41 protein-coding genes and 3 pseudogenes (2 of these 44 cut by a window edge) are annotated in these 57,671 nt (G+C 68.7%); 32 read left to right on the top strand and 12 right to left on the bottom strand.

The genetic code is table 11. The features are described 5' to 3' along the window. Positions 1-291: the 5' end (the start) of a potassium channel family protein gene (locus tag OO54_RS18180; protein ID WP_017237685.1), read on the bottom strand. 378 nt of this gene lie to the left of the window's left edge; 291 of the gene's 669 nt are visible here — the first part of the coding sequence; it begins with the start codon at positions 289-291; its stop codon lies beyond the left edge, outside the window. A gap of 234 nt (positions 292-525) precedes the next feature. Here OO54_RS18180 and OO54_RS18175 point away from each other — a divergent pair, with 234 nt between their 5' ends. Both OO54_RS18175 and OO54_RS18170 read left to right on the top strand, forming a co-directional pair. Continuing rightward, positions 526-2,577 carry an APC family permease gene (locus OO54_RS18175; RefSeq protein ID WP_033204350.1) on the top strand — a complete coding sequence of 684 codons (2,052 nt, stop codon included), beginning with the start codon at positions 526-528 and terminating at the stop codon, positions 2,575-2,577. Positions 2,578-2,637: 60 nt separating this feature from the next. Next, entirely contained in the window at positions 2,638-3,966 is a 1,329-nt protein-coding gene (locus OO54_RS18170; protein ID WP_033204349.1) for a class I SAM-dependent RNA methyltransferase, read from the top strand. 470 nt (positions 3,967-4,436) lie between these two features. On the opposite strand, the gene OO54_RS18165 is transcribed toward OO54_RS18170, so the two are convergent. Together OO54_RS18165 and OO54_RS18160 are read right to left on the bottom strand one after the other, a co-directional pair. Next, entirely contained in the window at positions 4,437-4,952 is a 516-nt protein-coding gene (locus OO54_RS18165) for a nuclear transport factor 2 family protein (protein ID WP_063738298.1), read from the bottom strand. A 50-nt stretch (positions 4,953-5,002) separates the two neighbouring features. Beyond that, positions 5,003-5,887 carry an SDR family NAD(P)-dependent oxidoreductase gene (locus OO54_RS18160; protein ID WP_033204347.1) on the bottom strand — a complete coding sequence of 295 codons (885 nt, stop codon included), beginning with the start codon at positions 5,885-5,887 and terminating at the stop codon, positions 5,003-5,005. A 531-nt stretch (positions 5,888-6,418) separates the two neighbouring features. Between OO54_RS18160 and OO54_RS18155 the strand changes: the two genes are divergently transcribed. The 8 genes and pseudogenes from OO54_RS18155 to OO54_RS41600 form a co-directional block, all read left to right on the top strand. Then, on the top strand, positions 6,419-6,970 hold the full coding sequence (locus tag OO54_RS18155) for an EF-hand domain-containing protein (protein ID WP_234439288.1): 552 nt from the start codon (positions 6,419-6,421) through the stop codon (positions 6,968-6,970). 414 nt (positions 6,971-7,384) lie between these two features. Continuing rightward, positions 7,385-8,215: a 1-cyclohexenylcarbonyl-CoA reductase gene (chcA, locus tag OO54_RS18150; protein ID WP_033204345.1), complete on the top strand. Its 831-nt coding sequence runs from the start codon at positions 7,385-7,387 to the stop codon at positions 8,213-8,215. A 260-nt stretch (positions 8,216-8,475) separates the two neighbouring features. Next, entirely contained in the window at positions 8,476-15,672 is a 7,197-nt protein-coding gene (locus OO54_RS18145) for an amino acid adenylation domain-containing protein (protein WP_033204416.1), read from the top strand. Between the two features lie 4 nt (positions 15,673-15,676). After that, positions 15,677-18,220 (top strand): FAD-dependent monooxygenase, encoded by a 2,544-nt coding sequence (locus OO54_RS18140; protein ID WP_033204343.1) that lies wholly within the window; start codon positions 15,677-15,679, stop codon positions 18,218-18,220. Between the two features lie 115 nt (positions 18,221-18,335). Further along, complete coding sequence (locus tag OO54_RS18135; RefSeq protein WP_051787023.1) at positions 18,336-19,169, top strand: methyltransferase; 834 nt, start codon at positions 18,336-18,338, stop codon at positions 19,167-19,169. A 137-nt stretch (positions 19,170-19,306) separates the two neighbouring features. Continuing rightward, positions 19,307-20,413 (top strand): 3-oxoacyl-ACP synthase III family protein, encoded by a 1,107-nt coding sequence (locus OO54_RS18130; RefSeq protein ID WP_078905245.1) that lies wholly within the window; start codon positions 19,307-19,309, stop codon positions 20,411-20,413. Positions 20,414-20,633: 220 nt separating this feature from the next. Continuing rightward, positions 20,634-20,944, top strand: a pseudogene (locus OO54_RS18125) (helix-turn-helix domain-containing protein); the annotation flags it as partial. Positions 20,945-20,958: 14 nt separating this feature from the next. Beyond that, a pseudogene (locus tag OO54_RS41600) lies at positions 20,959-21,460 on the top strand (transposase); the annotation flags it as partial. Positions 21,461-21,488: 28 nt separating this feature from the next. Here the strand turns inward: OO54_RS41600 and OO54_RS48795 are convergent. Together OO54_RS48795 and OO54_RS18115 are read right to left on the bottom strand one after the other, a co-directional pair. Next, positions 21,489-21,560 (bottom strand): annotated as a pseudogene (locus OO54_RS48795) (transposase); the annotation flags it as partial. A gap of 45 nt (positions 21,561-21,605) precedes the next feature. Next, positions 21,606-22,406, bottom strand: a complete 801-nt coding sequence (locus OO54_RS18115) for an SDR family oxidoreductase (RefSeq protein WP_033204338.1) — start codon at positions 22,404-22,406, stop codon at positions 21,606-21,608. Positions 22,407-23,829: 1,423 nt separating this feature from the next. Between OO54_RS18115 and OO54_RS18110 the strand changes: the two genes are divergently transcribed. Then, positions 23,830-25,515, top strand: a complete 1,686-nt coding sequence (locus tag OO54_RS18110) for a hypothetical protein (RefSeq protein WP_053194423.1) — start codon at positions 23,830-23,832, stop codon at positions 25,513-25,515. 50 nt (positions 25,516-25,565) lie between these two features. On the opposite strand, the gene OO54_RS18105 is transcribed toward OO54_RS18110, so the two are convergent. After that, entirely contained in the window at positions 25,566-26,390 is an 825-nt protein-coding gene (locus tag OO54_RS18105) for a hypothetical protein (protein ID WP_234439286.1), read from the bottom strand. Between the two features lie 771 nt (positions 26,391-27,161). On the opposite strand from OO54_RS18105, the gene OO54_RS18100 reads away from it, so the two are divergent. From OO54_RS18100 to OO54_RS18090, 3 genes are read left to right on the top strand one after another with little or no spacing between them, the layout of a single operon-like run. Further along, complete coding sequence (locus OO54_RS18100; protein WP_033204332.1) at positions 27,162-28,040, top strand: carbon-nitrogen hydrolase family protein; 879 nt, start codon at positions 27,162-27,164, stop codon at positions 28,038-28,040. Next, complete coding sequence (locus tag OO54_RS18095; RefSeq protein WP_033204330.1) at positions 28,037-29,407, top strand: APC family permease; 1,371 nt, start codon at positions 28,037-28,039, stop codon at positions 29,405-29,407. Before OO54_RS18100 ends, OO54_RS18095 begins: the two co-directional genes overlap by 4 nt. Positions 29,408-29,435: 28 nt before the next feature. Continuing rightward, positions 29,436-29,894, top strand: a complete 459-nt coding sequence (locus tag OO54_RS18090) for an ATP-binding protein (RefSeq protein WP_051787019.1) — start codon at positions 29,436-29,438, stop codon at positions 29,892-29,894. Positions 29,895-31,064: 1,170 nt separating this feature from the next. Here the strand turns inward: OO54_RS18090 and OO54_RS18080 are convergent. Both OO54_RS18080 and OO54_RS18075 read right to left on the bottom strand, forming a co-directional pair. After that, positions 31,065-32,891, bottom strand: coding sequence for a serine hydrolase domain-containing protein (locus tag OO54_RS18080; protein WP_051787018.1), 1,827 nt, complete (start codon positions 32,889-32,891; stop codon positions 31,065-31,067). Between the two features lie 487 nt (positions 32,892-33,378). Beyond that, positions 33,379-34,272, bottom strand: a complete 894-nt coding sequence (locus OO54_RS18075; RefSeq protein WP_033204326.1) for a LysR family transcriptional regulator — start codon at positions 34,270-34,272, stop codon at positions 33,379-33,381. A gap of 133 nt (positions 34,273-34,405) precedes the next feature. Between OO54_RS18075 and OO54_RS18070 the strand changes: the two genes are divergently transcribed. The 6 genes from OO54_RS18070 (at position 34,406) to OO54_RS18045 (ending at position 42,302) form a co-directional block, all read left to right on the top strand. Beyond that, entirely contained in the window at positions 34,406-35,989 is a 1,584-nt protein-coding gene (locus OO54_RS18070) for an ABC transporter substrate-binding protein (RefSeq protein WP_033204324.1), read from the top strand. After that, positions 35,989-37,005, top strand: coding sequence for an ABC transporter permease (locus OO54_RS18065; protein ID WP_033204322.1), 1,017 nt, complete (start codon positions 35,989-35,991; stop codon positions 37,003-37,005). The genes OO54_RS18070 and OO54_RS18065 overlap by 1 nt, the downstream gene beginning before the upstream one ends. After that, positions 37,002-38,978, top strand: a complete 1,977-nt coding sequence (locus tag OO54_RS18060; RefSeq protein ID WP_033204320.1) for a dipeptide/oligopeptide/nickel ABC transporter permease/ATP-binding protein — start codon at positions 37,002-37,004, stop codon at positions 38,976-38,978. The genes OO54_RS18065 and OO54_RS18060 overlap by 4 nt, the downstream gene beginning before the upstream one ends. After that, positions 38,975-39,769, top strand: a complete 795-nt coding sequence (locus OO54_RS18055) for an ABC transporter ATP-binding protein (RefSeq protein ID WP_234439285.1) — start codon at positions 38,975-38,977, stop codon at positions 39,767-39,769. The genes OO54_RS18060 and OO54_RS18055 overlap by 4 nt, the downstream gene beginning before the upstream one ends. After that, positions 39,766-40,671, top strand: coding sequence for a carbon-nitrogen hydrolase family protein (locus tag OO54_RS18050; RefSeq protein WP_051787017.1), 906 nt, complete (start codon positions 39,766-39,768; stop codon positions 40,669-40,671). Before OO54_RS18055 ends, OO54_RS18050 begins: the two co-directional genes overlap by 4 nt. Positions 40,672-40,904: 233 nt before the next feature. Further along, positions 40,905-42,302 carry an aspartate aminotransferase family protein gene (locus OO54_RS18045; RefSeq protein WP_033204318.1) on the top strand — a complete coding sequence of 466 codons (1,398 nt, stop codon included), beginning with the start codon at positions 40,905-40,907 and terminating at the stop codon, positions 42,300-42,302. A gap of 845 nt (positions 42,303-43,147) precedes the next feature. Here OO54_RS18045 and OO54_RS18040 read toward each other — a convergent pair. The 4 genes from OO54_RS18040 to OO54_RS18025 all read right to left on the bottom strand — a co-directional run bounded on the left by OO54_RS18040 (position 43,148) and on the right by OO54_RS18025 (position 47,790). After that, the gene (locus tag OO54_RS18040; protein ID WP_267888947.1) at positions 43,148-43,648 is read right to left on the bottom strand and encodes a very short patch repair endonuclease; all 501 of its coding nucleotides are present in this window, start codon (positions 43,646-43,648) and stop codon (positions 43,148-43,150) included. A 169-nt stretch (positions 43,649-43,817) separates the two neighbouring features. After that, entirely contained in the window at positions 43,818-44,213 is a 396-nt protein-coding gene (locus OO54_RS18035; RefSeq protein WP_033204316.1) for a hypothetical protein, read from the bottom strand. Positions 44,214-44,236: 23 nt separating this feature from the next. Continuing rightward, positions 44,237-45,886, bottom strand: a complete 1,650-nt coding sequence (locus OO54_RS18030; protein WP_245236729.1) for a hypothetical protein — start codon at positions 45,884-45,886, stop codon at positions 44,237-44,239. Positions 45,887-46,416: 530 nt separating this feature from the next. Next, positions 46,417-47,790 (bottom strand): hypothetical protein, encoded by a 1,374-nt coding sequence (locus tag OO54_RS18025; RefSeq protein ID WP_033204314.1) that lies wholly within the window; start codon positions 47,788-47,790, stop codon positions 46,417-46,419. Between the two features lie 467 nt (positions 47,791-48,257). Here OO54_RS18025 and OO54_RS18020 point away from each other — a divergent pair, with 467 nt between their 5' ends. From OO54_RS18020 to OO54_RS17960, 12 genes are all read left to right on the top strand, one after another. Then, complete coding sequence (locus OO54_RS18020) at positions 48,258-49,256, top strand: hypothetical protein (RefSeq protein WP_245236728.1); 999 nt, start codon at positions 48,258-48,260, stop codon at positions 49,254-49,256. Between the two features lie 80 nt (positions 49,257-49,336). Further along, a complete protein-coding gene (locus tag OO54_RS18015) occupies positions 49,337-50,245 on the top strand; it encodes a hypothetical protein (protein ID WP_234439282.1) in 909 nt (302 codons plus the stop codon). Between the two features lie 20 nt (positions 50,246-50,265). Continuing rightward, complete coding sequence (locus OO54_RS18010) at positions 50,266-51,291, top strand: ImmA/IrrE family metallo-endopeptidase (protein WP_033204309.1); 1,026 nt, start codon at positions 50,266-50,268, stop codon at positions 51,289-51,291. A gap of 155 nt (positions 51,292-51,446) precedes the next feature. Beyond that, the gene (locus tag OO54_RS18005; RefSeq protein WP_033204307.1) at positions 51,447-51,731 is read left to right on the top strand and encodes a DUF3892 domain-containing protein; all 285 of its coding nucleotides are present in this window, start codon (positions 51,447-51,449) and stop codon (positions 51,729-51,731) included. 109 nt (positions 51,732-51,840) lie between these two features. Then, a complete protein-coding gene (locus OO54_RS18000; protein ID WP_033204305.1) occupies positions 51,841-52,101 on the top strand; it encodes a multiubiquitin domain-containing protein in 261 nt (86 codons plus the stop codon). Beyond that, the gene (locus OO54_RS17995; protein WP_033204303.1) at positions 52,076-53,245 is read left to right on the top strand and encodes a ThiF family adenylyltransferase; all 1,170 of its coding nucleotides are present in this window, start codon (positions 52,076-52,078) and stop codon (positions 53,243-53,245) included. Before OO54_RS18000 ends, OO54_RS17995 begins: the two co-directional genes overlap by 26 nt. Further along, entirely contained in the window at positions 53,242-53,646 is a 405-nt protein-coding gene (locus OO54_RS48790) for a ubiquitination-like system serine protease family protein (protein WP_051787015.1), read from the top strand. Before OO54_RS17995 ends, OO54_RS48790 begins: the two co-directional genes overlap by 4 nt. Positions 53,647-53,858: 212 nt before the next feature. After that, the gene (locus OO54_RS17985) at positions 53,859-54,518 is read left to right on the top strand and encodes an HAD-IA family hydrolase (protein ID WP_033204301.1); all 660 of its coding nucleotides are present in this window, start codon (positions 53,859-53,861) and stop codon (positions 54,516-54,518) included. A gap of 90 nt (positions 54,519-54,608) precedes the next feature. Then, on the top strand, positions 54,609-55,811 hold the full coding sequence (locus OO54_RS17980) for a helix-turn-helix domain-containing protein (RefSeq protein ID WP_033204299.1): 1,203 nt from the start codon (positions 54,609-54,611) through the stop codon (positions 55,809-55,811). Positions 55,812-56,004: 193 nt separating this feature from the next. Further along, positions 56,005-56,451, top strand: a complete 447-nt coding sequence (locus OO54_RS17975; RefSeq protein WP_033204297.1) for a hypothetical protein — start codon at positions 56,005-56,007, stop codon at positions 56,449-56,451. Positions 56,452-56,707: 256 nt separating this feature from the next. Further along, the gene (locus OO54_RS17965) at positions 56,708-57,595 is read left to right on the top strand and encodes a glycosyltransferase family 8 protein (protein WP_033204293.1); all 888 of its coding nucleotides are present in this window, start codon (positions 56,708-56,710) and stop codon (positions 57,593-57,595) included. Next, a protein-coding gene (locus OO54_RS17960) for an aminoglycoside phosphotransferase family protein (RefSeq protein ID WP_033204397.1) crosses the window boundary here: on the top strand, positions 57,592-57,671 show its 5' portion. It continues 805 nt past the right edge of the window; the window shows 80 of its 885 coding nt (coding positions 1-80); its start codon is at positions 57,592-57,594; the stop codon falls past the right edge of the window. Before OO54_RS17965 ends, OO54_RS17960 begins: the two co-directional genes overlap by 4 nt.

Raw genomic sequence — 57,671 nt, 5'->3', positions numbered from 1 at the left:
CGCCGCCACGTTCTCGATGCCGAACATCTCGCGGGCGACCCGCGCGGCGATGATGTTCGAGTTGTCGCCGCTGCTCACCGCGGCGAAGGCACCGGCCTCCTCGATGCCGGCCTCACGCAGCGTGTCCTGGTCGAACCCCACGCCCGTGACGCGCCGACCGCCGAAACCCGACCCCAGACGACGGAAAGCCGTCGGGTCCTGGTCCACGACCGCGACGGTGTGCCCCTGCTGTTCGAGGGTCTGCGCGAGAGCGGCTCCCACTCGCCCGCAGCCCATGATGACGATGTGCACGTCCCCTTACCCCGCACTCCTGATCGCCTTGCTGACCTGCGAAAACACCCTGTTCACAACTTTCCTCGCCCGACACGCCCGGGCCGCGGCGGGCAACGCCCTGCCGGGTTGCCCGGTCCGAGCTTATGCGGCAACGCTGGCCGGAGCCGCATTCGAGGTGGTACTCAGGGAGATTCGGTGCCGATCGGGGGTGCCGGTGAGCGTGGCTCTTTTCGAACGCTTACGATCCTCTCCGTGTCCAAACTGACCGACGTGCCCAAACGGATCCTGATCGGGCGGGCCCTGCGCAGCGACAAGCTCGGAGAGACCCTTCTCTCCAAGCGCATCGCCCTCCCCGTCTTCGCCTCCGACCCGCTGTCCTCGGTGGCGTACGCACCCGGCGAGGTGCTGCTCGTCCTCTCCGTCGCCGGCCTGTCGGCCTACCACTTCAGCCCGTGGATCGCGCTCGCGGTCGTCGTCCTGATGTTCACGGTCGTCGCGTCCTACCGGCAGAACGTGCACGCGTACCCCAGCGGCGGCGGCGACTACGAGGTCGCGAACACCAACCTCGGGCCGAAGGCCGGACTCACCGTCGCGAGCGCCCTGCTCGTCGACTACGTCCTCACCGTCGCGGTGTCGATCTCCTCGGGCATCGAGAACCTCGGCTCGGCGATCCCCTTCGTCGTCGAGCACAAGGTGGCCTGCGCGGTCGGCGTGATCGTGCTGCTCACCGTGATGAACCTGCGCGGCGTGAAGGAGTCGGGCTCCCTCTTCGCGATCCCGACGTACGTCTTCGTCGCCGGCGTCTTCATCATGATCGCCTGGGGCGCGTACAAGGGCATCGTCCTCGACGAGACCATGAAGGCCCCCACCGCCGACTTCGAGATCAAGCCCGAGCACCAGGGCCTCGCCGGCTTCGCGCTCGTCTTCCTTCTGCTGCGCGCGTTCTCCTCCGGCTGTGCCGCGCTCACCGGTGTCGAGGCCATCTCCAACGGTGTCCCCGCCTTCCGCAAGCCGAAGTCGAAGAACGCCGCCACCACGCTCGCCCTGATGGGCGGCCTGGCCGTCACCATGTTCTGCGGCATCATCTTCCTCGCCATGGCCACCGACGTCCGGATGGCCGAGAAGCCCGCCGAGGACCTCCTCGTCAACGGCGTGCCGGTCGGCGAGGGCTACGTCCAGGACCCGGTGATCTCGCAGGTCGCGGCCGCCGTCTTCGGCGACGGAACGTTCTTCTTCGTCCTCCTCGCCGCGGCCACCGCGCTCGTCCTCTTCCTCGCCGCCAACACCGCGTACAACGGCTTCCCGCTCCTCGGCTCGATCCTCGCCCAGGACCGGTACCTGCCCCGCCAGCTCCACACCCGCGGCGACCGCCTCACCTTCTCCAACGGCATCGTGCTCCTGGCCGGCGCCGCCGCCCTCCTCGTCTGGGTCTACGGAGCCGACTCGACCCGGCTGATCCAGCTGTACATCGTCGGCGTCTTCGTCTCCTTCACCCTCAGCCAGATCGGCATGGTCCGGCACTGGAACCGGCACCTGAAGACCGAGCGGGACCCGGCCAAGCGCCGCCACATGATCCGCTCCCGCGCGATCAACGCCTTCGGCGCCTTCTTCACCGGCCTCGTCCTCGTCGTCGTCCTCGCCACCAAGTTCACCCACGGCGCCTGGGTCGCCCTGCTCGGCATGGTGATCTTCTACGGGACGATGACCGCGATCCGACGGCACTACGACTCCGTCGCCGCCGAGATCGCCGCCGCCGAGGAACGCCCTGACGAGTACGTGCGCCCCTCCCGGGTCCGCTCCATCGTCCTCGTCTCCAAGCTCCACAAGCCGACCCTGCGCGCCCTGGCCTATGCCAAGCTCATGCACGCCCACGAGCTGGAGGCGCTGACCGTCAACGTCGACCCGGTCGAGACGAAGGCGCTCAGAGAGGAGTGGGAGCGGCGCGGCATCAACGTCCCGCTCAAGATCCTCGACTCCCCGTACCGCGAGATCACCCGCCCGGTCATCGAGTACGTGAAGAACATCCGCCGCGAGAGCCCGCGCGACGCCGTCTCCGTCTACATCCCCGAGTACGTCGTCGGCCACTGGTACGAGCACCTGCTGCACAACCAGAGCGCCCTGCGGCTCAAGGGCCGACTGCTCTTCACCCCCGGCGTCATGGTGACCTCCGTCCCCTACCAGCTCCAGTCCTCCGAGGCCGCCAGGAAGCGGGCCCGGAAGCGCCAGGAGTGGAACGCGCCCGGCTCGGTCCGCCGCGGCCCCGTCGAGAAGCGGCAGAAGGAACCAGCCGCGAAGAACAACTAGACTGGTGGGCTGCCGTTGCACACGGCAGCCCACTCTCTTCTTCCTCTGGAGTCCCCGGTCATGCAGAACACCCCTGTTACGTCGCTGGTCGGGGCGGAGTACGAGGTAGAGGTCGGCCCGGTCGCCCACGGCGGCCACTGCATCGCCCGCACGGACGCAGGCCGCGTCCTGTTCGTCCGCCACGCGCTGCCCGGCGAGCGGGTCGTCGCCCGCGTCACCGAGGGCGAGGAGACCTCCCGCTTCCTGCGCGCCGACGCCGTCACCATCCTCGAAGCCTCCAAGGACCGCGTCGAGGCCCCCTGCCCCTTCGCCGGCCCCGGCAAGTGCGGCGGCTGCGACTGGCAGCACGCCAAGCCCGGAGCCCAGCGCCGCCTCAAGGGCGAGGTCATCGCCGAGCAGCTCCTCCGCCTCGCCGGGCTCACCCCCGAGGAGGCCGGCTGGGACGGCACCGTCATGCCGGCCGAGGGCGACAAGCTCCCCGCCGGCCAGGTCCCGCAGTGGCGCACCCGCGTCCAGTACGCCGTCGACACCGAGGGCCACGCGGGCCTGCGCAAGCACCGCTCCCACGAGGTCGAGATCATCGACCACTGCATGATCGCCGCCGAGGGCGTCTCGGAGCTCGGCATCGAGAAGCGCACCTGGGAGGGCATGGCCTCCGTCGAGGCCATCGCGGCCTCGGGCTCGAACGACCGCCAGGTCATCCTCACCCCCCGCCCGGGCGCCCGCCTCCCGCTGGTCGAGCTGGACAAGCCCGTCTCGGTCATGCGCGTCGACGAGAAGGACGGCGGCGTCCACCGCGTCCACGGCCGCGCCTTCGTCCGCGAGCGCGCCGACGAGCGCACCCACCGCGTCGGCAGCGGCGGCTTCTGGCAGGTCCACCCCAAGGCCGCCGACACGCTCATGAAGGCCGTCATGCAGGGCCTCCTCCCGCGCAAGGGCGACACCGCCCTCGACCTCTACTGCGGCGTCGGCCTCTTCGCGGGCGCCCTCGCCGACCGCGTCGGCGACCAGGGCGCCGTCCTCGGCATCGAGTCCGGCAAGCGCGCCGTCGAGGACGCCCGCCACAACCTCGCCGGCTTCCCCCGCGTCCGCATCGAACAGGGCAAGGTCGAATCCGTCCTCCCCCGCACCGGCATCACCGAGGTCGACCTCATCGTCCTCGACCCCCCGCGCGCCGGCGCCGGCAAGCAGACCGTCCACCACCTCGCCTCCCTCGGCGCCCGCCGCATCGCCTACGTCGCCTGCGACCCCGCCGCCCTCGCCCGCGACATCTCCTACTTCGCAGACCGCGGCTACCGCGTCCGCACCCTGCGCGCCTTCGACCTGTTCCCGATGACCCACCACGTAGAGTGCGTCGCGATTCTGGAGCCCGCTGAAAAGGGCCGCTGAACTGCGGCTTTGTCGAGTGGGCATGATGTGCGTTACGTGCGTTACGGGCGATATCTTGACGCATATTCGACGCACGTGACGCACGTTTGACGCACGTCCGGCTCATGAGCTGACGCGCCGTCAGCATCGGAAAGCCCCCTTCCAACCCGTACGACATCCGGGCCGGAAGGGCGGCTTTCTGCTGTGCGCGTACCCGTCGTGCATCGTCTTTCGCTGCACCCGCGTCCAACGGTCATAGGACACGCTCTGTAATTGCAGCCCGGCGAGGAAACATGCCTGCTGTGCTGAGTGTCGGGGGTGTCCACGGACAGAGGAGGTGTCGGAGCCGCGGTTGCTTCCAGACGGCGCACGGGGAACACGCGCGAGCTCGCGCCCTGGCTTGCCGAGGCAGACCTAGCAGAACGTTGCGGCAGCGGCTCACCGCATGGTCTCGATCCGTCGCTCCCGGGCATGAGCGAGGGGCGGAGCCCTCAACGCGTGGCTCGTCGATGGGAGGTGCGCGTGTCCTGGGGTGTCCGCGAAGCCTGCTTCCCGGCAGTCGGTTTCGAGGCCAGCGTAGGCAAGATCTGCTTCCAGGCAAGCTCTCCGCCTGCGGCCTGCATGAGCAACCATGGGTCCCAGAAATCACGGTAGAGCGCAATGCGATTTTGCTCGAAGCGCACCACCGACAGGTAGGTCTGGCAGTACTGGCCTCCAGTGGCAAGCAGAGTGCACTCGCCGGTGTAGGCCGCGATTACCAGATCGTCCTCGTTGACGGTGGAGAACTCAGGCTCGGAGAACACAACCTTCAGCTGGTCGCGAAACATCGTCATTTGGGCGAGCAGAGCCTCCCGGCCCTGCATCCGCGAAGGGACGCCCCAGGCCGGGTAAGGAAATTCAAGGATGCCATCTTCGGTGAAGCCATCGATCCACTCCTCGATTCTCCCTTCCGACAGCAGGTCCAAACCGTGCTTGAACACTTCCTTAAGGTCTTGTGGCGTGGTCATTCGCTACTCCTCTTCCTATGGTGGTGTGGTGTTGGCCGCGCGGCTGGCGGTCAACGGGCGGGCGTGACAATGCCGGCGAGGATTCGGTCGATCGCCCGGTCGGACAGCAGCCTGGCAAGCACGCGGCTGCCGGTCGCCTCCCGGCCAACCCCGTAGCGGGGCCTGGGTCGCTCAGTCACCAACGCTCGGAAGACCACCTCGGCAACGTCGTCGGGGGTCGTGCGGCTGGCCCGCGCCGAGTTCTCGTTGGTTTCCATGAACCGTGGGAACGTGCCACGGTAGAGCTTCTGGACCGACTCCGGGGCGCTCTCCAGCGCCCACTTTCCCGCGTCGGACATCTTGCCCCAGAGCGGAGTCAGAACGGCGCCCGGCTGGACCACCGTCACTGGGATCCGTTGCGGGGCGAGCTCACGGCGCAACGCGTCGCTGAGCGCCTCCTTGGCGAACTGGGCGGCGGCATAAGCGCCGAGGTAGGGAAGTGCGATGTTCCCGAGGCCCGACGTCACGTTGATGATCCGTCCAGCACCGACTCGCAGCAGCGGCAGGAAACCCTGAATCACCAGCAGTTGGCCCGTCACATTGATGTCCAGCTGTCGGCGCATGAGCTCGCTGGGCACGCACTCCAACGGAGCCGTGACGGCGATGCCCGCGTTATTGACCAGCCCCCACAGCCCGGCGTCCCCGACTACCTCCGTGATATCACGCACGGCGGCCTCGACCGACTTCTCGCTTGTCACGTCGATGACCACCGGGGTCAGCCGTGCGGTGGCGGCCGCACGCAGTCGCTCCCCGTCCTCGGAACGGCGGATGCCGGCAAAGACGTGGAAGCCCACCCGCGACAGGTGGAGCGCACACGCCTCCCCTAGACCCGAGGAGGCTCCGGTGATGACCACGGCCCGGCCTGCGGATGACGCCAATCCCGACGATTTCGACACGTGCTTCCTCAGTTCAAGAATTGGAGACGGGCGGGACTACGTGCAGCGCCCCGCTGTAACCCCCTCAGGGTGACCGCCCTCTCACCGTAAGTGAAGACCCGTGATCATCCGTTCATGGGTGGCGCTGACCGCCGTGATGGAAGACGTTGAGGGACACCCCCATGACTAAGGCTCGTGGGGCTTCGGCCGGCGCCTGTTGTGCCGAAAGGTTTGCACCGAAAGGCTGCGCTCATCGCAGATGGAGAGACCTCCTGCTCCAAGAACTCCAAGAGCCGGGCCGCTCCTGAGCAGGTTCCGGGACGACCAGTGTCGCCGCCATGATGGCGGCCACTGCCCAGTTCGCCGGGCTGTCGCTGCGCAAAGACGCAGTGCTTCGCTTCACCCAGATTGGTCACGCCATACCCGATAGTTACGCCAATCGGGTATGGCGATCCCTCGAAGAGGTGAAGGCGCGGGTGCCCTGGTGCGTTCCTCTGATGCTTCCCGATCATGATTGCTGACGACCTGCCCCCTTCTGCGAAGGAACGCAACGTGGCTACAGAGGCACCTGACGTCATCAGGACCAAGAACGAGAGCGCGTTCGACACCATGGACGCCAACAACGACGGCTATGTGGACTGGTCGGACTACCAGCAGCTCGGAAACCGCTACATCCAGGCATACAAGCTCTCGAAGGACGACCGCCGCGCCAGGGCGCTCCAGGCTTTCTGCCAGATGTACTGGCTGGAGCTGCTGCGCCACGCAGGCGTGCAGGGAGACCGACTCACGAAGGACCAGTTCGTCACCGCCAGCCGCCTCGCGAGCATCGACACCAGCCGGCTCAACGTGGCTGAGGGCACTGGTGACGTGATCTTCGACGTCATCGACAGCGACGGCGACAACCAGATCACCAAGGAGGAGTTCTCCCGCTTCCTGAAGGATGTGTGGAGGGTCGAGGCGCCCGACGCGATGGACATGTTCACCAAGCTGGACACCGATGGGGATGGCGCGATCTCCCGCCACGAGCTCATTCGTGCGCTGCGTGAGTACTTCCTCTCCAACGACGCTGACGCCCCGGGCAGCCTGTTCTTCGGGCACATCTGAGTGATCCCGTGAGGGTTCGCAGCCGCCCTTCGTGCCCGTTTGTCTTCGGCACGGAGGGCGGCTGCCGCCCTTTGATTCGGCCGGGCAGGTGAGGCAGGGCACTCGAAGAGGTGAATTCGCCGCCCATCCGGCCTATCCGGACGGTCCTGTTCGCGGCCTTGGATATGTTTGCTGCGCCCTGCCGCGGTCGCCGAAAAGCGCGGGGCACCAGGCACATCGCAAGTAGCTCAACGAGCAGTGAAGAGGCACCTCGATGCTCACGCAGCACCCTCACACATCCGGCGCAGCGGGGTCCCTCCGTGCGTTCCAAGCGGATCTGTCCGCGCGTGCACTCAGTGGCGGTCCCCAACCCGCCGCGCACATCGCGACATATCGCGCCGCGCAGATCACCGGCGTCGGGGTCAGCAAGCAGCGATGACCTGTGGCGGACAGTTCCAGAACAAGGTGGCACTGATCACCGGTGCCTCTCGTGGCATCGGCTGCGCGCTCGCCCACACCCTTGGGCGTGGCGGAGCGACCGTGGTGGTGAACTACAAGAAGAACGCGGATCTGGCGGAGAAGGTCGTGGCCGGCCTCGAAGAGGCGGGCGGACGTGGTCTCGCGGTACAGGCGGACGTGGAGACGGTTGAAGGGGTGCGGCACCTCTTCGCCACGGTCAAGGACGAGTTCGGCAGGCTGGACCACTTCGTCTCCAACGCCGCAGCCGGTGCTTTCAAGAACATTCTCGACCTGAAACCCCATCACCTGGACCGCTCGTACGCCATGAACCTGCGGCCGTTCGTACTCGGCGCCCAGCAGGCGGTGCCGCTGATGGACGCAGGGGGGCGGATCGTGGCCCTGTCGAGTTACGGCAGTACCCGGGCATTCCCCACCTACGCGGCTCTCGGTCCCATGAAGGCCGCGATCGAGTCCTGGGTGCGCTACATGGCACTGGAGTTCGCGCCGTACTCCATCAACGTGAACGGGGTCAGCGGCGGTCTGATCGACTCCGATTCGTTGGACTACTTCTACGGTGTGCCGGGGATGGCGGACAGGAACTCGGTGTTCGACCGCATCCCCAAGCAGCGTCCCGGCACCGCACAGGAGGTGGCCGACGCGATCGCCTTCCTGCTCTCTCCCGGCGCCGAGTACATCACCGGTCAGACGGTGGTGGTGGACGGCGGCCTGAGCGTGGTCGCCCCTCCCTTCTTCGCCGACACCTCGGCACCCCTCAGCCTGCCCGAGCGGCCGACTGGAGAGACGTAGACAGAGGGGCGTTCGTCCGCCACAGGCCCGCTCGGCGGACCACCCCTCAGTCGAATTGAATCGTCACCTCCGGCCGAAGCCCCATCGAGTGGAACTGAACGGCCGTACGCAGGTCGCGGAGCGCGCGGACTCTGTCGGCGAGGCACGGCGGCGCCGGCGGACTCCTAGATCGTCCAGAAGGCCATGCCGCGCTGCCCCCGCCGGCTTTACACAGGTACCGGGTGATCCCGCCAGGTTCGAAGGGAACCTCGACTATGGGCATGAACGATCAAACAGCACACCAACTGACGTCATACCAGCGGGACTTGTGGGCCGTCGCCTCCCGTGCTCCGGAATCACCCCAGTTCAACGCCGTTCTCCACGAGCGTCTACGAGGCGCCGTAGACCGCGACAGGCTCGTGGCCTGCGCCGAGCGAGTGCTGCATCGTCATGAGACCTTCCGGCTGCGCTTCGACGAGAGCGCCGGGACTCCGTTCCAGTGGGTGACCCAGGACCGTGTCCCGGTCACCGTGGTCGATCTCTCGCGAACCGACGAACCGGCGGCGGCCTGCACGGAGTGGAGGCGCAGTTCGATGGCGAGCGCCCTGCCGCTAGCGCGCGGTCCCCTGGTGGAGGCCACCCTCCTTGTGGAGAGTGCGGACGTCACGCATCTGTACATCAAGGCGCACCACATCATCGCCGACGGCTGGACCCTCGACCGACTGAGCTACGAGATCGTCGAGGAGTATGCCCGAGCGCCGTACGGCGGTTCGCACGAGGGGTCTGGCGGATCCTCCTCCTACCTGGCATACGTCGAGGAGGATGCCGCTTACCGCGTCGGCGCGGACTGTGACCGTGACCGGGACTTCCACAGGGAGTACCTCCTCGACGCGGTCCCCGCGCTGTTCACCCGTACGACGAGCAGCGGAGGGCACGACCGCGGCCTCCACTCCTTCGTGATCGACAGCGCTCTCGTGGGCCGGATCAGAGCCGCCGGCTTCTCGCCGTTCACCTACCTCGCCGCCATGCTCGGGACGTACCTGACACGCCTGCACCGTACTGAGGAGGTGCTGCTCGGAGTCCCGTTCCTCAACCGGACCACCGAGCGCCACAAGGCCACCCTCGGCGAGTTCGCCAACATCCTGCCGCTGCGCGTCGCGGCATCCGGCGCACAGTCTCTGCGGGAACTGCTCGCCCGGATCCGGGAGGACACCCGGTCCCTCAGGCGGCATGAGCGGCTCTCGCTGGGCGACATCCTGCCCGCACTGCCCGCGTCGGCCCGAAGCTCGCGGCTGCTCTTCGACGTGACGCTCTCCTACATGCACTGGCCGCCGCCGGAGCGGGTCCCGGGGGTGGAACGGCAGAGGTCCCTGATGGCCCTCTCGCACGACCAAGACGCACTGAACGTCCTGGTGTCCGCCTTCGACGACACGGCAGACATCCACGTCGACCTCAACTACGCCTACGACGTCTTCGACGAAGACCTCCCCATCACATCGGTGGCCGGCCACCTCACGACCCTGCTGGAGCACGGCCTGGACATGGTAGACCGCCCTGTGCCCGAGATCCCGATGCTGACGTCGGCCGAGTACGAGGACCTGACCGTCGGCCGCGCGGCCGGCCCGCGCGTGCCCTACGCGGACCAGGCCACCCTGCACCAGCTGTTCGAGGCCCAGGCCGCTCGCCTCCCGGACCGGACAGCCGTCGTCGCGGCCTCGGGGGAGACGCTGACCTACGCCGAACTCGACGAACGGGCCAACCGCGTCGCTCGCGCTCTGCGCGCGGAGGGCGTCGGCCCGGACGACCGGGTGGCGGTGATGATGGAACCGGGGCCGCAGCTGCTGGTCGCGTTGCTCGGCACCCTGAAGTCCGGCGGTGCCTACGTACCGGTGGACCCTGGCCACCCGGCCGAGCGGGTTCGCTTCCTGTTGCGTGACAGCCACGCCAAGGTGGTGGTCGTCGATGACGATGCGCCCACCGACATCCCGGGGGACGTGCCCATGCGGCGCATGGGCTCTTTGCTGACCGGCAGCGGAGCTCCGGTCGAACCGCTCGCCACCGCCAGTGATCTGGCCTACGTCATCTACACCTCTGGTTCGACCGGGCAGCCCAAGGGCGTGATGGTCGAGCACCGCAGCGTGGTGAACCGCCTTGCATGGATGCAGCGCCGCTACCCCCTCGGAGGACAGGACGTACTTCTGCAGAAGACGCCCGTCTCCTTCGACGTCTCGGTGTGGGAACTGTTCTGGTGGGCTGTCGAGGGTGCCGCCGTGGCCCTCCTGCCGCCGGGCGGCCAGCGGGACCCGCGCGAGGTCCTGCGGGCGATCCGCGAACACGGTGTGACCGCTGTGCACTTCGTCCCCTCGATGCTCGGCCCGTTCCTCGACCTTCTGGAGGAGTCGGCGGGGGCGCAGGAGGCCGTCAAGACCCTCCGGTACGTCTTCTGCAGCGGCGAGGTGCTGCCCGCCGCCCTGGTGGAGCGGTTCAATCGCTGGGCCGGGCAGGGGCTCGGCAAGGGCGGCGCCGAGGACACCGTACGGTTGGTGAACCTGTACGGGCCGACTGAGGCGACCGTCGACGTCTCGTTCTACGACTGCCCCCGCGACCACGGCCAGGGCATCGCGCGGGTGCCGATCGGCCGACCGATCGACAACACCAGGCTTTACGTGCTGGGAGCCGACGATCTTCCGCAACCTGTCGGCGTTGCCGGAGAGTTGTGCATCGGTGGGGTCGGTGTCGCACGAGGGTACGCGGATCGCCCGGAACTGACGGCCGAGAGGTTCGGCGACGACCCGTTTGTGCCGGGCGGCCGCCTCTACCGCAGCGGGGACCTGGCCCGGTGGCTCGCCGACGGCACCCTGGAGTACCTCGGACGCATCGACGACCAGGTCAAGATCCGGGGCAACCGCGTCGAGCCCGACGAGGTGGCCACCGCCCTGCGCGCCGTAGCCGGGGTACGGGACGCCCTCGTGGTGGGCCGTACCACCTCCGACCGCGGAACCGTCCTGGACGGCTACTACGTCGCCGACGCCCCGATCGACACCACGCTGCTGCGCGAGCGGCTCGGGCGGACGCTGCCGGCGTTCATGGTCCCGGCGTCCTTCACCCGGATCGACGGCATTCCGCTGTCCCCCAACGGCAAGGCCGACCGCCGCGCCCTTCCCTCACCGGACGATACCCCGGGGGCCGCTGGGAGCGGGCAGCCGCGCAACCGCACCGAGGCGGTCCTTGCCGAGGTCTGGGCCCACGTCCTGGGCCATGACGCCGTGGGCGTGCACGACGACTACTTCAACCTCGGCGGCGACTCGATCACCATGCTCAGGGTGCGCGCCGAGGCGGAGGCGCGGGGCCTGCGCTTCTCGCTCACCGACATCCTGCGGAACCCGACAGTGGCCGGTCTCGCCACGCGGGCCGAGGACGCCAGCACACGAGAACCCGAGGCTGTCCCGGCCCCGTTCGCTCTGGTGGCCGACGTCGACCGGGCCCGCCTGCAGGACGCCGAGGACGCCTACCCGCTGACCCGGCTCCAACTCGGCCTGCTCTACCACAGCCGCCGGCACGAGGACTCGGCCAGGTACCGGGACGTCTTCCGATACACCCTCGAAATGCCCTGGCAGGAGGAGGAGTTCCGTCGTTCCTTCAACCGGCTGACCACACGGCATCCCGCCCTGCGCTCGGCATTCGACCTGACCGGTGCCGAACCGCTCCAGGTCGTCCGCCCCCGGAGGTACGGCGGGCTGGAGATCGCCGATCTGCGTCCACTGGACGATGCGGCGGCCGAAGCCGAGGTCCGGACACACATCGAGGAACGCCGCCACCACCCTTACGAATTCGGCCTGGCGCCGCTCTATCTCTTCCGCGCACATGTGCGGCCTACTACCGTCGAGCTGGTCCTCAGCTTCCACCACGCACTCCTCGACGGCGGCAGCGTCGCCACCCTGATCCAGGAGTTGCTTCAGGACTACGCCAACGCCCTCGGCCTGGAGGCGAGCCCCGTCGACGGCACGGTGCCTCCCTCACCGGCGGCCCACGTACGGCTGGAACAGGCAGCCCTGCGCTCCAAGGAGTCCCAGCGCTACTGGCGGAAGAAGCTGGCCGGCTGCGAGCCACTGCCGATCGAGGCGTTCGCACCCCACCTGCCTGGTACCGGCCGGCAGCCGGTCTCGCGCCGGGTCGACCTGCCCGGCGCCCTCGTCGAGCAGATGCGGCGCTTCGCGGCCGAGCACTCCCTGCCCGTGAAGTCCGTGCTCTTCGCGGCCCACAGCCTGACGCTGGCCATGCTCGCAGGCACCCGCGACGTGACGACCGGCCTGATCACCCACGGCCGGCCGGAGCTGGCCGGGGCGGAACGCATCGCCGGGCTCTTCCTGAACACCGTCCCTGTCCGCCTGGACACCGCACGCGACAGCTGGCTGGACGTGGCGCGAGAGTGCTTCCGCCAGGAACAGGAGGGACACCCGCACCGCCGCTACCCGCTGAGCGCCATCCAGGAGGACCACGGCGGACCCGTCGTGGACACCGCCTTCAACTACGTGCACTTCCACCAGCTGTCCCGCGTACTCGATCTGCCCGGTCTACGCCTCGTCGAGTTCCGTACCTGGGAGGAGAACGACTTCCGTCTCCTGGTGAACGCGGTCACGGAACCGGACGGCACCGGCATGTGGCTGCGGGTCGACTGCGACGGAGCGACGTTCCCGGCCGAGCAGGGCGACCTCTACGCGGCCGGCTACCTCAGCATCCTGCGCCGCATGCTGGAACGACCGCACACCAAAACGGACTTCGGCTTCCTCGCCCCCCGGCCGATCCTCGCGTCCCCTGCGGAGCACCCCACGGTCGTGGAGCTCATCGCCGGACAGACAGCGCGCAACCCAGACACGACTGCCCTGGTCATGGGCGACGAGCGGTGGACCTACGCCAGGCTGGACGAGGCCGCCGAAAACGTGGCCCGCCGGCTGCGCGCGCTCGGAGCCCCGCCGAACGCCCGGATCGGGATCGCCATGAACCGGTCCCCGCTGACCATCGCCGTACTCCTGGGTGTCATGCGCGCCGGTTGCGCGGCCGTTCCGATGGACGTCGGCTACCCGCCCTCCCGGCTGGCCGCAATGGTGGAGCAGGCCCGTCCGTTCCGCGTGGTGGCCGGGTCCGCGCACGCCTGCCTCGCGGGTGACCCGGCGCTGCTACTGCCCGCCGAGTCGGTGGCCGCCCCCGCGCCGCCCTGCCCGACGCGTGGCGCAATCGGCAGCGAGAGCACCGCGTACGTCCTGTTCACCTCCGGCTCCACCGGGGCCCCCAAGGGCGTCGCCATGCCGCACCGCACCCTGGCCGGGCTGGTGGCCTGGCAGAACAAGGCGGCGCCCAGCGCGGCAGCGGGCGGTGTGACGCTGCAGTACGCACCGCTGAGTTTCGACATCTCCTTCCAGGAGGTCTTCTCGACTCTCTGCTCCGGCGGCACGCTGTGTCTGGTCGACGACACCGAGCGGCGCGATATGCGCGCCCTGCTGAGCCTGCTCGACCGTGAGCACGTCGAGCAGGCATTCCTTCCCCCGGTGGCCCTCCAGCAACTGGCCGAAGCCTCCGGCGTGCTGGGCATCACCCCACCGGCCCTGCGCATTCTGATCATCTGCGGCGAGCAACTACGCATCACCCAGGAGATCCGCGCGCTCTGCGCGAAACTCCCTGGAGCGGTGCTGGAGAACCAGTACGGCCCGACCGAAACCCACGTCGTCACCGCGTTCACCATGACCGGAGACCCCGAGGCGTTTCCCGCGCTGCCGCCGATCGGCGGCGCCATCGACGGTGCCGAGGTGCACGTCCTGGACGAGCGCATGCGTCCGGTTCCGCCCGGAACATGTGGCGACATCTACCTGGGCGGCAACTGCCTGGCCGATGGCTACGAGGGCCGCCCGGACCTGACCAAGGAGCGTTTCCTCCCACACCCCTTCGCGGATAAGGACCGCAGGCTCTACTACACGGGCGACCGCGGGATGATGCTTCCCGGCGGAGACGTCGTCTTCCTCGGACGCGACGACGCACAGGTCAAGGTCCGGGGCTTCCGCGTGGAGCCGGGGGAGGTGGAACTCGCCATCACCGACATGGCGCACAGGTGCGCGGGCCTGCGTGACGCCGCGGTCGTGGCACGCCGACGCGCCGACGGTGAGGTCTTCCTGGCCGCGTTCCTCCTCGGCGAGGGCTCCGACGAGGACGTGGCGGGCATCCGTGACAGGTTGCGTGCCACCCTGCCCGACCACATGGTCCCCGCACACCTGCAATGGGTCTCCGAGTGGCCGCTCACCCCCAACGGCAAACGCGACGACACCGCACTGCGCCGCGCCCCGCTGACCGCCGCCGACCGGGCCCCCGGCGCGGGACCGTGCGACGCGTACGAGAGGGCGCTGACCGAGATGCTCGCGGACGCGCTGTCCCTGGACACCGTGGGGGTGCACGACAGCCTCTTCGACCTCGGCGGGACCTCCCTGACCGCGATGCGTCTGGTGGTCCGGATCGAACAGCGCTACCGGGTGCACATCCCCCTGGCGGATTTCATCGCGACTCCCACCCCCGCCGGACTCGCGGCACGGCTGCGCGACGGCAGCGCGCGAGCCACGTTCGACCCCGTTGTGCCGATCCGCCCGCAGGGCACCCGCTCACCGCTGTTCATGGTCCACCCGATGGGCGGCAACGTGCTCTGCTACGTCGGTTTCGCCCGCCATCTCCCGGACGACCAGCCGCTGCACGCGCTCCAGGCAGCCGGGGCCGAACCGGGCACCACACCGCTGCACAGCGTCGAGGAACTCGCGGACAGCTACCTCACCGCGCTGCGGGCCGTACAGCCGCACGGCCCTTACACCATCGGCGGATGGTCCTTCGGCGGCCTCGTCGCCTTCGAGATCGCCCGGCGTCTGCGGGCGGCGGGCGAGGAAGTGGCCCGTCTGCTCGTGCTGGACACCATCGCCCTGGAACACGGCCCGCGCGCCCCGCAACAGGACGAGCCCCTCCTGGAGTGGTTCTTCCAGGAACTGCTCTGGCTGAGGGACGGCGGCGAGTCCCCAGCCCGGATCATCCCCGACGGGCTGGACTCCCCGGAGGAGCAGTTCGCCTTCATGGCCCGCGTCGCGAGTGAGCGGGGCGTCCTGCCGGCCGGCAGCCCCGCCTCCCTCATCCGTCGCCTGTTCGGTGTCTACCGGGCGAACTGGCGGGCAACGCTGAACTACCGGCCCCCGCGTGAGTACCAGGACCTCACACTGATCCGCGCCGCGGAGCCTCTGCCCACCGTCCTGTCCGCCATGCACCACGCCGCCAACAGCCGCCATCAGGACCCCCTCAACGGCTGGGACGCCATGACCAGCGGCCGGATCCAGCTCATCCACGTCCCCGGTGACCACCTGACGATCATGGAGGAGCCGCATGTGGCGCACGTGGCCGGAACCGTCGCGGACCTGATCAGGACCGGCCCCGCCCGTACCGACCGGAGGAGCTGACCCCATGCCCTCACGACACCCCGCCAAAGTCCTCGTCATCGGCGCAGGCATCGGCGGTCTGACCTGCGCGGTCGCACTGAGACGCGTCGGCATCGACGTCGAGGTGTACGAGCGCGCCACCGAGCTGCGCGCTGCGGGCTCCGCTCTCTCGGTCATGAGCAATGCCGTCACCGCCCTCGCCACCCTGGGCATCGACCTCGGCCTGGACAAGCGCGGCCAATCCGTGGAGTCGTTCACCGTGATGGACCGGCGTGGCCGGCGCATCAGAGACCTTCCGTTCAAGGACGCCTGCGACCGAGCGGGCGTGCCTACCTTCTGCCTGAGCCGCGCGCACCTACAGGAGGCCCTGTTGGCGGAGGCCGCGGACTGCCCGATCCGCCTGGGCGCGACCGCCACCGGCTTCGAGACCGACGACTCGGGCGTCACCGTCCGTTTCACGGACGGCCGCTCGGCGAGCGGGGACGTCCTGATCGGCGCCGACGGTTTCCACTCGGCCGTACGCCGCCACCTCGTCGGCCCCGAGGCAGCACGGGACAGCGGCTACTTCTTCCGGCTCGGCATCGTCCCCTTCCGGCACCCGCGCGTCACCACGGGCGGCGTGCTCCACTACTGGGGCAGCGGACAGCGGTTCGGCCTGGTGGACATCGGTCACGGCCGCTGCTACTGGTGGGCCGCCCTGAGCAACCCTGCCGACGCCGCTGCTCCGGATCGGGTAAAGGACACCCTCAGGCAGGCGTACGCGGGCTGGGCCGACGAGGTACGGGCGGTGATCGAGGCCACGCCGCAGGCCGACATCCTCACGGTGCCCTCCCGCGACCGAGCCTTCCTCGAACAGTGGGGCAACGGCCCCGTCACCCTGCTCGGCGACGCCGCCCACCCCATGCTGACCACACTGGCGCAAGGGGCTGCCATGGCCATCGAGGACGCCGTCGTCCTGGCACATACGCTTGCCGAGCGCACAACGGGCGGCGACCTGGTGCCGGCGTTGCGCACCTACGAAGCGCGGCGCCTCGACCGCACCCGCACGATGGTGACCGAGTCCCGCAGGATGAGCGACCTGGAGCAGGCGGCCCACCCGGGCCGACGCCTGCTCCGGGACAGCTACTTCCGGCTCGTACCCCGCCCCGTCCTCACCCGGCAGACTACGCAAGCCCTCACCTTCCCGGACGGCCCGCCCGCCGAGACCACCAACGACGTCCGACGCCCGCTCAGCCCCGTGGAGCGCTTGTACTGGATCGTCGACCAGACCTCGCCCCTCAACGTCATCGCCCGGACCCGAGTACACGGCCACCTGCCCCCCTCACTGCACCGCCGAGCCCTGGACGCCCTCCAGATCCGGCACCCCCTGCTGCGCGTCGCGATCGCCGACGACGGCACCGGAACCCACCCCGCCTTCACACCGTCGGACGGAGAGCCGATCCCGTTCCGCCACGTCACCGTCCCACCGGACGATCCGGCTGCCGGCACTCGGTGGGAACGCGAGATCAACGAACGCGAACTCGTGGACAGCATCGACTGGCGCACCGGCCCGCTACTGCGTGCAGTGGTGATCACCCAGGGCGGTACCGGCGGCGCGGACGAAGAGAGCGTTCAGGACGTGATTCTCACGGCATCGCACACCATCGCCGACGGCAAGACCTGCCTGTCCCTGCTCCGCGAGTGGATCGAACTCGCCGCGCGACTGGACCGCGGCACGCACGAGCGAAGCAACTCACGGCGAGCACTGCCCGCGACGGACGACCTGCTCCCACGCCGCCACCGTGGCGCGCTCGGCGTCGCAGGGCTCAGGGCCATGATGTACCGGGATCAGCAGGCTGCCCGGCGGTTCCCCGCACAGCGGGTCCGCACCAGCCGCCAGGTCCCGTTCGCGCAGCGGCGCACCCAGATGCTGCACAGACTCCTCACCGCCGAACAGCTGGATCTGCTGGTGACGGCGGCCAAACGGCACGACACCACGGTCCACGGAGCCCTGGCCGCCGCAATGGTGGAAGCGATCGCCCACGACGCGGGAACCCCGGAAGCCGCATACTTCTCGATCGGCTCGCCCGTCGACTTCCGCGCCGACCTCAAGCCTGCCGTCTCCCACGACGAGGTCGGCACCTACGTGGCGACTGTTCCCTCCCGCGTCCTGTACGAGCCCGGCCGGTCGCTGTGGCCCATGGCCCGGACCATCAGCCGCGATCTGGTGCGGCGCCGGAAGCGGCAGGACCACCTGGCCACGATCAGCCTTCCACGCTGGGCAGGACCGAAGTCGCTGGCGGACAGTGCGTCGTTCATGCGGTTCATGGACGAGAAGGGGCCGATCAACCTCTGCCTGTCCAACGTCGGCCGCTACGAGTTTCCCGACCAGGCAGGCGCGTGGCGGGTCAGCGATGCACATTTCATCACCGGCATTTCAGTGATGGGTTCCGTCATCGCGACAGCCACCACCAGCCACGGCCAACTCGCCTGGAGCTTCAGTTACGTCGAAGACCTCATCTCGGCCTCCCGCGCCCAGCGCATCGCGGACCATTCCGTTCGCACCGTGCTGGCCGCCCTCTCCGAATGACAGGCGCCAGGGGCTTGGTCCGCACGCTGCCTCGGACTGCACAACCGTGCCGGACCCATGGCCGCGCTCCAGGAACTCTTCAGCCATTTCCCCAATCCGAAAGGCCCACGCCGCAATGACCGCTGCGCCGATCCAGACGCTGAGCAGGCGTCGCGTCCTGCCCGTCGGAGAGAACGGCTCCCTGTGGGAGGCTCGGACCTCGCCCTCCTGCGGAGTCTTCGAGTTCCGTGGCACGCGTCTGTGGCTTGCGGTGGAGGACCCTGCCAAGGTCCTGTTCCCGACCGACTGCGGGCTGAGCCTGATCGCCGCGCTCAACGATGCCAGCACGCCTGAGCTGACGGGAGTCAACGCTTTGGACATCGGGGCGGGTTCGGGCGTCTACAGCGTCGCGCTTCTCGCGGCAGGCGCCGAACGGGTAACCGCTCTGGACATCAACCCGGCCTCCGCCGCCCAGACCATGGCCAACGTGGTGACCAACCGCCTGGACGCAACGCGGCTGAAGTGTGTCACTTCTCCGCTCGAGGAATACGCACCGGACGAGAAGTTCGACCTCGTGATCACCAATCCCCCGCACCTGCCCTATGATCCGAGCTATGCGAGGTGTGACGGGCTGGAAGTCGCTCTCGTCGCGCGAAGCAATGGACGCGCGATGTACGACGCTGTCGTCGATCAGATGGACACGCTGCTCGCACCGGGCGGCACCCTGCTCATGGCACATTCCTCACTCGCCGACGTTCCCAAGACCGTCAAAGAATTTACCGCGCGTGGTTATGGGAGTGGCACGCTCGGAGTCTTCGAAATGGACATCCCGCTCCTCGCATATGCCGAGCACAGGGACACCATGCTGGGCCTGCTGGAGGAGCAGCGAGAAGCCGGCCGGGCGGAGTTCGACGGTTCACGCTTTACGGTGCACGCACTGATGTTCCGGCGCCCGCCGAGCGGTGTCTGACATCAAGGGAAGGCTCACGTACCCAGAGGTGCGAGCAGAGTCAATTCCTGCATATTCCACGCCACACCACTCGTCTGGACCCGAACTATGTTTCGGCGCAGTACGGTTATGGCCGTAAGAATGCTGAAGGGCGCCGAATGGAGTTCGGCAGCCTGTTTCCGCACGAATGGGACGCCCCCGCTCTTTCCTTGCATGGAGTTCGCATGGCTGTCTTTGTCTCAACTGGATCCGGTGGGCGCACAGATGTGGGCATTCTCGGGACCGGATCGTCCCTGCCTGAGAGGCGTGTGTCCAGCGGCGAAGTCGCCGATGTGGTGGGCGTGGAACGCAGCTGGATCACCGAACGTATCGGGGTGCTTGAGCGGCGCTTCTCCACCCAGGACGAGACAAGCCTCGACTTCGCGATCGGCGCGGCCAGGGCGGCGATCGACGCAGCAGAGGTATCTCCCGCGGAGCTCGGAGCGGTGGTGCTCGCGACATCCACAGCGGACCGCCCCGTGCCGGGCGTTGGCGTGCAGTTGCAGGCGGCGATCGGAGCCCACAATGCTGTGGCCTTCGACGTGAACGCGGCGTGCGCGGGTTTCCTGGTCGCCTGCGATATCGGTCGCGGCCTGCTGGCCGCGAATCCGCGCAAGGATCACGTGCTGGTCGTTGCGAGTGATACGTACTCGCGCTACATGAATCCGGCCGACCATCGAACGTATCCGCTGTTCGGTGACGGAGCGGGGGCTGTGGTACTCGGCAGGGTGCCGGAGGGCGAGGGTATTTTCAGCGTGGAGCTCGGCACTGATGGTCGACTCGCGCACTACGTCACCGGCGGCCCCCGAATTCCGCGGTCGACGTTGCTGGCCCCGTCCGACGACCACTACCTCAAGATGTCCGGTCGAGAAATCGCAGGCCTGGTCAGGGAGAAGTTTCCGGAGCTGGTCAACGACGCAGCGAAAGAACGCGGCATCACTCTGGGAGAGATCGGCCACGTGATCAGCCACCAGGCAAACCCGCGGCTTGTGGCGGAGGTCGCTCGAACGGCAGGGCTCGAGCCCGAGCAACTCGTCATTACTGGAGATTACTTGGGCAACACGGGAGCGGCCTCCATCCCGATCGGGCTTGATGTGGCGGTACGGGACGGTCGAATCCGGCGTGCGGACACGGTCCTGATGATCACCTTCGGTGCAGGAATGTCCTGGGGCCGGATGCTGATGCAGTGGCCTTCCGCAGCTTCCTCCTGTCCGAGTAGGGGTTGAGTTTCGCGGGCGAGAAGCGATAACCGACAGGTGATGGCGCCTACTCGTACTGAGGAGTGCTTGCCCCTCCATGGCGTCTATCTCTCCGTGACTTTGCACTAACTGAGCTCTTTCGGAGTGGCCACGGATCGGGTGACTGGCCGGCGTCCCGCAACGCACGAGGCTCCCGTGCCGTTGAGAGAGGTGTTCGATGTCATAACCCATCAGCGCAGGAGCCCTGCTGGTTCCCCATCCTGCCGCACTCGACCTGCCGCACGCCCTGGTCGAGTGGGTATCCATGCTCATCGTCACCCGCGAGGGGATCGACGCTGCGAGCTCCCGCCCCACCAGCGCACCCTCGTCGGCCTGGTCTACCTGCGCCGGCGCGACACGCTCACACAGATCGCCGCCGGTTTCGGCATATCCGTCGAGACCGCCCAGGCCTACGTCAAGGTCGTCGTCGATCACCTGTCCCGCCGGGCATCTGGGCTGCTGCGGGTCCTGCGGGAGGCCGATCCTGATCACGTCCTGCTCGACGGGACGCTCGCCGAGTGAGACTGTGTCGCGGCGATATCACCTACCTGCCGGTCAGCGGGGCGAAGCCGCTCTACCTCGCGACCGTCATCGACCTCGCCTCGCGCCGGCCTGCCGGCCGGCTGGGCCATCGCCGACCGCATGCGAACCGAGCTCGTCATCGACGCCCTGACGGCGGCCGAGCAGACCCGTGGGAGCCTGGCCGGAGCGATCATGCACACCGACCACGGCTCGCCATATTCGAGCAGGGCCTTCGCGGAACTCTGCAGGTCAGCAGGGGTCCGGCAGAGCATGGGCGCGATCGGATCCAGCGCGGACAACGCCGCCGCCGAGTCCTTCACTGTCGCCTTCGAAAGGGAAACACTCAAAGGCCCCAAAGCCTGGTCGAGCGAGCGCGAGGCCAGGCTTGATGCCTTCCGCCGGCTGACCCGATACAACACCCGCCGTCGGCACTCCCGCCTCGGCCGGCGATCGTCGATCGCCTACGAGAACGTCCTCCGACCAGCAGCGACCATCCTGGCCCGAGCCGCATAGACGTGTTCAAAACCTGGGGTCAAGGCCCGTCCGTCATCTCGCCCTCGAGAGTGGACTCCAGCAGCCGCTTGGTCAGCTGCTGGAGCAGACCGCCCTTGCCGGCCGCCGCGTGGGGGCGCGGGCGACCACCTCGCCACGGGAGCGGTCAGCCGCCGGTGGCGAAGCCCGGGAAGAGCGTCATTCCCCCGTCCACGTAGAGCGTGGTGCCCACGACGTAGTCGAGGAGGTCGGAGGCGACGGCCACGACAGCGTTGGCGATGTCGTCCGGATCACCCACGCGGCGGTACGGGATCAGCCGCAGGAGGTCGGCCTCGGCCTCCGGGGTCGACCAGGCGTCGCGGTTGATCGGAGTGCGGATCGCACCCGGCGCGATCGCGTTGACCCGGATCCGATGCGGGGCCAACTCCTGGGCGAGCGTCTGCATCATCATCCCCACACCCCCCTTGGAGGAGGCGTAGTTCACGTGGCCCGACCAGGGGATGATCTGGTGGACCGAGCTCATGCAGACGATCTTCCCGGCCGACCGGGAGACCTCCTCCACGACACCGCGCCGGATGAATTCCTTGGCGGCTTCTCGGGCGCAGAGGAACTGGCCGGTCAGGTTGACGTCGATGACCTTCTGCCACTGGGCGAGCGTCATCTCCGTCACGTTCGCGTCCCGCTGGAGGCCGGCGTTCGCCACCATGATGTCGATGGTGCCGAACTCCTCGACCATGCGGGCCACCATCGCGACGACCTGGTCCTCGTCGGACACATCGGCCTCGTGGGCGTAGGCGCGGACCCCGAAGTCCTTGATCTGCGCCACGACCTTCTCCGCCTCGTCCGCGCCGACGACGTAGTTCACGACCACGTCCGCTCCGGCCCGGCCCAGGGCGACGGCGGTCGCCGGCCCGATACCCGAGTTGGCGCCGGTCACCAGGGCCTTCTGCCCTTTGAGTAACTGCACGGTTCCATGGTCCTTGTCGGCAGCAGTAGCCACGTTCTCTCCTCGGAGGCTCCTGGCCGGGCCAACCAGGGGAAGTCCCCGGCCGGAAGACACGATGTCCCGGTCGGCACGGCAACCGCGCCCTGGCCCGCCCAAGATGCGACGAAGGCCCCCCAATGGCGGCCGCGGTTCCCGGCACGCGAGAGGCTTCCGCCTTTTGCCGGTCACGTCACCCCGTCGGGCTAGGCGTTTCCTGCGAATCCTCATGCGGACCCGGAGGGAGATGCTTCAAGGAGGGCGCTCGGTGGTTGGCGGACGCATACGCCACCTCCATCATGGCCGCAGACCTTGCGGAGGCACCGCACCCCGATATTTCGAGGAGCGACCATCAGGCGAAAAGTGGCGCCCGGCCCGGTGCCGCCAGGCGCCTCAACCCGGCTGATGCGGTCCCACTGCTCGATAAGGCGGTCGGCCTGCTCCGGACGCCTTCCAGGAACGTGGCGTAGTGCCGGAGTGTGTGCATCTCATGCATCGCGCCGTCATCCGTCCACCCCAGGGCTTGGGAATCACGGGAAGGACGGAGGGCAGGACGACGTCAGCCGTGAGGCAGCTCGGGTCCGCCGAGCATGCGGTTGTTGCCAGCGAGGACCGGGATCAGACCCTGCAAGATGTGCACGAGGGCAAGCCCTATCCGGCGAGCAGCGCATCCATCGTGCATGTAGCGCCCATAGTGCACGTAACGCACATTGATCTTTGGTCCGCTTTGCGCCCTACATGTCGCTGACCTGCGGTTTTCCTTGACCTCTTTTGTGTGGACCTGTTTCTTGTGACCCACCATGTCGAGTGCGTCGCGATCCTTGAGCCCGCTGAAAAGGGCCGCTGACCTGCCGTTTCTCCGAGTGTGCGTTATGGGCGTTACGTGCGTTAGGTGCGATATCTTGACGCATATTCGACGCACGTGACGCACGTTTGACGCACGGACGGCCGACTTGCTGATAGGCCGTCACCTTGGGCTTCAGGCTGCTGGGCGGACGCTCGCCTGCGTGGAGGTGGCTCCCGTGATGGGGTGCTGGGGCCGACTGCCGCGGGGGTGGCTAGCCCCGCCCCGCAGTCTCTTGGCCGTAACGTTTCGTAATGCTCGGTGGGTGTGGGGTGAACGCCGCATGCATGGCCGTAGGGGCTCCCGTGTCCGAGGGTGGGATCGGGTCGTCGTCGTGAGTCCCCGACGTAGAAGTCGATGTGCGGCCCTGCATCCTCTGAATGAGGCTGGGTCGCGGATCGACGGAGTCGGTGTCGCCCACCCAGATGCGGCCCGCCTGGGCCAGGGCGGCTCGGTTGAGCGCGGGGTCTGGTGCTCGACGGCTACCAGGACTCGTTCTACGCAGCGCTGTCAGTGGCAAGTGCCATGCTGTCTGGGAGGGGTCCGTTGCGAAGAGGGGGTGCCGTGGCGTTCGAGTGGGAACGGATCGGTCAGCCGCATTTTGACCGTGTCGTCGAGGCGTTGGTACACCGGCTCTACAGCGGGACGGCGGATGTCCGGGCCGTTAACGGGCGTGGCGGTGACGGTGGCCGAGACATTGACGTGGTGCAAGGTGTCCGGCTGCGGATCTACCAACTCAAGTACTTCCCCGACGGGTTGCAGGGGCGGGGGCGCAGGCCGAGTATCAAGAAGTCGTTCAAGCGTGCGATGGATCACGACCCCTATGAGTGGGTCCTCGTCGTTCCTTGCACTCTCACACCGGGCGAGCGGGCGTTCGTCATGGGTCTGGGAGAAGGCCGGGACGTGAAGGTCACCGTGATGGACCGAACCGCACTGGACGATCGCCTCGCAGCGCATAGCGATATCGAGCGCAGCCTCAGCCGCACGAGGGGCGATGGGGGGCTGCTTGAGTACGCGAAGATTATGAATCGGGAGCGGGACGTCCTGGCGGGCGGTACGGCCGACCTGGGGGCTCGAGTGCAGGCTCTGGGGCGCGTGGTCGACGACCTCGACCCGAACTGGACGGTGGACTTCGCCCGCGAAGGCGACAAGGTCATCCAAACCCTGCGGGCGAAGCATCCTCGGGCTCATGAGGTAAGCCCCATCACCATGACCATCTCCGGAACGGGCATGGACGCCGGTTTGTCAGCTGCCGTCACACGCTCCTTGGGGTTCGGAGTCGCGGAGGCGGTCGAGCTCCCGCCCGACGTGGTCGCGAGTCTGACGGTCAGCGGACCGGAGTGGATCGCGCAGACATTCACCAACACTGCGGTGTTGTGGAGACCGATCTCGCCTGCGTCAGAGACCTGTGCTGCGGTCTCTGTGGCCTTTCTCGGCGAGGACGGCAGCGTGCAGGCGTCGTATGCGGGTCGCCTGAAGGCACGAGGTTCCGGCTCCTTGGGGACCTCGATCGAGGTGGACCTGCCTGGTGCGCTGCTTCGACTGCTGCACCCGTTCGATGAATCGGCTCCCGCGAAGCTCGCGTATCAATTCGATCTTGCGGGACTCAGTCCCGCAGAGGCGCTGAAAGTGCTGCGGCTGCGCCGGCGTCTTTCGCTCGGCGGTGACTTCCGGGTGATGATCGACGACCAACTCGCAGGGGCGGGACGTCTGCCCACGAGCGGCACCGCAGACGATCTCCGCCGCTGGGCACAGCTACAGCTGTTCCTGGAGGACCTCGAAGTCGTCCAGCGGTACTGCGATCAGGACTTCCCCATTCCCGCCGACATGTCGATGACTGACCGGATCGCTCTGCGGATGGCTCGTCTCCTCGTGGAAGGCCGGTGCGTAGCATCACCATTCAGCCGCGAGCTGACGGTCACACTCACCTGGATCGACGACGCGAACACGAGGGAGCTGCTCAGCGGCCGACCGCAGTCGCTACGCGTCACAAGCTCCGAGCACGGCATCACGATCGCAGGGCACCTTCTCAACCTCGGCGCCGTCTGCATCTTCCACACGGAAGTCACAGCCGATGACGGGCCCACCCTCCTTGAGTCACTCCGCAGCGGCCGCGTGCCGGAGGCGACCGTCGTGCTGCGCCCCGCCAGGGGCGAGCACTACCGTATGTTCCTGACCGACTCACCCGACGACGGTATGCCCCTCAGCCCCTGCCCGTTGGATCTCGACGGCTATCCCGAGCCTCGCTGACCATGGCAAGGCCGCGGCAGCGGCCGAAGCAGGGTGGCGATCCCCGCAACTCACGTGCCAGTCCTGCTCCTGCTCCGCGCCTTCTCGAACTCGGACACCGGGTCACCTCCGACGCTCCAGGGCCAGGCCGTGACCATGCCGTTGATCGCCTCGAAGACCGGGCGGGCCTCGCCGCGCCGCTCGGCGGCCGTCAGTGCGTAGGCCAGCAGGTTCAGGTCGGCGAGGGCTGCCGCGTGGTTGAAGAACCCGGGCTGAGCCCAGGTGTGTGCCGCACGGTCGAGGGCCTGAGCGGCCGATGCGTGGGACCAGTGGTTGCGTGCCATCAGGGCCTCGACTCCGCCCAGGGCGAGGACGGAGTGGTACTGCAGAACCTGGGCGGTCATCTCGGTGGCCGCGCAGGGCGCGTTCGTGGGTATGCGGGCGCGGATCGCATCGACGAAGTCCAGTACCTGGCTGCGCGATCCCATCTCCTCCGGCCCCAGATAGCGCAGCATGCTCAGATATGCCTCGCGGTTCCATCGGTCGCGGGCCAGCACCTCGTTCCACAGACCGAACACTTCCGGCTGACTGCGGCGCTCCAGCCGTGAGAGCCCCAGCATGACCACCCAGGGGGTGGGGTCCTCCGGCGCCAGTTCGGCGGCGCGCAGACAGCTGTCGGCGATGCCGGCAGCGTCCTCCAGGCGTCCCCGGGAGCGTCCACGTTCGAGCTGTGCCCAAGCGGAGAGGACGAGCGCGGTGGCGTTGCGCGGCTCACGAGAGGCCCAGGCGCGGGGCCCATGCGATTCGGACAGGCGGTACGCCAGCACGGAGAGCTGATGGGCGCGGCGGTCCCAGTCGGCCCGGCTTCGGTTCAAGAGACGGGATATCTGGGCCATGTACAGGTCGGTCGTCCCGATCGCGCCCGTATTCGACGTCGCTTGGAGGGACTTCAGCAGCCGGCCGAGAGCAGCGTCGTCGAGTTCTAGGGCAATACGCGCTCGTCTGCGGCGACTTGAGAGAAATGCCATGCACGGAGGCTAAAGGCTGCGAGCCATAACGCAAGGCGCGCGCTGAGATCGTTACCGATTACACCGTGCAATCTATGCGTTACTCGTCGGTATGTTGAGCGGGCGCCACCGAATCTCGGGCGGCCGAAGACTGGTGAGCGCGCCGGTGATGCCGGCGCCGCCGCAGTGATTCGCATGGCGCGGCCGGTGGTCAGTGCATTCGCTGCGACCTCAGTGGTGCTCGTGTGGGCGGCTGGGATGAGGGCCAGGGGGAGGGGGTGCTGGTCGGCCGTCGTCAGGTCCTCTACCTGCCGCCGTGGTCGAAGATCATCATCTTCAAGGCCCTTTTCAACTGCGCAGTGGGTGCGGCAGCGCGGGCGGGGTGGCGCCGATCGCCTCGGCGGCCTTGATGGCGGAATGGTCTCCGCGGTGCTCGGGGATGTGCGCAGCGCTCGGATCTCTATGGCGGTGGTCCCTCGGGAGGTGCGGAAGTTGGGGCACTCTCATGCCTCGAAGGCATGTTAATCAGCCCTTCCAAGTATTTGAGGCTATGACTGATTGGTCGCATTCTTATTTCACCGGAACTCTTGGTTATCGGAGACCGAATCTCCGTCGACTTCTCCGGGTAAAGTGCACCCTTCGATTGGCTGGTGTTCCCGCATGGCCCGCCCCCTGCCCCTCATCCTCGCCCAGGCGCCCGGTCGCCCGGCCGACGACCTCGCAGGCTTTACCGCCGACGTAGAGCGGCGCGTGAAACTGCGCGCACCTGGCGCCCTCGTCGTCTACCCCGAACTGCACCTCGGTGAGAGCGCCCCCGGTGTCCCGGCCGACCCGGAGCAGGCGGCCGAGCCGCTCGACGGCAAACGCGACGCGGTCTTCGCCGAGCTCGCGGGGGATCTGGGTATCTGGCTGGTACCCGGCAGCGTCTATGAGCGCGGCACCGGGGACCGCGTCCACAACACGACACCGGTCTATTCGCCACAGGGCGAGCGCCTCGCCGCGTACCGCAAGATCTGCCCGTGGCGCCCGTACGAGACGACCGCACCCGGCAACCGGTTCGAGGTCGTCGACCTCGCCGGGGTCGGCCGTATCGGACTGTCCATCTGCTACGACACCTGGTTCCCGGAGATCTCCCGCCACCTGGCCTGGATGGGCGCCGAGCTGATCGTCAACGTGGTCCGCACGCCGACGAGCGACCGCGCACAAGAAGTCGTCCTCAACCGCGCCAACGCCATCGCCAATCAGGTCTTCGTCGCCAGCGTCAATTCCGCTGCCCCCTCCGGGATCGGCCGCAGCCTCGTCATCGATCCCCAGGGCACGGTACGCGCCGAAACCGTCGATGCTGGCGACTCCACCCTCACCGACGTCATCGACCTCGACGAGGTCAGCAACGTCCGCCGCTACGGCACCGCCGGCCTCAACCGGATCTGGGACCAATTCCGCCCCGGCGACCCAGCCCTCGACCTCCCGCTGTACGGGGGCCGCATTGACCCCGCCACCTGGAACGCCGCCCCCATCACCGAGGAGCCCCCACGATGAACAGCGAGACCACCGGGAACAGCATGAGACTGAAGGGCGACCTGAGCCTCTTCTCCGTCGTCTTGTTCGGCCTGGCATACATTTCTCCTGGCATCGTGGTCACGGTCTTCGGCGTGGTCGCCGCCACCAGCGGCGGCGTGGCCCCCACCGCGTTCGCCTTCGCCACCGTCGCGATGCTGCTCACCGGGCTCAGTTACGCGAAGATGGCACGTGCCGTGCCCGGCGCGGGGTCGGTCTACACCTACGCCCGCAAGATGCTCGACAGCCGCATCGGTTTCCTGTCTGGCTGGGCGATGCTGCTCGACTACTTCTTCATCCCGATGGTCGGCTGGCTGATCACGGCGATCTACTTCAACGCCCAGTTCCCTGACATACCCAAGTGGGTCTGGCTGATCGTCTCGGTGAGCATCACCACCGCCATCAACGTCTTCGGCATGAAGCTCGCGGACCGCGTCAACAAGGTCCTGATGTTCATCGCTCTGGGGTCGCTGGTCCTCTTCGCCACCCTGTGCGTCGTCTTCCTCGGCAAGCACGGCTCGTCCGCCCCCGCCACGGACGCCCTGTGGAACTCCGGCACGTCGATCGGCGCCGTCACAGCGGCCGCTGCCATCGCCGCGTACTCCTTCCTCGGCTTCGACGCCGTCTCGACGCTGGGGGAGGAGGCCAGGGGCGGGGCGCGGACGATCGGCCGCGGCATCATCGGCTGCGTCATCGCCGCCGGAGCGATCTTCATCGTGCTGTCCTTCGTGATGCAGCTGGTTCACCCCGGCGCGACGTTCGTCGACGTCGACGCGGCCGCCTATCACCTGAAGGTCCAGGTCGGCGGCCAGACGTACGCCGAGGTGATCAACTTTGTCACCATTGCCGGATCCATCGCCTCCTGTATCGCCCTGCAAGCCTCGGCTGCGCGCCTCATGTACGTCATGGGACGTGACGGCGCACTGCCCAAGGCGATCTTCGGCAAGCTGTCGGGGAAGACCGGCACGCCCGTCCTTAACCTGCTGCTGACCGCGGTCGCAGGTGTCATCGCCATGAAGCTCGACCTGACCACAGCCACGTCGTTCATCAACTTCGGTGCTTTCCTCGGATTCGCCCTGGTCAACGTCTGCGTGATCGCCCACCTGGTCCGGGAGCGCAGGCGCGGCCACACCCACAACCTTTTCTCCTATCTGGTGATGCCGGCCATCGGCGTCGGTGTCTCCCTCTACCTGCTCACGCGGCTCGATCACGTCGCACTCCAGATCGGCGGCGTCTGGCTGGCGATCGGCGTCGTCTACCTGGCCTTCCTGACCAAGGGCTTCCGCCGACCCGCACCGGAGATGACCTTCGACGACGACACCGCGGTCACAGACAGAGCCACCGTTTAGCGATCCCTCCCGATGCGAGGAGATGACGATGCCCACGACGACTGCCGAACTGGTGCATGACCGGGCGCTCGGAGACCTGCTGATCCAGCGGGACGTGGTGCTCGACGGACTCGATGCTCCGCAGCACGCCGCCCGTACCGTCCTGGCCGACGTCCTGGACGGCAAGGCGGAGGACCGGCTCTTCGACGCCATGCTGGTGGCCAGCGAACTCATCGCCAACGCCATCCAGCACAGCAGCGGCGCGGTCCTCCTCAGGGTGGAGGCCTACGAGTTCGGTGCGGCATTGGGCGTCGTCGACCGCGGGGCCGACATCACCGCCGTCCCCGTCCGGCCTTCGAACTCGTCTGTCGACGAGGCGACGGTGGCCGCGAGCGGGCGCGGCCTGTTCATCGTGGACAGCCTCGCCAGTGCCTGGTCGGTCGAGGAGGTCGAGTACGGAAAGATCGTCATCGCCGTACTCGCCCTGACGGCAGGCCCTCGTCGTTGACCACTCTCGACGACCGCTCTCGAGCAGAACCTCTCGGTGGAGGAGCTGGACCTCCGCGTTCCGGGGTCCGCGGACTTCGGTCCGCTTGACCGCTACCCGGTCACCGCGACCGGCCAGATGCCGTCGCCCCTGCCGGGACGCCCTTCCGTTCCTGCCGGTGAGCCACGTGGAGGAGCCGGAACGGTCCAGGTCCAAGTCCTCGCAGGTGGCTTCACGCCACAGGCGTCCGGTGGTCGGCGACGCACGGGAAGCGACTCACCCGCCGGCCTCCCGGCGAAATGCCGGGCCGCCGTGCGGAGTGCGTCCCGCTCGGTCGCCGGCTCCCGCTCCTTCGCCTCGAGCTCGGCCCCCGAGCCTCCGGCTGCCGGATGTGCTCGTCCGGATCGGTGGACGTGGCCGTCTGTCCGGCCAGGCCGGCCGGGCAGACGGCCGTGGAGGTGGCAACGGCGGCGACGCGGCCGTTGCCAGTCACGCGGCGCCCACTCATGCAGCACCCACTCACGCAGGGTGGCCCGGTCGACGCCCGGGTTGGTGGCGATGTTCTTGTACGTCGCCCAGGGCGTGGACTCGTACAGGGCCATGGCGCCGGACCTGAGTCAGTCCGGGGTAGCCCTAACCGCCATCGGCGGTCTTTTTGTTTTTTGGGATCATGCGGATCCCTTTTCAGCGTGTCCGACGCGCGGGGGGCCTCCCCACCCGCCTCGCGGACGGTCACCCGATCTGTGCCCAGACCTTGAGGACCTGACCCGCCCGTCCTCGGCCACGTCGGCGGCCGGTCCGGCACTGCCGGCCTCGAGGATGCCGCTCAGCCGGCGCGGCGCAGGCTCGCACGGCGATCTCGCTCTGCCGCTCCCCGTCACCGGACGCCATGCTCCCGAAGCCGATGAAGACGGGCCGGGGCCCGGGGGCAGCGGCAGGCGAGGGCGCAGTCGTGCGACAGCAGGAGCATGTGGTGGCGGGCACGAAGAGGCGCCCCGGCCTCTGGGGAGAGGCGGGGGCGCTGCTCGGACTGCCAGGTCGTACGCGCCGAGCCGGAGTTTCTCGGTCCACGAGCGGTTCACCGGACTGTTGAGACCGGCCGGCCGGCGCGCGACCCTGCCATGGGTTCGACGCTCGGAAGAAGACGAGAACTCCGGCCTCGGCGGGCGGGAGCCGCAGCCCGCCCGTGGGTCAGACCATGGGGGCGAGCTTGTTGGACTCGGCTACCGCCGCGCTCCAGGAGAACTCGTTGTTGTCGCTGAAGTAGTAGTACGTGGAGCCGTTGGGCATCATCGCGATGGTGATGCCTCCGTATCCGGACATGAACGGTACGTGGAACGGCTGGGTGTAGGCGGGGTTGTCCGCGGACGTGAACTCCTGTCCCCAGAAACCGTTCTGGTAGTGCATCGGCGCGCTGCCTGAGGTGGTGACGCCGCGTTGTGACGGGTTCTGCTGCATGGAGTCGGCCAGCAGGCCCGGGTGCAGCACCTGGGTGCCGGCCACCGCGCCGGCGTCGTTGTTCAGGAACTTGGCGAACTTGGCGACATCGTCCTTGGTCCAGAACATCCCGTACCCGCCGAAGGGGACGCCGTCCGAGCTGTTGTCCGTACGGGAGGAGACGCGGGCGTCCGGGCTGATGCCGATCGGGGTGAGGACCTCGTCGCGGAGCATGTGGAACAGGTCCGCACCGGAACCTGCCCGGTTCTGAAGGTAGTTGTTCATGGCGCGGGCTGCCAGGAAAGTGTCGGAGGTGTGGTAGACCCACTTGCTGCCCGGGGTGGTCTTGCGACGGAAGGACAGCGCCTTGCCCATCTTGGTGGCGTAGGGCTCGGCGAGGAAGAAGTCGGTCATGGTGCCGCCCGCCTCGTCGACCTCGAAGCCCGCCGAGGTGTAGTTGCCGGTGGTCATGTCCAGGGCGTGATCGACGGTGACATTCGACCAGGCGCTCTTCCCTGCGGTTTCCGGTACCAGGTCCGTCAGGCGCTGGTCCGCGACACCGGTGCCGTAGCGCTGGGCGAGCCGGAGCAGTGCGGTGCCGGCGAAGGCGGACTTGGCGGTGGAGTATGAGGGCAGCAGCATCTGCCCGCAGAACGGGTACTGGCCCTGCCTGGTCTGGCAGCCGCCGACGTAGTTCACACCGTCGTAGTAGAAGCCGTAGGTGCTCAGCGCGGTGGGGGTGATCCCCGCGCCGAACTTCGAGGTGTCCACGCCGGCGCCGGGGTGGTCGGTGGCGAGCTGCGCGATGGGCTTGGTGGGCAGCCGACCGGCGACCTCGGCCGCGTAGGCGTCGCGGGCGGCTTCACCGCCGGGAACGGTGCCCGGCTGGTAGGTGGCGGCCACCTGGCCCCACATGTCGAACTGGTGGTAGGCGCAGGTTTCCGTGGTGATCTGGTAGCGGACCTGGGAGATAGCGGATGCGTCGAAGAGGAAGGACAGCACCCCGTTGTGCACGCAGTTGGCGTTCCGCTCGACCAGTGCGAAGGGCAGCGCGGCGCGCGTGCGGCCGCCGTCGCCGTCCTCCTGCCAGGCCCGGCCGGCTCCCACGGCGAGGTTCCAGGAGGCGTTCCCGGTGTAGCGCAGCCCGCGCACGGTGGGGATGAGGTGGCTGCCGTTCTGTACGAGGGTGGCGCTGAACGGAGGGAGGTGCTTGGTGGCCTCGGTGCCGGAGTAGCCGTAGGGGTCCTTCAGCTTGCGGTAGCCGCCGGCCGTGGCGGTGCCGCTGAGGGTCAAAGTGCCCTCGAAGGTGTGCGTGGGCGGGGCCGCCTCGGCGGGCAGAGCGAACGCGCTGTCCACGACGGTGTCGGTGGGGGTGGCGCTGGAGAGCTGAGCCGCGGTGAGAACCGTACGGGGCACGGCGCCGCTGCCGGTCAGCGGGTCGCCCGGCACAGGGGGCGCACTGTCGGCGACCGCGGGGGACGGAGCGGTGAGCAGGCCGGTGAGGAGCGCGGTGAGCAGTGCCGTGGCCGTCGCAAGACATCGTATTCCGCGCGGGCTGCGGGTGGGTGGACGGGAGGTCATGGCTGTCCCTCTTTCGGGCGGGGTCTGTTGTTGCGGCATGGTGGGTGCGCGCGGCGAGAGGTGTCCAATGCCTGTCAGGACTGGCCACGGTGTCTGAAAAGCATCGGGGCAGGTGCTCCGGCGGAGTGCGACGCACCGCCGGGGTCGGTGGACGGGAAACCAGGTCTGCGTGAACGTGCCGAGAACGCCGCAGTTGACCTGCCACCCAGGTCCGATGCTGCTCGAGTCGCCGGGTCCAGCTGTCCGGGCAAGACCACGCTCGCCCACGGGTCGGGGAGCGGCTGGGGCGGCTCGCCGCGTAGGTCTTCGACGAGCTCGATGCACCGGAAGGCGGCGATTGCCGGTGGCGCAAGCGCATGGCCGAGAGGGGTGGGTGCGTCGTGCGCTGCAGTACGGGACCGGGGGGCGACCTCCGGACAGGCTCACCGTGCGCGACCCGGGTCGCCGGGACGTTCCGGCCGTTGATGCCCTCCTTGTTTCAGCCGGTTCAGCTCCCCGCTGCTTCCGGCCCGTACTGCTCGATGCAGAAGCGGGCCAGGCCGGTGGCGAAGGACTCGATGGTGCGCAGCGCGTAGTGGCCGGCATCCCAGGCGGCGTGCAGCCGGATCTGCAAGGGCTCCCCGTGCCGGTCGAGGATCAGCAGGGGGCGCAGCCCGAAGCGGGGGTCGTCGGAGACGACGGCGATGCCGTGTCCCGAGGCCGTCATCGCCTGGGCGACCTGCGGGGTGTCGCACTCCAGGACGATGTCGAGGGAACTGCCCGCGTCCTGTACCGCCTGATCCAGGATGCGGCGCGTGCCGTGCGCGAGGGTGAGGACGATCAGCGGCTCACCGGTCAGCTCCTGGATGGTGATCCGGTCCCGGTCTGCCCAGGGGTGCGAGGGAGGCACGTAGGCCCACACGGGCAGCCGGGCCACGGGCAGGCCCGCGTAGCGGCTGCGCGGCGGGGCTGAGGAGATCGCTACGTCGGCGCCCCGGGTGAGGGCCTGGTAGGCGCGTACCGGACTCTCCGCCTGCACCGTGACCAGGGGGTCCTCCGGACCCCAGGTGGCCAGGAACGGGGCGATCACATCGGTGATGGTGGTGGCGGGGGCCGCCACGGTGATCCGCATCGCCCGCCCGGACGCCAGCGAGCCGGCGGCGGCGAGGGCGGTGTCGGCGCGGGTCACCAGATCCCGGGCGAGGGGCAGGAAACGGCGGCCGGCCGCCGTGAGCTCCATCCGCTTGCCCGTGCGGTCGAACAGTGTCACTCCCAGGGACGTCTCGAGTCCGCGCAGCTGGCGGGAGAGCGAGGGCTGGGCGATATGGACTTCGGCTGCCGCCTTGGTCACCGAGCCGCTCTCGACGACCGCCAGGAAGTAGCGCAGCACCCTGAGCTCCATAGCGAACCTCCTGTCCATGCCTTGCAGGCATGAAAGTCAACCCAATCAAGTATTTGAGGGTTATAGCTCACCGGGCCCATTGTTGTCTCACTTTGAACAGCCGGCGAATGCGCCTTCCCCGAGGAGCGAACTCATGACCACGCCCCGAAGAACCCCTGCCGCCGCCGCTCTGGTGGCCTGCGGTCTGCTCGTGTCTGCCTGTACCGGTACCGACAGTGGTGCCGACAACGGCACCGGGCAGATCCTCAACGTGGCGACCACCGCCGAGGTGACGACCTGGAATCCGGTGAAGTCCTTCTCCACCGAGGTCTACTACCTCAGCAACGTCTACGAGCCGCTGCTGTGGATGAACCCTCCCGGCTCGAAGGAACGCTTCCGCCCCGCCCTCGCCGAGCGCTGGGAGTCCTCCGCCGACGCCAGGACATGGACCTTCCATCTGCGCGAGGGGGTCACCTTCCACGACGGCGAGCCCATGAACGCCGCGGCGGTCAAGGCGTCCCTGGAAGCCTCCGCCAAGGACGGCGGCGCGGCCTTCATCTGGTCGGCGCTGGACACCATCGAGACACCGGACGAGCACACGGTCGTGCTCAAGCTGAAGAGCCCCGCCCCGGTCGACATGATCGCCTCGTCCATGTACGGGGCGTGGATCGTCAGCCCCAAGGCCTTGGCCAAGGGCGAGGACTACTTCGCCAAGGGCGTCGACGCGGGCACCGGCCCCTACCGGGTCTCGGAGTACCAGGCCAAGAAGAGGGTCGTCCTCAAGGCGTACGACAAGTACTGGGGCGGCTGGAAGGGCGAGCGCTACCGCACGGTCGTCGCCAGGATCACCGCCGAGCCGACCGCGCAACAGCAGATGCTCCAGTCCGGCCAGGTCGACTACGCCGGCTCGCTGCCACTGGAGAACGTCGCCCAGTTCAAGAAGGACAAGGGCTACACCGTCACCGAGTGTCCCACCTTCACGAGCCACACGGCCTTCTTCAACACCACCAAGGGCCCGCTGAAGAACGTGAAGATACGCCAGGCGCTGGCGCAGGCCATCCCGTACGACGACATCGTCAAGGTGGGCACCGAAGGCTTCGGCGCCCGCGCTCGGGGCCCCGTACCGGCCGGCGCCTTCCCTTACGACGCGCAGCTGCCGCAGACCCCGTACGACCTGGAGGCCGCCCGTCGGCTGCTCACCGAGGCCGGATACGAGGGCGGCAAGGGCCTGAAGCTGAGCCTCAGTTACGCGGCGGAGAACGCGCAGCAGGCCAAGTACGCCCCGCTGATCAAGGACTCCTTCGCCAAGGTCGGCGTGACGGTCGAGCTGCAGCCGATCCTGTTCAACCAGCAGTGGGAGAAGGCCAAGGCGGACCCGGCCACGGCGCAGGACATATTCCTGCTGATGTACTGGCCGACCTATTCCGACGCCGGCTCGGACAACCTGGTCTCGCTCTTCCGCAGCAGCGACAAGCCGTTCTTCAACCTCAGCTACTGGAAGGACGCCACGTACGACAAGCTCGTCGACGAGGCCGGCACCCACACCGCCACCGACCAGGACAAGGCCGCCGAGCTGTACGGTAAGGCGCAGCGCCGACTCCTTGAGCAGGCCCCCGGCGCGTTCCTCTACGACATGCGCACCCCCGTCGTGATGAACAGCCAGGTCAAGGGCTTCGCCTGCAACCCGAACTACTCCTTCTCCATCCCCTTCCACCAGCTGCGCCACGGAGCCAGCTGATGCCCCGCTTCCTGCTGCGCCGGCTGCGCGGCTCCCTGCTCGTCCTGCTCGGGGTCAGCGCGATCACCTTCCTCCTCGCGCGGGTGATCCCCTCCAACCCCGCCCTCACCTACGTCGGCGCCAAGGCGACGCCCGAGGAGGTCGAACGGGTGACACACGCCCTCGGCCTCGACCAGCCGCTGCCGGTGCAGTACCTGTCGTATCTGCGCAATGTGCTGACCGGCGACTGGGGCACCTCCATCGCCACCAAGCAACCGGTCCTCGGCGAGCTCGGCGACCGGCTGCCCGCCACCCTCGAACTCGTCGGCGCCGCCATGGCGGTGGCGCTGGTGCTGGGCGTCACGCTCGGCTGCATAGCCGCCGTGCGGCCCGGCAGGCTGATCGACCAGGCGGTGCGGCTGCTGTCCATCGCGGGCGTCTCGGTGCCCGCCTTCTGGCTCGGACTGCTGCTCCAGCTACTGGTCTTCGGCCGCCTGGGACTGTTGCCGCCCACCGGACGCATCGACAGCGACCTGGAGTTCACCGCTCCGATCCACTCGATCACCGGACTGAACACGGTGGACGCACTCCTCACCGGCAACGGCGCGGCGCTGGCCAGCGCCGCGGCGCACCTGATCCTGCCGGCCCTCACACTGGCCGCCTACCCGCTCGGCGTCGTGGCCCGCATGACCCGCACCAGCATGCTGGAGGCGCTCCAGCAGGACCACATCCGCGTCGGCCGCGCCTACGGCGTCCCCGAACGCACCCTCGTCTGGCGCGTCGCCCTGCGCAACGCCCTCCCGCCCACCGTCACGGTGCTCGGTCTGACCGCCGCCTACGCCCTGACCGGCGCGTTCTTCGTCGAAGTGGTCTTCGACTGGCCGGGCCTCGGCCAGTACGCCGCCTCCGGCCTGCTGAGCCTGGACTACCCGGCGGTCATGGGCGTCACCCTCATCGGCGCCATCGCCTACGTCCTCGTCAACCTCGCGGTGGATCTCGTCCACGCGCGCCTCGACCCGCGAGTGAGGCCGGCATGAGCCACAGCCCGCAGACCATCCCCCCGCGCAGCGCCCGCTTCACCGCCCTGCTCCGCGACCCGCTCGCCGTCATCGGCCTGGTGCTGCTCGTGGCCTTGGTCGCCGCCGCCCTGCTCACCCCCTGGCTCGCCCCGCACCCTGATCAGGGCGCCGGAGCCGCCGAGGTCGCCGCCCGTCACCTGCCACCCGGCGCCGACCACCTGCTCGGCACCGACAACCTCGGCCGCGACGTGCTCAGCCGCGTCATCTACGGTGCCCGGCCGGCGCTGACCGTACCGCTCCTCGTGGTCGGGCTCGCCGTGCTGGTGGGCGTACCGCTGGGGCTGGTCGCAGGCTTCCGCGGCGGGCGCGTAGGCGAGGCGATCATGCGGCTGTGCGACATGTTCCTGGCCTTCCCGCCCCTGCTGCTCGCCATGGCCATCGTGGCCACCCTCGGCCCCGGCCTCGAGCACGCCGCCCTCGCGCTGGCCATCGCCTGGTGGCCTTGGTACACCCGGCTGGTCCAGGGCCTCACCGCATCCATGCGCGAGCGGCCCTTCGTCGAGGGAGCGCGCGCCCTGGGGCTCAAGGACCGAGTCGTCATGGTCCGGCACATCCTGCGCAACGCCGTTTCACCGATCCTGGTGCAGGCCACCGTCGACATCGGCACGGTGATCCTGGCCGCCGGATCACTGGCCTTCCTCGGCCTGGGCACCCGCCCGCCGCAGGCGGACTGGGGCCTGATGGTGGCCGAGGCCAGGGGCGACCTCCAGACCCACTGGTGGGCGGCGCTCTTCCCGGGCCTGGCGATCCTCCTCACCGTGCTGGCCTTCAACCTCTTCGGCGACGCTCTGCGTGACGTGTTCGACCCGCGCACGGAAGCCCGCTCCGCCGCCGCACGACGCGGCCTGCGCACCCTGGCCGGGCAGGCCGCCGCTCTGTTGCGGCGCCGGCCGGAGAAGAAGGCCACCGACGCGGCGAGCCCCCCGCCCGCCACTGAGGGCGAGACCGCGCCCGGCCCGGGCACGCAGCGCGCAGACGACCAGGCGGCACCCCTGCTGGAGATCTCCCGGCTGCGCGTCACCATCGGCGACGCCGCCCTCGTACGCGACGTCTCCCTCCGCGTGCGCGCGGGCGAGGTCGTGGGGGTGGTCGGCGAGAGCGGCTGCGGCAAGTCCCTGACTGCCCTGAGCGTCCTCGGCATGCTCCCCGCCGGAGCCGAAACCTCCGGCGCCATTCGGCTCCAGGGCCAGGACCTGCGGGCCGTCGGCTTCCACACGGTCCGCGGCCGGAAGGTGGCCATGGTCTTCCAGAACCCCGCCGCCTCCTTCGACCCCGTCACACCGCTCGGCCGCCAACTCGCCCGCCTGGTACGCCTGCACCAGGGCGGCACCCGGACCGAAGCCGCCGAGCAGGTGAGCACCGCACTGACGGAAGTGGGCCTGGACGCCGAGCGCGTCACGCGCTCCTACCCCCACCAGCTCTCCGGCGGCATGCTGCAGCGCGTCATGATCGCCGCCGCTCTGCTGTGCCGGCCCGATCTGCTCATCGCCGACGAACCGACCACCGCCCTGGACGTCACCGTGGCCAAGGAGATCCGCTCCCTGCTGCGCCGCCTGCAGGCCGAGCACGGCTTCGGAGTCCTGTACATCACCCACAACCTGGGCGAAGTCCGCGAACTGTGCACCCGGATGTACGTGCTCTACGCCGGCCAGGTCGTCGAATCAGGCCCGGTGACCGACGTACTGGACACCCCGGACCACCCCTACACCCGCGCCCTGCTCGCCGCCCTCCCCGACCGGGCCGCCCCCGGCAGAGCACTGCCCGCCATCCCCGGCAGCGTGCCGGACCGCCCCGACCTGCTCACCGGCTGCCCCTTCGCCGACCGCTGTGCCCACACCACCGAGGCATGTGCCACCCCGCCGCCTCTCAACGCCGCCGGAGCGCGGGCCAGCGCCTGCCACCTCACCCAGCCGAAGGGAGTTCCCGCGTGATCCTCGACGTACAACAGCTCGTCAAGACCTTCGGCTCGCACACCGCCGTCGCCGGCGTCGACCTCGCCATCACCGCAGGCGAAGTACACGCGCTGGTAGGCGAGTCGGGCTCGGGCAAGACCACCCTCGCGCGCTGCGTGCTCGGCCTGATCCAGCCCACCTCCGGCACCGTGCACATCGCGGGCAGCCCGCTCACCGGGCTGCGCCGCAAGGAGCTGCGGCGGCTGCGCCACCAGGTACAGATCGTCTTCCAGAACCCCTACGCCGCTCTCAACCCCCGGATGACCGTCCGGCAACTCATCGCCGAGCCACTGCGCGAGGCCGGCCGGCCCGTCACCGACGCCACCGCGGAACTCGAGCGCGTCGGCCTGCCCGCGACCGTCCTCACCCGCTACCCCCACCAGCTCTCCGGCGGCCAGTGTCAGCGCGTCGCCATCGCCCGCGCCCTCGCCGTCGGGCCCTCACTGCTGGTGCTGGACGAACCCACCTCGGCCCTCGACGTCTCCGTCCAGGCCCAGATCCTCAACCTGCTGCTCGACCTGCGCGAGCACAGCGACCTGGCCTTCCTCCTCATCACCCACGACCTGGGCGTGGTCCGGCACATCGCGGACCGGGTCAGCGTCATGCTGCACGGCGAACTCGTCGAGACCGGGCCCACCGCCCAGGTCCTGGACTCCCCTCAGCACCCCTACACCCGCAGGCTGCTCGACGCCGTCCCCGGGATCCACCCACCGGACGTCACCCCGCCGAGCACACCCGCTGCCGCCACCGCACAAGGAGCCGTCCAGTGAGCCGAATCCTCGGCGTCGCCCTCGCCCAGGTCGCACCCGTGACCGGCGACCCCCAGGCGACATTCGCGAAGTTCAGCCGCGAGGTGCGCTCCCTCAAGGCCCTCTCCCCGTCCATCGACCTGGTGGTCTTCCCCGAGCTGTACCTGAGCGCCTTCGGCAGCTTCGACGCCCGCCACCCGGCCGGCTACCTCGACCGCCTCGCCGAACCGATCCCGGGCCCCACCACCGACGCGGTGTGCCGGCTCGCGGTCGAAACCGGGCTGTGGATCGTCCCCGGCAGCATCCCGGAGCGGTCGGCCAAGGGCGTCCACAACACGGCCGTCGCCATCTCCCCGCAGGGTGAAGTGGTGGCCTCGTACCGCAAGATCTTCCCCTGGATGCCGTACGAGACCTCCGTGCCCGGCGACACCTACGTCACCTTCGACATCCCGCAGGTAGGCCGCTTCGGCCTGGCGATCTGCTACGACGGCTGGGTGCCGGAGATCTTCCGCACGCTCGCCTGGATGGGCGCCGAGGTCATCATCCAGCCCACCTACACCCGCACATCCGACCGCGAGCAGGAGCTCGTTCTCGCTCGCGCCAACGCCATCACCAACCAGGTGTACGTCCTCAACCCGAACATCGGCGGCCTCTTCGGCACCGGCCGCAGCATCGCCACCGACCCCGAAGGCCGCGTGCTGGCCCAGGGCGGCGCAGGCGAGGAGTTCCTCACCTTCCACCTCGACCTCGACCTCGTGGCCACCACCCGTGAACACGGCACCCTCGGCCTCAACCCCCTGTGGAAGCAACTGCGCGACGCCCCGCCCCCCTTCCCGCCCGCCAGCGAGGGCTACGACAAGGGCCCGATCATGACCGGTCTCGGCCCGCTGCATCCCGCCCGGGCCGGATCGACGGGAGCCTGAGACACCCAGCGGTCCCGCGGTCGCGACCGACAGCCCCGCGCCTGAGGCCCCTCTCCGTAGCGGGCGCCGGGTCTCCGCCGCCGAGCCCTCTCGGAGTCGCCGTTCAGAGACCGCTCCAGCGGCCGGCAACTGCTCACGAACGCGGCCGCCTCTTGCGCCTGGGGCCGCCCCCTCGCTCCGCCGGGCTCGCCGTCTGCCCCCCCATGTGCCCGCCGACCTCCCCGGAGAACACCGTGCCCGACCACCCCGCCACCACACACCACGCTGACCGGCTGCGCGAAGCAGCCGGCAAGCACCTGCTCCTGCACTTCGGCCAACACGCAAACCTGCGCAACGGTCAGGGAATGTTCCTGCCCGACCGGGCCGACGGCGTCTACGTCTACGACGCGACCGGAACCCGCTATATCGACGGCCTGTCCGCTCTGTTCTGCGCACAGCTCGGCTACTCCTACGGCCCCGAGTTCGCCAAGACGGCCGAACAGCAACTCAACCGCCTGCCGTTCAGCACCCTGTGGAACACCGCACACCCCGCCGCCATCGAGCTGGCCGAGCGACTTGCCGCTCTGGCACCCGACGGCATCAACCGCGTGTTCTTCACCTCCGGCGGCTCGGAGTCCGTGGAGTCCGCGTGGAAACTCGCCCGCATGTACCACGTCGCCCAAGGCCAGCCCCAGCGCACCAAAGCCATCGCCCGCCGCACCGCCTACCACGGCCTGACCATGGGCGCCCTCGCACTCACGGGAATCCCCGCGCTCAAGGACCCCTTCGGCGCGCCTGCCTTCGAGGTCACCCACGCACCCAACACCAACCGCTACCGCACCACCGACACTGACGAGGACGCGTTCACCCGGCGGCTGCTGGCCGAAACCGAAGCGGCGGTTCTGGAGGCCGGCCCGGAGAACGTGGCCATGCTCATCGCCGAACCCGTGCAGAACTCCGGAGGCTGCCTCACGCCTCCGGCAGGCTACTGGGCGGGGCTAAGGACGATGGCGGACAAGTACGGCTTCCTCCTGGTCGCGGACGAGGTCATCACCGGTTTCGGCCGCATCGGCGAATACTTCGCCGTGACCAAGTACGGTGCGGTCCCCGACATGATCACCACAGCCAAGGGCCTCACCTCGTCCTACGCCACGCTCGGCGCCGTCCTGGTGTCCGACAGAGTCTCCGCGCCCTTCTTCAACGACGGCGTGACCCTTCTGCACGGGCTGACCTTCGCCGGGCATCCGGTCGCCGCCGCCACCGCCCTGACCAACCTCGACATCTTCGAACGAGACGGCGTCCTGGACAACGTCCGCGGCCTGACCGGTCACCTCCACCAGCGGCTCGCCGAACTGACCGAACTGAGCATCGTGGGCGACGTACGCGGCGACGGCTTCTTCTGGGCGCTCGAGCTCGTCGCCGGAGCGGACGGCCAACACTTCACCACCGGCCGCCAGAACGAACTCGTCAAGCAGTTCCTTCCCGCACGCATGCGTGACCTCGGACTCCTGGCCCGCGCGGACGACCGCGGCGACCCGGTCGTGCAGATCGCACCACCCCTGATCGCCACCCGCGACGAACTCGACCACATCGTCGATCTGCTCGGGCAGGCCCTGACTGACGCGGACCGCCATTTCCTCCACGCCCGCTGAACATCGAGCCACCCGGCATCGATGACCGCGTGCAGCCCGGTGGACTTCAGATCGGACAGCAAGCGCGCCGCTCTGGCGGTCGCGCCGGCATCGGATGGAGTGCCACCGGGCAGCCTGGCCTGCTCGGTGGCAGCCGCCCCGGGGCGGTGGGGCCGTTTGCCTCGTCGAAGTCGGCGATCAGCTCGTCCCGGTTGTAGCGCTCGATCTGCCGCTGCGCGGAAACGCCACGCGTGTCGACCACTCACGGATCGCTCGCAGGATGCCAGCGGTCAGAAGGACGGAGCCACCACTACTGGAGCCGTTGCCGGGCGGGTAGTCGGTGTCGTTGCCAGCCGTGACGCAAAGGGCATTCGGGAACGCCAAACTGCGCGATTCTCGGCTGCGTGGTGCCCCAGCTGCCCTTCGGACGTGCGTCAGAGGTCGCACGTAGCGCCCGTCATGCACATTGATCTTGTGTCCGTTTCGCGGCCCGCACGTCGCTGACCTGCGGTTTTCTTCGACATGTTTTGTGTGGACCTGTTTCTTGTGACGCACCACGTGGAGTGCGTGGCGATTCTGGAGCCGGTGAAGTAAGGGCGCTGACCTGGGGTTTTGCGGGTGCGCGGTATGTGCCGTGTGGGCGTTACGGGCGATGTCTTGACGCTGAGATGACGCTCGTGACGCCCATTTGACGCTCGTTCTGATGGGGTGTCAGGTCAGGGCTGGGTCGCTCAGGTCGCTCCCCTCCCTGTCCTGCTGACTACGCAAGGTGTCTTCCGCCTCCACTGGGTGGCGCTGGGCGTCGTGGCGGCTTCCCACGACTGAGAGTCCCGTCCCGCGTGTGTTTGGATGCCGCACGCGTTCCTCTACGAGCCCTCGGTCGCCCGTTCCGACATGGGCGTCCAGGTGCTGATGGCCAAGGCGCGGGGATGCCCCCGGGTGGCGAGCGCCGCCGTCACCCGCTTGACGGCGCCGTCGACGGTCTCGTGTTCCCAGATGCGGAGGGGCAGCCAACCGATCAGCGTGAGGTGGGCATCGGTCTCCTCGTCGCGGCGGGCGTTGCCCCGGAGCTTCTGCCGCCACCACTCCGCGTTGTGCCGGGGCGCGTGCGGGTGACTCGGGCAGGCGTGCCAGAAGCAGCCCTGTACGAACACGGCGGTGCGCCACTTCGTGAACGTGACGTCGGCGCGACGACGTGGCATGCCGACGATCGGCAGGTCCACGCGGTAGCGGAAGCCCAATGAGTGCAGAGCCCGGCGAAGCGCAAGCTCCGGAGCCGTGTCCCGGCTTCGCTGGGCGACCATGACCCTCCGCGCGTTGGCATCGCGCGGCGTCGGCGTCCCCGTGCGGCGTCCCTGGATTCTCACGCCTGATCAACCATCGGGGCGCCTCGCCGTTACGGGCGTCGTACCGATCTGCCCGAGCCGTTCACGACCGCCGCTCATGCTGCGACTGAACCCGGCATCGCGTTCTTTCCCGGTCTTCAGCGAGGGGTTCTGTAGCAGCGGTCGGACATGGCTGCGCGACGGGGAGGCATCAGGAGCCGGGCAGCAGCGCCGTGACCGTGGATTGAACGAGTTGGGCCGCCGCGAGGACGCCGGGGATGCCTCCGCACCGTTCGACCAGGCTCTCGATCATGTAGCGGAGGGCTCCGGGGTCTCGGTCGGGCTCGTCCAACCGGGGGGCAATCATGTCGAGGTCGCGCAGGGCGCCGTCCGCTCCGGGGTGCTGGTCGCGCAGCTCTTCCAGGCGTTGGCGCAGTTCGTCGATGCTCTCGCGGGCCCTGTCCACGGCCTCGTTGGTGAGGTTGTTGGTCTGAGCGGCGTTCTGGGAGAAGGGGGCGGCTTGGGCGGGTCCGGTCATGCGGCCGGTGTTGATGACGCCGAAGTTCACGCCGTTCGGGACGGGGTCGGGCTGGCCTCGGAGGGGCATGCTGGGCTCCTGGCTTGGAAGGGTCAGTTGCTCATGGACGGATTGGCCGAGAGGGGCGCTGCCTGGACGGGGCCGGTCATGGTGCCGCCGTTCATGACGCCGAAGTTGTAGATCGCGGTGGACTGCTGGCGGTAGGCGGCGATGTCGACGTTGTGGTCGCGCAAGAAGATCTCCGTGGAGTCGAAGACCCTGCGCTGCATCATCTGCACGTAGTAGCGGGCGTCGTCGTACGCGTGCATGTCGTCCAGGCGGCGGGTGCTGTAGACCTCGCGGAGGCTCACGGGGCCGCTGCCGGGGTCGAGCTCGGGGCGCGGGCGGGCCTTGCGGCGTAGGAGACGGTCAAGGCCGACGTAGACGTCCACGAGCGCGTTGAAGGCGGCCCGGGCCAGCCACGTGGGAGTGAGCGGGACGGCCGGAACGAGCCCGGCCACCCTCGGATTGAGGGGCCCCATGATGTGGGGGCGAACGGTGACGCGCAGGAAACCGCCTTGGTATGCGAAGTGGACGAGTACTGCCGCCACGAGCTCCCCGTTCCAGGCTGTGACCCGGGCCCAGATGTATCGACGGGCGACCTCCTCGGCGGGCTTGTCACCGGTCTCGTCCACGGCGAGGGCATGGAGGCTGCGCCAGGTGTCGTCATCGATCTGGCTCCACCGCTTCTGGTGGATGCCGGAGATTCCCACGACCTCCACCCGCAGTTTCGGATGGCTCTGGTGGTGGGAAGGTGCCGGGTCGTCGAGACGGCGTGCGATGTAAGCGTGCAGCTGAGCGGCGGTGAAGTGCTTCAGCGGTTTCTTGGCCACCGGCTCGTTGTGCTTCGTCAACGCGTCGAGCACTGCCTTGGCCACCGCCGCCATGTCGGGGCTTCCGGAGCGCACCGTCGGTGAGCCAGGACTCGGGAACGGTTCCGCTGCGGCATCGTGCTCGGCGTCCTGGTTCTCAGGGGCCGGCTCGACATCGATGCCGATGACGGCCTCGTGCCACGCTTGGAGTCCCGCCCCGATGAATCGGTGCCGGTCGCCGGTCGGGCGGCGTTCGTATTGGTAGGGCAGGGCGTGGGCCTGATCCGCTGCCTCAGGCGCTTGCAGTTCCCCGGCCAGTAGGGCATTGAGCCGCAACTGCGCCAAGTAGCGATCCACCAGGTGCACGCCCCATGTCTCGGCCAGTAGGACGAGGGCCGCCCACCCCGCACCGAGGGTACCGACGCCTGTCTGCCACGCGACGGCAGCGACGAGGACCACGATCGTCGTCCGGCGTCCACGCATGTGCCGGACGGCCCGGTCGCACGCGTGCACCACCGGTTCCTGGTGGAAGCCGTAGACCGGCACCGGTCGCGCCGGCTTCTTGATCCGATGACGGACCCAAACGGCGTAGTCCTCGCCCAATACGACCGCAGGGGGCGCCGGCTCTTCTTGTTCGGCGACCTCCTGGGCCTTCTCCGGGAAGATCCATCGCAGACGCTTCCGCACCGCGGCCTTCAGCGCTTTCCAATGCTGCGCCAGGATGGCGCGGAGGACGGCCCACCAGTCGGCACGGACGAAGGCGGCAGCGCTCAACCGACGGGTGACGCCTTCGGTGTAGGTGCCGTGGCCGATCGTCTCTCCAACTTTGGCTGCGGTGCCCAGAGGCACCGCAGGAGCTGAGAACACCGACTGGTGCTCCGCGTACGACAAGGTCCCACCCCCGTGTCTCCTCGTGTCGACCGCGCTGAAGATCAGGGGCGGACACAGAGGGGCATCGTCCTCGGGTGGAGGAGGGGGGCGCCATACCGCAAACCCGCACAAGGCGGTCGGTGAGGTGTTCCGGGCGGACAATGACCGAAAGCCACCCCCTCGTGGAGGGGCTGTTTGAGTGCTCAAGATTTTCGGTTCGGGCCGAATCGAGTGCTTGGGGCGGCCGGTGACCCACCCTCGCTGTCTACGCGAAGGGCGCGACGTGTGTTCATCCCGAGAGACGGGGCCTCATCCGGAGCTGGGGGCGGACCGTCGACCCGGGGGCCGGGCGCGCCGATCGTTCGATCTCCATTGAGGAGCTGTGCGTAACCGGAGAATGCCTTCCGTCGCGCGCCTCCGCAGGACTCGAACCTTCGGTCAAGTGCTTAGAAGGCACCTGGTGTGATCAGTGAGCTAGGGCGCGTGACCTGCGTGTTCGTCGGCACCCGCAGGTCACGCACTCGATCTTCCGGCGTTTTCGGGACAGTCCGCTAGCTGCGCTTCACGCGCTGACCGGGCAGCAGGCGGATGGCGAGGACGGATCCGTCAGCGTGGACGGATACGGGGCCGCCCCACTTCTTGTCCCAGGCGAGCTGGGGACGAGTGTGCCGGGCCGCGTGTACGCGGAGGCGGTACTCCTCGACCTCCCCTTCGACGAGGAGGTCGAAGAGCGCCTTGTCCACGCCGGAGAATGCTTCGACGCGCGGCCCGTTCAGCCGGAACACGTGGTCGGTGCCGGCGTAGGTGCGTCCGAGGAGGCGGTGGCTGATGTTCTGGACGCTGCCGGCGGCAGCGTGTTCGAAGTCGTCGAACCGTTCATTGCCCTGCCGTTTGGTGAGGTAGCGGGCAGTGCCCTGACCGGAGCCGGTGAAGGCCATGAGCCCGGCCGCCGCCGTATGTCCGAGGACCTGCTGAAACCACCTGAAGTACTCGGGGGTCACGTGGCAGCCGGGAACTGGCTCGCGAGCCGCCCCTCCCACATGAGGCGGCTGGATCCCCGGAAAGGGGTTCTCCTCCGATGGGGCGGTGTCCAGATCGGCTTTGCTCTCGCCGGAGGGGCCGGCGAGCCAGCCGTCACGGCCGGGAGCCTGCAGCGTGTGGACGGTCACGGTGCCGTCCGCAGGAAGTTCCGTGCTGAACAGCAGGCTCGGGGTCTCGTTCCACGCGCCGATGTGCACGGCCTCGGCGTGCACCGACGCGGACGCCAGCTGGCCGGCCGATATCGCCGCGTTGCTGTGGTTGCCCTTGGTCGCGATGGGGATCACGAGGGACGGCTCCCCAGGACGCCAGACCTCCGCGAAGTACTGCGGCCGGTACCCGTACCCGACCTTGTTGCCCTTCTCCCTGCTCGTGAGAGCCCACCCGGCACGCAAGACCGTGTCGGCGGGGACGATGCTCACGGAGTGCTCGGGGAACCGGCGCCCGAGCACCTGCTTGGCGAGCGTGAGCCCGAAGGCCATGCCGAGCTCGTGCGACTGAATGGTCTTGTACCGTTCGGCGATCTTCCGCCCTTCGGTCGAAAGCCCGAGGAACGAGTCAGGACCGCCCGCCAATGCCTGGCTGTACTTCAGGGCTCCCCAGTGCTCCGCAAGGCCGCGCCCGGCACCCTTCCAGGACAGCGTCGTGGCCCGGCCGAGCGTGTGCAGCACGTCCCACATGGAGATCCGCACCCGGCGGTCGAGCTCGTTGCCCGGGATCCCGGACAGGAGCGGTTTGCGGCGGAGCGGCTCGGCCTCCCTCTTCTTGCGCGCCTTGTCGTCCGCAGCGATCGCGGACTGCACCTTGCCGAGCAGTTCTTCGTTGGATCGGATGGACACGTTCGACGATGCGTCGAGGTCGAGGAGTACCTTCTTGGCCGGCTTCAATGAGTCCCCTACGGCTCGCACGGGCACTTCAAGAACCCCGCGAAAGTACGGTTGCGGCAGCCGGAGCACGCAAGTGCGCAGGGGCGCACAAGGCATGGACGACCCGCCCGTGAAGCGAATCGACCCATCGACAATGTTGATCTCGGTCAAGCTATTGGCGACGTCACGCCTCGTCACCGGCCGTATGGAACCGGATTCGGCGGCACCCTTGCCTTCGTACGAGTCGACACCAAACGCACGGTAGGGCACTGATGTTGTGACCTCTGTAGAGGGCTTCGGGTTCGCCCTCGGGATCGGACGCTGCTTGCTCGAACTGCACCGCGTCTCTGCCGCCGTCCGTGCCGCCCCGTAGAGAACATGACACCTCCTTGTCCGGATAGCGGGTGGGCCCTTCTGTGCGACGAGGGGAATATGCGTGTGTCGCATGCCGCGGAGGGAGATGCTGGTGTATGCAGACTGGAAGCCCCGTGGCTGCAGGCGCCGGGGCGGGGGCAAGGGATCGGGGGTGGCTCGTGACAGGCGGGGCTTTCGAGGAGCTGACACGGACGGGCGAGCTGGGGCCGGTCTCGTTCGACCTGCTGCGGCGACTGGTCCACCAGGTTCGTCGCTCCTACGGCTTTCCACCGCCCGAGGGGCACGCGGAGTGGAGCGATGACGCTGCCTATGAGGTGGTCCTGGCGATGCTGACCCGCGATGGGAAAGGACAGAAGTTCGTCACAAGCTGCTTCGCGCTCGCCACGGACGATGCTTCGCTGGAACGTGTGTATCTCGCGACGATCAAGCACTACTTCATCGACGAGGCGAAGAAGACGCCGCGGGGCAAGCTTCGGCGCCGTATCGCCCGGCTGATGAGCGAGGACCTGGCCTACCGGAAAACCAAGGGTTCCCCGCCCCGCTGGGCGCTGGCCGACCATGCCGATGGAGCTGTATGGCAGGGAGACCTGGACGATCTCATCGCCCGGGCCGCGCGGGTGACAGGGGTCGGCATCACCCGCTGGAACCATGCCGGCCCCACACCCAAGCAGACGGTCCATGCCCTCAAGACCATCCTGCTGTGCGTGCTGCAGCATGCACAGGGCGCGGTGCGGGAGGAGGACCTCGCCAAGGTCCTCGAGGCCCGGTTCGAGCTCCTGGCACCGGCCCGCTTCACCCCGCTGTACGCCGACGAAGGCACCGTCGCCGAAATCGTCGAACGGCAGACGGTCACCACCGCACCGGACCCGACCGGGGTCGACGCAGTGGCCGAGGACATCTGGCAGCGCCTCGCACCCAATGAGCGCCTGCTGCTCCCGTACCTCGACAAGGACGCCCATCACGCGGCGCAGCTGCTGGAGATCCGGCAAGGCCACGCGGCCATGGTCCTGTCCAATCTCAAAACTCTGCTCCGTGACGCCCTATCCGTGGACAGTGACCCGCAGACAGTCATGACCGCACTGCTGCGGCGCTGCGGCGACGCTCCTTCGTGAACCGTCCCAGTTACGTCGTCTGGATCCAGTGAGAAGAGAATGCGCTGATGGACCACAGCCGAGGAGACGGGGGAGACGGCATGAGCTCTGTCCACACCACTGCCTACCAGAGGCTGGTAGCCGCCGCGGCGGGATTGAAAGTGCCCGACGCCGTCCACCGGGTGGCCACCGCACCACCTCAGGACCCACGTCCGGGCCAGATCTGGCGTGCGGCATGGGAGGACAGCATCCAGCTGCTGCTGATCACAACGATCGGTGACGATGACACCGTGCGTGCCGTGCCGACCTCCTTCGAACGGTACGTTGACAGCGACACCCTGCTTCTGCCCGCTCAGGCGACCACCCTGGAACAGCCGCTGGCATTGTGGTGGGGCATGGAGACGACGCTTCCGTGGTGCGTGCTGGACCGGCAGGTCGGCGAGCTGACCAACCGCCCTGACATCCTCACCTCCCGCACACTGGCCGATGCCATCGCAGGCACCAAGCGGGGCAGCGGCGCTTTGCCGTCCGCGGCAGCCGACGAGTACCGCGCAGTCCTCGCCGACCGCCTTGAGGCCTTGGCCTCGGCACAGTGGGCTCCCCAAGGGGCGGGAGGCCTTTCCCAGCTTTTTCGTGCCCACGCCATCACCGCCCCGCAGCTCGCGGCCGCATTGAATCTGCTGCCGCCCCAGGCGCTCGCCGTATGGAGAGGACAGCAGGCACTCACCGCCGACCAAGCCGCCGCACTTGCCGAGCACCTCGGCCAGCCGGCCGGGTACCTGCTCGCGGCCAACCCAGCCTTGCCACCTGTCGTCGTGCACGAGCTGAACCGCCCCCTGCGCCGCACGCAGATCAAGAAGCTCGCTGCTCAGTACGACGAGACTGAACGCGACGGCAGACTGCGCGCCGCCTACGGCATCTTCACGCTCGCGGCACGCGACGATGACCGCGCCCAGCCGAACTGGACCGCCCGCACGGACCGCTACTTCGAACTCATCCTGGACAAATAGAGGAAAAGGGGGCACCTCGCGTGGTCAATTACGTGCTCGCCGGCGCAGCCCGCACTCAGGCCGCCGCCATGATCAAGGAAGTCGAAGCGGCTCGCCCCGGTGCCCTCGAACGCCTGACACAAGGCGCCCTCGCGGAACTGCGGACCTGGCCCGAGCTCACCGTCAAAGACGTTCCCGAGGGCCAGGCGGCACAAGGCTGTAGCGTCGCCGGAGCATACGACTACGGCCCGCCGCCGCGCCTGTCGGTCGCCATGTCCGCCAGTCAGGCACGGCGGGACTTCACCGCTCTGCACGAACTCGGTCACCACCTGCAGAAGAGCAGCTTTGACCTTATGGAGCCCTTCAGCCGGGAACTCGACGGCGGCGTCCTCCTCGAGGATGCCGCCTGCGACGCGTTCGCCGCCGAGATCCTGCTCCCCGCGCACCTCGTCGGTCATCACCTGGACGTCAAAGGCCTCACCGCCTTGGCGATCACCCACTTGTGGCGGGCGAGCAACGCCTCCCGCATGGCCGTCTGCGTGCGAGCAGCCCAGCACCTCCCCGCTCCTGGTCACGTTCTCCTCCTCGATCCCACCGGACACCTCGCCTTCGCCGCCTCGCACGGAGAGCGCCCCCTGCGACGTGGCAGCTTCCAAGGTGACATCCCCGTCATCGACCGTGCCCTGACCGGCTCCGGCCGCGCACAAGGGAGAACCCAGGTCCGTTACCGCGACGGCATCCTCGGACGCGAACTGCACACTGACACCGCCCCCATGGACGGCTACATCGTCGCCGTCCTCGTCACCGACTCCGCCCCTTGGCGCGCCTTCACTCCGCCCACCGCAGGCAGCGGCCCCCAGTCGCGCAACTACATCTGCGCGAACTGCGACGAGGAGTACCGCTCCTTCGAACCCGCCTGCCCAAGCTGCCGCGTTCCTCAGTGCCCCGACTGCGGCCGCTGCGCCTGCCCGTCCCGTGTCCCGGGCCGCGCCTGCCCCGGCTGCTTCATCGTGCACCCGCCCGCGATGTTCCCCCCGAACAGCGACCGCTGCTTCGACTGCTCCTGACGCCCCGCCGGCCTCGCGAACCGCACGCGTCTTCCTACCCGCGAGTTACGTCGTCTGTCCCAGGCGAAGCACCCCACCCAGGGTGCCCAAGGAACCCGGCGCCGGCTGCGGGAACCCGTCGGAACGTCGCCGGCAGGAACAGTAGGAACAGCAACGTGGCCATTCAGATCACCGCGGTACGCCTGACGGCCGGCGGCACCACGCACGAGCACATCACCCACCTGTGGTGGACCAACCAGACGTCCGGCGAGGCAAGCAGCAGCACCCGGGCGCAGATCGTCGACTGGATCGAGAACCAGGCTGGCAAGGCCTACACCAGCGACGCAGCCGGCCACCGCACGGAAGTCGCCGTCGTGACGCCCGCCCGAGGCGAGAAGTACCTGCGGACCCACGCCGACGGCGTGTGGACCAACAACCTCCTCGCTCTTCCCCGGCGCTGACCCTCCATCGCGAAACCGCCGTCCGGCGTGCCGCCCCCTGCGGCGGCACGCCCGATACCCCCGGGCACTCACCAGTCCGAACACGCGCTCCCCACTTCAGGAGGACCCCATGTCCCAGGACAGCCACGGGCCCAAGCCCGTCACGATCATCGTCAACGCCCGGCCCCACACCTGGGAGGCGAAGGCCATCACCTACGAGCAGGTCGTCGACCTCGCCTACCCCGGCCAGCCGCCGAACGACCAGGACACCTACACCGTCCGCTACAGCCGCGGACACGACGGACACGGAGCGGGAAGCCTCACGGCCGGCCACAGCGTCCGCGTGAAGGAGGGGATGGTTTTCGATGTCTATCGCACTTCTCGCTCGTGACCCCGACCTGTCCCGCCTCCTCGACGACGGCTACGACGTCGTCGTGCGCGCTGGCCACATCGTCGTCCAGCGCATCCCGTACGTCACCGAGAACCGCACCGTCGAGTACGGCTTCCTCACCTACCCCGTGACCGTCAGCGGAGACCGAGTCGTCTCCGACACCGACCACCGCATCTGGTTCGGCGGCTCCACCCCGTGCACCGAGCACGGCCGCCCCCTGACCCTCGCCAACCCGGAGACCCGGGTGATCGCCGAGGACATGCAGGCGAACTTCATGCTCTCCAGCAAGCCCACCCCCAACGGCTACCCCGACCAGTACACGAAGATCACCGCATACACGCGGATCATCGCCGACCACGCCTACGCCCTCGACCCCTCAGCCACGCCCACCCCTGGCGCCGCGTGGCAGGAGATCGACGACGATAGCCCCTTCGCCTACCGCGACACCGCCACCCCCCGCGCCGGCATCACCGCCATCAACCGCCGATTCCGAGGACAGCGCATCGTCATCGTCGGCCTCGGCGGCAGCGGAAGCTACATCCTCGACCAGGTCGCCAAGACCGAGGTCGACTCGATCCTCCTCATCGACGGCGACACCTTCGACAACCACAACGCCTTCCGCGCACCCGGGGCCCCCACTCTCGACACCCTCCGCGCCCGTCCGCCCAAGGCCACCTATCTCGCCTCGGTCTACGCCAACATGCACCGCAGCGTGACCGGCTGCGAGCAGTACCTTGACGAGTGCAACCTCGACCTCCTCGAAGGGGCGACGTTCGTGTTCCTCGCCTCCGACGACGCGGCCAGCAAACCGGCCATCATCAACTGGATCGAAGCGCACGACGTGCCATTCATCGACGTCGGCATGGGCATCGAAGAGATCGACGGCCGCCTCAGCGGACTGCTCCGCATCACCACCAGCCTCCCCGGTCGCCGAGAAGCCGCCCGCCGGCGTATCCCCAAGCCCGCGCCCGAACGCGACGCCTACGCAAGCAACATCCAGACCTCGGACCTCAACGCGCTCAACGCCATCCTGGCCGTCATCCGCTGGAAACGCGCCCTCGGCATCTACGCCGACGCCACCGACGAGGCCCACACCACGTACTCGCTGATCACCAACGAGATCGCCAACGAGGACCGGCGGTGACTCCGCAAGACATCCTGAGCCCGGTCTTCACCGAGACCTTTCCCCAGGCCATGGACGCAGGGGTGCTCTACATCTCGATCCCCTACCGCACCTGCGGCCACTTGTGCTGCTGCGGATGCGGGCACGAAGTCGTCACACCACTCTCCCCAGCCCAGTGGTCCCTCACCTACGACGGCGAGAATGTTTCCCTCACCCCATCGATCGGCAGCTGGTCCCTCCCGTGCCAGTCTCACTACTGGATCCGCGACGGTCGCGTTCACTGGAGCCGCCGCTACTCGGCGGCAGAAATCGACCAAAACCGGGACCGAGACCTCCATTTGCTGGTCGTCCATGACAGGGGAGAGCAGCGGCCGCGACGAACGGCTGGTCTCCGCCGTTATCTGAGGCTTTGGCGTCAGTAAACCGGCACTGCGCGCCGTTTGATCGGATGACGACGGAGGTTGGGTCTGGCTGTAGCCCGACTCCAGCTCGCGCTGGAGTTGCTGGTGCGTTGGGCGAGGTACTTCCCGCCATCAGGTCGTACCCTGTGGTCGACTTCTGCCCGTGTGTTCCGGTTGGTGGTTGCACGGTAGCGTCGCCGTGCGAGACCGATCTCGGAAGGGGCGAACACCGGATGGTGCGCGGGAACAGGGTTGACGGGTATGAGCAGCTGGGACTGATCCTGGATTTCGCGGGGGTGCTGACCGCCAGCCCCATCGAGGTTCACCGGGCCTGGTGTGTGTCCGAAGGACTGGAGCCGGGCGCGTGGCGTGCCACCCTCAACGATCACCCCGAAGGTCGGCGGCTGTACGCGGCGCTGGAGATCGGGGAGATCGGGCAGGCCGAGTGGAATGAAGGAACAGCAGCTCTGCTGGGCGAGCACGTGGACCCCGTGAACCTGATGGGGCGGGCCTGGGCCGAGGTGCCTCCGGCGCGTCGGATGATCGCGCTCGCCCGGGCCGCGCAGGCTGCCGGGCATCGGCTTGCGCTGCTGTCGAACAGCTTCGGGCTAGACCCGTTCAACCCGTACGAGCATGTGGGGGTCTGGGACCTCTTCGACGTGCACGTCGTGTCCGAGCTGGAGGGGTTGGCGAAGCCGGACCCGGCGATCTACCGGTTGGCCCTGGAGCGGATCGGGTTGCCTGCTGAGCGGTGCGTGTTCGTGGACGATCACGAGGTAAACCTGCCGCCAGCGGCCGAGCTGGGCATCACGACCGTTCACGTCACCGACGAAGATAGGGCCGTGGCAGAGCTGGAGGATCTCCTCGGCGTCACTGCTGTGCTCACGGTCTGAGCGTCAACTGCCGCCTGGCCGAAGGCTGTCCACCGCCCCGTTTCTGTGAGTACTGTCCGTGTGGGGCCCATCACGCGGAGGTTCTGAAGCATGCAGTGGTCGGAGTACACCACCTCTGAGCGCTTGAAGGCGCTGCGCGGTGCCATGACACAGGAGCAGTTAGCCGAGGCCGCCGGTGTGTCCGTCGGCGTCGTCCGCAAGCTCGAACGCGGCGGGACGGCTTCCCTGCCGTCGCTGCTGTCGATCGCCGACGCGCTCGGTACGGACATCGCCGTGCTCCTCGGGCAGCAGGCGCCCCGCCGGTCCATGGACCGCGACGAGCGGGCCGCGCTGCGTCTGGTCTCCGCGGCGACCCACGACGCCGCCATCGGCATCCCCGCCGATGTCGAGCCGGGCAGCGTCGAGGAGCTTCGAGCGGTCGTGCGTCGGGCGGACGCCGCCTACTGGGAAGGGCGGTACACCGAGCTCGGTACCCTCCTCGGGCGGCTCCTTCCAGAAGCCCGCGCCCGGTTCGACGCCGCCGGCCTCGATGAACGGGAGGCCGCCGCCGGCGTCCTGATCGACACCTTCCAGACCGCGGGCATGGCCGCCAATGTGCTCGGGTCGCGAGACCTGGCGTACGCGGCGTTGACGTACGGGCGGCAGATCGCCGTTCAAGGCGGGGACGAGCTGCGCGACGCCCATCTCGCCGCCACAACAGCGTGGGTCAACCTCCGCGATGGCCGCACCAAGCAGGGCTTCCTCCTCGCGGCGGCCCAGGCGGACCGGATCGAGCCCAAGATGAGCGAGCACGATCCGGACCGGCTCAGCGTCTACGGTCAGCTCGTCACGAACGCCGCCGTCGCCGCCTCCCGGGGCGGGGCGAGCGCGGACCACGCCCGCGAGTACCTCTCCCAGGCGCACGCCGTCGCAGCCCGCATCGGAGACGAACACGCCCGCGGCTCGCACGCACAGCCGTACGGGCCGATGTACGCCGCCACGCAAGCGATGAGCATCGCGGTGGCGCTCGGCGATACGGGCGGCGCTTTGCGCCTCATGGACACCGTCCGCCTGGACGCCAGCGTGCCGCTGGCCACCCGCGCCCGCTTCGGCCTGGACGTCGCCCTCACCCAGGTGGAATGCCGACGGTGGGAGGCCGCCGCCGACACCCTCCAAACGGTGTGCGAGACGGCTCCCGGCTGGGTGCGCCACCAGATGCTGCCCGGCGTCATCATCAGCAGGCTCGCCGGCGTGTCCGTCAGCCGACTGCGCGGGCTGGCCAACTCCGCCGGTGTCCCGCTCGGGGTGCGCTGAAGAACGGACCGCGGTACCACGGTCCGTAGTAGCTCCGCGGGTGCCGCTGGCATGACTGCTACGGGCCGTGTCAGCCCCACGGCGGAGTCCGCGACCGCTGCCACGGGACGTGGTAGTCGAGCCCGGTACGAGGTTCCTCCGCTGCGACGGGCCGTGCCTTGGCCCGTGCATCGCAGGCCACCAGCCTGGAGGCATGCCGAACAACCCGCCCGGCGGCCTCGGGCACGTACCCGTTGCCGTCTACTCCTGCGCCACCACCTCCACCGCCCTGGGCGAGAGCGAGGAGCGTGGCCGCTACTACGCCGACGCCCGGCACTGGCACGTCGCCGGGGCCTGGTCCGACTCCGACCCGGCGCTGCCGCTCGCTGAGCGGCCGGGGTGGCAGGCGGTCACTGCCGCCCTGTCCGCCGGGATGATCCGGGGTGTCGTCGTCAGCGCGGCGGCCCATGTCGCCTCCGACGCAGCCCAGTTCGCGGCCTTCGGCGTGCTCCTCCGCGATCGGGGAGGGTTCCTCGCGGACGCGTCGAACGGCACCCCGGCCCGCCGTACGCCCGGTCAGGCCCGACGCCGCCGCGACCTCGCGGACGCGGCCTCCGGCTGGTTCGGACAGACCGACACGCACGACGAGGGCACCTCGTGAGCGCCCGGCGCGCGTGGGTCGGTGACCTCGTTCGAGACGGAGACGGCCGACGGGCGATCGTCACCGACGTCCGTGCCGGCGGCACCGTGTGGGTGCTGCGGCCGCCGACCGGGGGAGGGCCCTGCTGGGAGACCGACGACCCCGAAAGCCTCCAAGTCCTCGCCCCCTCCGGCGGCGGGGACAACCGGTGAGCTTCCGCGTTCACCGGCCCGTCCCTCACTCCCTTCCGTGCGCCACGCCTGAAAGGCGACGTCTCGTGTACGCGTTCGGTCTCTGCATCGACCAGCAGTACCTCGTCCCCGGCATCGCCGCGATCGCGAGCCTGGCCGACAGCCTCACCCTCGTCGCCCGCCGCCATGCCGCGGTACGGGTGCTCACCCTCGACCTCACCCCGGCGCAGGCCCTGCTCCTCTCCGACTTCGCCAAGCGGGCCGGCTTCGGCTCCTTCGACTTCCGCCGCTGCGCCCCGCTGCGCGCCTCGCGGATGGCGGACGCCTCGTACATCACGGTCACCACCTACCTGCGGTTCGAGTTCACGCCGGACTTCGTCCGCCGGCCCTACCTGATCTACGTGGACGCGGACGTGCTCGTACGTGGAGACATCACCGATCCGCTCGGATCCCTCCGGGAGGACGAGATCGGTGCCGTAAGCGACGAGTTCAACCCGGCCGTAGGGGAGTGCCCGGCGCTGCCGGGGGCCGCCGAACGCTGGCCCCACCTGCGCGGCCGTCCCTACTTCAACGCCGGAGTCCTCTGGACCTGCACCGACCACATGCCCGTCGTCCGCAAGGGCGTCGAGCACGCGCTCATCCACGGCCGCCGCCACATCCTCCACAACGACCAGGACGCCCTGAACCTGTGGCTCCTGCACTTCGGTCGCGTGCGGCAGGCCACCGCCGGGCTCAACAGGTTCGAGACCGGCCGGTTCCTGGAGCGGGGCAACTGGGTGCGGCGGGTCGTCACTCGGTCGCTCAGACCAGACCCGGCCGCGGCCCTCGTGCACTTCGTCGGCCCCGAGAAGCCCTGGCAGCTCGACTGCCCCGCCACCGAGGACGTGGCCGAGTACCGGCGGCACCTGGCGGTCGCCCTTCGACACGTCCGCCGCCTGGGTGCCTTCGGGACGGAACCGGCGGGTGCGTGGTGAGCACGACGAACGTACCCGCGGCGGTCGCGCGGGCCGCCCTCGGTCTCGTGGGAGTTCCGGCCCGTGCCGCACACCG

The organism is Streptomyces wedmorensis (assembly GCF_000716445.1).
Lineage (GTDB): Bacteria > Actinomycetota > Actinomycetes > Streptomycetales > Streptomycetaceae > Streptomyces > Streptomyces wedmorensis.
The sequence above is the reverse complement of the archived record's forward strand: the minus strand, read 5'-3'. Positions and strand labels throughout refer to the sequence as shown.

What these genes read in the sequence shown, in the direction of transcription:
- OO54_RS18170 (WP_033204349.1), top strand. Translation starts at nt 2,638, where the DNA reads ATGCAGAACACCCCTGTTACGTCGCTGGTCGGGGCGGAGTACGAGGTA.
- OO54_RS18165 (WP_063738298.1), bottom strand. Translation starts at nt 4,952, where the DNA reads ATGACCACGCCACAAGACCTTAAGGAAGTGTTCAAGCACGGTTTGGAC.
- chcA (WP_033204345.1), top strand. Translation starts at nt 7,385, where the DNA reads ATGACCTGTGGCGGACAGTTCCAGAACAAGGTGGCACTGATCACCGGT.
- OO54_RS18145 (WP_033204416.1), top strand. Translation starts at nt 8,476, where the DNA reads ATGAACGATCAAACAGCACACCAACTGACGTCATACCAGCGGGACTTG.
- OO54_RS18140 (WP_033204343.1), top strand. Translation starts at nt 15,677, where the DNA reads ATGCCCTCACGACACCCCGCCAAAGTCCTCGTCATCGGCGCAGGCATC.
- OO54_RS18135 (WP_051787023.1), top strand. Translation starts at nt 18,336, where the DNA reads ATGACCGCTGCGCCGATCCAGACGCTGAGCAGGCGTCGCGTCCTGCCC.
- OO54_RS18130 (WP_078905245.1), top strand. Translation starts at nt 19,307, where the DNA reads ATGGAGTTCGGCAGCCTGTTTCCGCACGAATGGGACGCCCCCGCTCTT.
- OO54_RS18105 (WP_234439286.1), bottom strand. Translation starts at nt 26,390, where the DNA reads ATGGCCCAGATATCCCGTCTCTTGAACCGAAGCCGGGCCGACTGGGAC.
- OO54_RS18100 (WP_033204332.1), top strand. Translation starts at nt 27,162, where the DNA reads ATGGCCCGCCCCCTGCCCCTCATCCTCGCCCAGGCGCCCGGTCGCCCG.
- OO54_RS18095 (WP_033204330.1), top strand. Translation starts at nt 28,037, where the DNA reads ATGAACAGCGAGACCACCGGGAACAGCATGAGACTGAAGGGCGACCTG.
- OO54_RS18090 (WP_051787019.1), top strand. Translation starts at nt 29,436, where the DNA reads ATGCCCACGACGACTGCCGAACTGGTGCATGACCGGGCGCTCGGAGAC.
- OO54_RS18080 (WP_051787018.1), bottom strand. Translation starts at nt 32,891, where the DNA reads ATGACCTCCCGTCCACCCACCCGCAGCCCGCGCGGAATACGATGTCTT.
- OO54_RS18075 (WP_033204326.1), bottom strand. Translation starts at nt 34,272, where the DNA reads ATGGAGCTCAGGGTGCTGCGCTACTTCCTGGCGGTCGTCGAGAGCGGC.
- OO54_RS18070 (WP_033204324.1), top strand. Translation starts at nt 34,406, where the DNA reads ATGACCACGCCCCGAAGAACCCCTGCCGCCGCCGCTCTGGTGGCCTGC.
- OO54_RS18065 (WP_033204322.1), top strand. Translation starts at nt 35,989, where the DNA reads ATGCCCCGCTTCCTGCTGCGCCGGCTGCGCGGCTCCCTGCTCGTCCTG.
- OO54_RS18060 (WP_033204320.1), top strand. Translation starts at nt 37,002, where the DNA reads ATGAGCCACAGCCCGCAGACCATCCCCCCGCGCAGCGCCCGCTTCACC.
- OO54_RS18035 (WP_033204316.1), bottom strand. Translation starts at nt 44,213, where the DNA reads ATGCCCCTCCGAGGCCAGCCCGACCCCGTCCCGAACGGCGTGAACTTC.
- OO54_RS18015 (WP_234439282.1), top strand. Translation starts at nt 49,337, where the DNA reads ATGAGCTCTGTCCACACCACTGCCTACCAGAGGCTGGTAGCCGCCGCG.
- OO54_RS18000 (WP_033204305.1), top strand. Translation starts at nt 51,841, where the DNA reads ATGTCCCAGGACAGCCACGGGCCCAAGCCCGTCACGATCATCGTCAAC.
- OO54_RS17995 (WP_033204303.1), top strand. Translation starts at nt 52,076, where the DNA reads ATGTCTATCGCACTTCTCGCTCGTGACCCCGACCTGTCCCGCCTCCTC.
- OO54_RS17985 (WP_033204301.1), top strand. Translation starts at nt 53,859, where the DNA reads ATGGTGCGCGGGAACAGGGTTGACGGGTATGAGCAGCTGGGACTGATC.
- OO54_RS17980 (WP_033204299.1), top strand. Translation starts at nt 54,609, where the DNA reads ATGCAGTGGTCGGAGTACACCACCTCTGAGCGCTTGAAGGCGCTGCGC.
- OO54_RS17975 (WP_033204297.1), top strand. Translation starts at nt 56,005, where the DNA reads ATGCCGAACAACCCGCCCGGCGGCCTCGGGCACGTACCCGTTGCCGTC.